The 43,386-nt window shown below is 68.1% G+C and carries 33 protein-coding genes (1 of these 33 running past the window's edge); 10 read left to right on the top strand and 23 right to left on the bottom strand.

The genetic code is table 11. The annotated features are described in order from the left end of the window. Positions 1 to 203: 203 nt before the first annotated feature. Positions 204 to 824 carry a hypothetical protein gene (locus QZ814_RS16240; protein WP_294334302.1) on the bottom strand — a complete coding sequence of 207 codons (621 nt, stop codon included), beginning with the start codon at positions 822 to 824 and terminating at the stop codon, positions 204 to 206. A gap of 870 nt (positions 825 to 1,694) precedes the next feature. Between QZ814_RS16240 and QZ814_RS16235 the strand changes: the two genes are divergently transcribed. Genes QZ814_RS16235 through QZ814_RS16220 form a run of 4 tightly spaced genes read left to right on the top strand, consistent with a single transcriptional unit; the run spans position 1,695 to position 5,672 of the window. After that, positions 1,695 to 2,672: a GDSL-type esterase/lipase family protein gene (locus QZ814_RS16235; protein ID WP_294334301.1), complete on the top strand. Its 978-nt coding sequence runs from the start codon at positions 1,695 to 1,697 to the stop codon at positions 2,670 to 2,672. Continuing rightward, positions 2,669 to 3,904 carry a GDSL-type esterase/lipase family protein gene (locus QZ814_RS16230; RefSeq protein ID WP_294334300.1) on the top strand — a complete coding sequence of 412 codons (1,236 nt, stop codon included), beginning with the start codon at positions 2,669 to 2,671 and terminating at the stop codon, positions 3,902 to 3,904. Before QZ814_RS16235 ends, QZ814_RS16230 begins: the two co-directional genes overlap by 4 nt. A gap of 5 nt (positions 3,905 to 3,909) precedes the next feature. Next, positions 3,910 to 5,307 (top strand): MBOAT family protein, encoded by a 1,398-nt coding sequence (locus tag QZ814_RS16225; protein WP_294334299.1) that lies wholly within the window; start codon positions 3,910 to 3,912, stop codon positions 5,305 to 5,307. An 11-nt stretch (positions 5,308 to 5,318) separates the two neighbouring features. Beyond that, positions 5,319 to 5,672, top strand: coding sequence for a hypothetical protein (locus QZ814_RS16220; protein WP_294334298.1), 354 nt, complete (start codon positions 5,319 to 5,321; stop codon positions 5,670 to 5,672). A gap of 4 nt (positions 5,673 to 5,676) precedes the next feature. On the opposite strand, the gene QZ814_RS16215 is transcribed toward QZ814_RS16220, so the two are convergent. The 3 genes from QZ814_RS16215 to QZ814_RS16205 form a co-directional block, all read right to left on the bottom strand. After that, positions 5,677 to 6,147 carry a cell wall hydrolase gene (locus tag QZ814_RS16215; protein ID WP_294334297.1) on the bottom strand — a complete coding sequence of 157 codons (471 nt, stop codon included), beginning with the start codon at positions 6,145 to 6,147 and terminating at the stop codon, positions 5,677 to 5,679. 302 nt (positions 6,148 to 6,449) lie between these two features. Continuing rightward, positions 6,450 to 7,964, bottom strand: coding sequence for a tryptophan halogenase family protein (locus QZ814_RS16210; protein ID WP_294334296.1), 1,515 nt, complete (start codon positions 7,962 to 7,964; stop codon positions 6,450 to 6,452). A 75-nt stretch (positions 7,965 to 8,039) separates the two neighbouring features. Further along, a complete protein-coding gene (locus QZ814_RS16205; protein ID WP_294334295.1) occupies positions 8,040 to 10,592 on the bottom strand; it encodes a TonB-dependent receptor in 2,553 nt (850 codons plus the stop codon). 155 nt (positions 10,593 to 10,747) lie between these two features. Between QZ814_RS16205 and QZ814_RS16200 the strand changes: the two genes are divergently transcribed. Beyond that, positions 10,748 to 11,767, top strand: a complete 1,020-nt coding sequence (locus tag QZ814_RS16200) for a LacI family DNA-binding transcriptional regulator (RefSeq protein WP_294334294.1) — start codon at positions 10,748 to 10,750, stop codon at positions 11,765 to 11,767. A gap of 9 nt (positions 11,768 to 11,776) precedes the next feature. On the opposite strand, the gene QZ814_RS16195 is transcribed toward QZ814_RS16200, so the two are convergent. The 4 genes from QZ814_RS16195 to QZ814_RS16180 all read right to left on the bottom strand — a co-directional run bounded on the left by QZ814_RS16195 (position 11,777) and on the right by QZ814_RS16180 (position 16,565). After that, positions 11,777 to 12,916 (bottom strand): glycoside hydrolase family 68 protein, encoded by a 1,140-nt coding sequence (locus QZ814_RS16195; protein ID WP_294334293.1) that lies wholly within the window; start codon positions 12,914 to 12,916, stop codon positions 11,777 to 11,779. 40 nt (positions 12,917 to 12,956) lie between these two features. After that, a complete protein-coding gene (locus QZ814_RS16190) occupies positions 12,957 to 14,273 on the bottom strand; it encodes an MFS transporter (protein ID WP_294334292.1) in 1,317 nt (438 codons plus the stop codon). A 115-nt stretch (positions 14,274 to 14,388) separates the two neighbouring features. After that, positions 14,389 to 15,834 carry a putative ABC exporter domain-containing protein gene (locus QZ814_RS16185; protein ID WP_294334291.1) on the bottom strand — a complete coding sequence of 482 codons (1,446 nt, stop codon included), beginning with the start codon at positions 15,832 to 15,834 and terminating at the stop codon, positions 14,389 to 14,391. Next, entirely contained in the window at positions 15,831 to 16,565 is a 735-nt protein-coding gene (locus QZ814_RS16180) for an ABC transporter ATP-binding protein (RefSeq protein WP_294334290.1), read from the bottom strand. The genes QZ814_RS16185 and QZ814_RS16180 overlap by 4 nt, the downstream gene beginning before the upstream one ends. A 115-nt stretch (positions 16,566 to 16,680) precedes the next feature. Between QZ814_RS16180 and QZ814_RS16175 the strand changes: the two genes are divergently transcribed. Then, positions 16,681 to 16,884 (top strand): hypothetical protein, encoded by a 204-nt coding sequence (locus QZ814_RS16175; protein ID WP_294334289.1) that lies wholly within the window; start codon positions 16,681 to 16,683, stop codon positions 16,882 to 16,884. A gap of 120 nt (positions 16,885 to 17,004) precedes the next feature. After that, the gene (locus tag QZ814_RS16170; protein ID WP_294334288.1) at positions 17,005 to 20,736 is read left to right on the top strand and encodes a LamG-like jellyroll fold domain-containing protein; all 3,732 of its coding nucleotides are present in this window, start codon (positions 17,005 to 17,007) and stop codon (positions 20,734 to 20,736) included. On the opposite strand, the gene QZ814_RS16165 is transcribed toward QZ814_RS16170, so the two are convergent. From QZ814_RS16165 to QZ814_RS16125, 9 genes are all read right to left on the bottom strand, one after another. Next, positions 20,733 to 21,488, bottom strand: coding sequence for a TorF family putative porin (locus QZ814_RS16165; RefSeq protein ID WP_294334287.1), 756 nt, complete (start codon positions 21,486 to 21,488; stop codon positions 20,733 to 20,735). The genes QZ814_RS16170 and QZ814_RS16165 overlap by 4 nt on opposite strands. Continuing rightward, positions 21,436 to 22,635 carry a S8 family serine peptidase gene (locus QZ814_RS16160; RefSeq protein WP_294334286.1) on the bottom strand — a complete coding sequence of 400 codons (1,200 nt, stop codon included), beginning with the start codon at positions 22,633 to 22,635 and terminating at the stop codon, positions 21,436 to 21,438. The genes QZ814_RS16165 and QZ814_RS16160 overlap by 53 nt, the downstream gene beginning before the upstream one ends. After that, a complete protein-coding gene (locus QZ814_RS16155) occupies positions 22,632 to 23,252 on the bottom strand; it encodes a zf-HC2 domain-containing protein (RefSeq protein ID WP_294334285.1) in 621 nt (206 codons plus the stop codon). Before QZ814_RS16155 ends, QZ814_RS16160 begins: the two co-directional genes overlap by 4 nt. Positions 23,253 to 23,254: 2 nt before the next feature. Continuing rightward, on the bottom strand, positions 23,255 to 23,842 hold the full coding sequence (locus QZ814_RS16150; protein WP_294334284.1) for a sigma-70 family RNA polymerase sigma factor: 588 nt from the start codon (positions 23,840 to 23,842) through the stop codon (positions 23,255 to 23,257). Positions 23,843 to 23,953: 111 nt separating this feature from the next. Beyond that, positions 23,954 to 24,604 (bottom strand): PEP-CTERM sorting domain-containing protein, encoded by a 651-nt coding sequence (locus QZ814_RS16145; protein WP_294334283.1) that lies wholly within the window; start codon positions 24,602 to 24,604, stop codon positions 23,954 to 23,956. A gap of 175 nt (positions 24,605 to 24,779) precedes the next feature. After that, entirely contained in the window at positions 24,780 to 26,270 is a 1,491-nt protein-coding gene (locus tag QZ814_RS16140; protein WP_294334282.1) for a tryptophan halogenase family protein, read from the bottom strand. Between the two features lie 34 nt (positions 26,271 to 26,304). Then, complete coding sequence (locus QZ814_RS16135; protein WP_294334281.1) at positions 26,305 to 27,012, bottom strand: SapC family protein; 708 nt, start codon at positions 27,010 to 27,012, stop codon at positions 26,305 to 26,307. A gap of 71 nt (positions 27,013 to 27,083) precedes the next feature. After that, a complete protein-coding gene (locus QZ814_RS16130) occupies positions 27,084 to 30,260 on the bottom strand; it encodes a TonB-dependent receptor (protein WP_294334280.1) in 3,177 nt (1,058 codons plus the stop codon). A gap of 116 nt (positions 30,261 to 30,376) precedes the next feature. Next, positions 30,377 to 32,620: a glycoside hydrolase family 3 protein gene (locus QZ814_RS16125; protein WP_294334279.1), complete on the bottom strand. Its 2,244-nt coding sequence runs from the start codon at positions 32,618 to 32,620 to the stop codon at positions 30,377 to 30,379. A 369-nt stretch (positions 32,621 to 32,989) separates the two neighbouring features. On the opposite strand from QZ814_RS16125, the gene QZ814_RS16120 reads away from it, so the two are divergent. Both QZ814_RS16120 and QZ814_RS16115 read left to right on the top strand, forming a co-directional pair. Further along, positions 32,990 to 34,207: an MFS transporter gene (locus QZ814_RS16120; protein WP_365898846.1), complete on the top strand. Its 1,218-nt coding sequence runs from the start codon at positions 32,990 to 32,992 to the stop codon at positions 34,205 to 34,207. Positions 34,208 to 34,219: 12 nt separating this feature from the next. Next, the gene (locus tag QZ814_RS16115) at positions 34,220 to 35,245 is read left to right on the top strand and encodes a LacI family DNA-binding transcriptional regulator (protein ID WP_294334278.1); all 1,026 of its coding nucleotides are present in this window, start codon (positions 34,220 to 34,222) and stop codon (positions 35,243 to 35,245) included. On the opposite strand, the gene QZ814_RS16110 is transcribed toward QZ814_RS16115, so the two are convergent. Next, the gene (locus QZ814_RS16110; RefSeq protein ID WP_294334277.1) at positions 35,242 to 35,895 is read right to left on the bottom strand and encodes an outer membrane beta-barrel protein; all 654 of its coding nucleotides are present in this window, start codon (positions 35,893 to 35,895) and stop codon (positions 35,242 to 35,244) included. The genes QZ814_RS16115 and QZ814_RS16110 overlap by 4 nt on opposite strands. 190 nt (positions 35,896 to 36,085) lie before the next feature. Between QZ814_RS16110 and QZ814_RS16105 the strand changes: the two genes are divergently transcribed. Further along, positions 36,086 to 36,841: an IclR family transcriptional regulator gene (locus tag QZ814_RS16105; RefSeq protein ID WP_294334276.1), complete on the top strand. Its 756-nt coding sequence runs from the start codon at positions 36,086 to 36,088 to the stop codon at positions 36,839 to 36,841. A 12-nt stretch (positions 36,842 to 36,853) separates the two neighbouring features. Here QZ814_RS16105 and QZ814_RS16100 read toward each other — a convergent pair whose 3' ends face one another. The 5 genes from QZ814_RS16100 to rhmD all read right to left on the bottom strand — a co-directional run. After that, a complete protein-coding gene (locus QZ814_RS16100; RefSeq protein ID WP_294334275.1) occupies positions 36,854 to 40,444 on the bottom strand; it encodes a TonB-dependent receptor in 3,591 nt (1,196 codons plus the stop codon). Between the two features lie 313 nt (positions 40,445 to 40,757). After that, positions 40,758 to 41,660: an amidohydrolase family protein gene (locus QZ814_RS16095; protein WP_294334274.1), complete on the bottom strand. Its 903-nt coding sequence runs from the start codon at positions 41,658 to 41,660 to the stop codon at positions 40,758 to 40,760. Between the two features lie 26 nt (positions 41,661 to 41,686). Beyond that, positions 41,687 to 42,436: an SDR family NAD(P)-dependent oxidoreductase gene (locus QZ814_RS16090; RefSeq protein ID WP_294334273.1), complete on the bottom strand. Its 750-nt coding sequence runs from the start codon at positions 42,434 to 42,436 to the stop codon at positions 41,687 to 41,689. Then, positions 42,433 to 43,290: a fumarylacetoacetate hydrolase family protein gene (locus tag QZ814_RS16085; protein ID WP_294334272.1), complete on the bottom strand. Its 858-nt coding sequence runs from the start codon at positions 43,288 to 43,290 to the stop codon at positions 42,433 to 42,435. The genes QZ814_RS16090 and QZ814_RS16085 overlap by 4 nt, the downstream gene beginning before the upstream one ends. A gap of 11 nt (positions 43,291 to 43,301) precedes the next feature. Beyond that, positions 43,302 to 43,386: the final stretch of an L-rhamnonate dehydratase gene (gene rhmD / locus QZ814_RS16080; protein WP_294334269.1), read on the bottom strand. 1,106 nt of this gene lie beyond the right edge of the window; only the last 85 of its 1,191 coding nucleotides appear in the window; the start codon falls outside the window, past its right edge; the stop codon is at positions 43,302 to 43,304.

The following is a 43,386-nucleotide window of genomic DNA, read 5'->3' as shown; positions in this document are numbered from 1 at the left end:
ATCAACCTCACGCAGCTTCGCGATGATCTGCTCCGGCGTAAACCGCTGACGTCCCATGCCATTCTCCATTCCAGATACCCTCGCGGGCTCTCTTCAGAAATGGACCGGATTTTCCAAGGCAGACCATCCCTGTACCGCCGTTCTGCGGACCATCCATGACCGGCAGTGAGCAGGCGCTGAATTGCAAGGGCGAGCGTTGCCACCTAGTCCGTGGTTGAACCCGCGATGATTGTGAGTTGCCGGAGTTTCGGCACGTGTATGCTGAACAGGAAGACTCCCCACCATTCCATTCCGTCGGTGAAGTAGTCCGAAACGTCCGGCAGGTTCGGGCTAGCCCAGTCCAATATTTCGCTTCGCTCGCCTTCCGGCAAGATGAAGTCCCTGATTTCCTCGAAAAACGATTGGAATTCGCTTGGCTTTCCTTCGAACCCGAAAACAGAGTTTGAAAAGGCGTATGCGAATTGTCCCCCCGCTCCGGCTTCAGGGATAGGGGTGGCTCCAGACATGATCTCTACACCGTCGAGTCGGGTGAGTTTTGGATTGTGCAACACTGATCCGTCAGCCGTTCTGTAGCTGCCTGCCTTCAGCAACGTTCCGCTTTCGAGATCATACCAGTCGCCGAAAAACGCTCGCCTATCAATGGGCCTGCAACCTAAAGCTCGAAGCCTTGCCTCGTCGAATGTCCGGGCATGCCTTAGCGTCTGAGGAATCGCAGCTACGATTTCTTGCTCAGTGCCGCCCGCATTCTCAAATATCGCGAAATCCATCACCCCTATTTTGTCGTAGAGGTTGAAAGCGGGCGGGATATCCTTGAGGCGTTTCACGCGTCGTTCCTACGCTACTAGGCGAACATCCGCTAGCTTACACTCCAAAGCTGATGAACGAACGTCCGCTCTCAGGTGCAGCTACGAACACGCTTAATGGCGACAACTGGGCGCGAGCTGCCGGTCCGCTTTCTCTCCCGAAGCTGCCATCGACACCCTACCCGATGCACGAGCATCAGCCGCTGAGGCGATGTGACCGGGCCCGCTGCGTGCGCAGCGGGTCCGGGGTCAGGAGCCGGAAGTGTGGGGCATCAGCGGGGGCAGCGTTGCGCTACGAGGAGGGCTCCACGCAGCCCCCGCTGCCTCGGGCGGGTTGTGCCATTTCTATCTGGCTGCGGAATGTGCCTTTTCTAACTGGCGGCAACACGCTCCTCGCGTAAATGTGTCGCCGAGGCAGGTGCGCATTGCCTGCCTTCCCCGCCTCGAGCGCGGGGCGGCCATATCGCGCCGCTAGCAGGAAACCGGGCCGCCGATCCGGAGCGGGTGCGGCTCCACGACGCTGCCGGCCACCGGAGCGGCGGGATCGACCGCAGGCACGAAGGATTCCTAGGATTGGGCGATGTCCTCGTCGTGGCGGTGTTCGGCCGGAGGATACCTCCGATCGAATGGGTCGGAAGTACCGCCCGAAGCCCGGACCCGGAAGCACCTGCGTCGAGGACTGCGAAATCCGCCGCAAGGTGGACGGATTGTGCGCTTTTTTCGCGCCTTCGCTCTCGACTTTCCCTGCGCGGGGCTGCACATCCGGAATCCGGGCAGACGGGCGGCAACGCCGCCGCCGGCCCGACACAAGGAACATCCGAAACGAAGGGCCGTCGCCACCCCGGTCGGGGCGACCATGGCCGTCGTGGAGCGTGACGGACAGGACCGACGGTGAGATATCTTTCCCTCCACGACGAGGCCGGGAGCGACGGCCGGGAAGGCGCAGGGAGCGCCCGGGAGCCGGCCGCGCCGCGCCGCCGCCGGCCCTTTGGGTGGATGCCGCTGGCGTTCGATCGCAGCGCCGTGCTGGTGGTGGGCTTCGTCGCCGGGCTGGGCGTAGGCCTTTCCTTCGAGTTCCACCGCGCGGCTCCCCTTCCCACCGCGCCTGCGTCCTCCGCAGCGAGCGCCGCACCCGCGACGGCACCGCCCGCACCGGTGCGCGACGATGTCGCCAGTGCCGCCGCGGTCGCGCGTGTCCACCAGAGCGGCAAGGTCCGCATCGGCGTGTTCGGCGACAGCTTCGGTGTGGGCGTGTGGGAAGCGCTCGATCACCAGCTGCCGCGCGAATCCGGCTATGACGTGCTGCGCTTCGCCAAGGAAGCGACCGGCTTCACCCAATATCACCGCCTCAATCTCGAAACGCGCGCGCAGGAGCAGCTGGCGGCGGATCCGGTCGACATCGCGGTGATCTGCTTCGGCGCGAACGACGCGGTGCCCTTCTACGCCGAAGGCCACGAACAGACGCTGCTCAGCGACGGCTGGAAGCGCGTCGTGGGCGAGCGGATCGATCGGTTCGTGGCGGTGGCGCGCTCGACCGGTGCGAGCGTCTATTGGCTGGGCCTGCCGGCAATGCGGGACCCAAGCCTCGATGCCTCCATCCAGGCGATGAACGCCTTTTATGCGGAGCATATGCGCAAGCTGGGCGTGCCCTTCTTGGAAACCCGCAGCCGCTCGGTCGACGAACAGGGCCGCTATGCCGCCTATCTGCCCGACGACAAGACCGGTGCGCGCAAGCTGGTGCGCACCAATGACGGGTTGCACATGCTCGGTGTAGGCTATCAGCGGATCACGGCGCCGCTGGCCGGGCGCATCGAGATGCTGGCGCAGAAGATGCGCCGCGACGGCGCGACCGAGGCGGCCGCCAAATGATCGCCGCGTTGATGGCCGCGTTGCTGCAGGTGACCACGCCTGCGCCCTGCACCCAGGCGCTGTGCGATGCCGATCGGCTGGCCCCGGTGTTCGCCAAGCTGGGCGAGGCACGGCGGACGGGCCGCACCGTGCGCATCCTCCAGATCGGTGACAGCCACACCGCCGCCGATCAGGTGACGGGAAGCTGGCGGACGCTGCTCCAGGCCCGCTTCGGCCGCGGCGGACGCGGCGTGCTGCCGCCCGGCCGGCCCTATGCCGGGTACCTCACCCGCGACATTACCGCGACCCAGTCCGGGCCCTGGGCCACCAGCGGCATCTTCGGGGCCGCCTGGCACCCGGGCGGCGGGCCGCTCGGCCTGACCGGCTATACCCTGTCGACCGACCTGCCGGGCGCCGCGATCGGCCTGCGCGCGGATCGCGCCGAGCTCAGCTTCGATCGCTTCACCGTCTGCGCGCTGACCGGGCCGAGCGCGGGATCGGTATCGCTGACGATCGGCGGCGTGCAGAAGCTGTGGTCCCTCGCCGCGCCGGTGGCGGGGAGCGACTGCACCACCCTCACCAGCCCTCTCCCCGTCTCCATCGCCGGCGTGACCGTGGTGCAGGGGCCGGTGACACTCACCTCCTGGGCAACCGAGGCGAGCCGGGCGGGCGGCGTGACGCTCTCCAACCTCGGCGCGGTCGGCGCGCAGCTGCTGCACTATGACCGCACCGACGATGCCGTGGTGGCACGCGAGCTGGCCGAGTATCGGCCGGACCTGATCGTGATCGCCTTCGGCACCAACGAGGCCTTTTATCCCCGCTTCACCGCAGCCGGCTATGACGCGCAGCTCCAGGCGAGCCTGCGCCGGCTCCAGCGGCTGGCGCCCGGCGTGCCTATGCTGCTGATCGGTGCGCCCGATTCCGCCACCAAGCTGCCCTCGCTGCAGGCCGGCCCGGCCGGTGTCTCGCTGCCCTGCGGCGCGGGCGAATGGCGGCCGACCGCGGCGCTGGCCACCGTCCAGTCGATCCAGCGCGCGCGCGCCCACCAGCTGGGCCTTGCCTATTGGGACTGGTCGCAGCGGATGGGCGGGCGCTGCACCGCCACCGACTGGGCGGCCCAGGTGCCGCCGCTGATGCGCGGCGACCGGGTGCATTTCACCAGCCCGGGCGCGGCGCGGATCGCCGGCTGGCTGGAGGCGGATCTCGAAGCCGCGATGGCGGAGACCCCCGCCTCCTCCCAGACCGCCCGCTAAGGACGATGCAATTCCCCACGCTGAGCTTCGGGCTCTTCTTCCTGGCGGTGTATGCGGTTGCCTGGGCGCTCAACGGCTCCAACGAGTGGCGCAAGATCGCGCTCTTGATGGCGAGCTGGTTCTTCTACGGCGCCTGGGACGGACGCTTCGTGCTGCTGCTGTTCCTCTCGGCGAGCGGCAACTGGCTGCTCGCGCGGAGCATCGCGGCCTATCCGGCGCGGGGGCGGGCGCTGGTGGCGCTCGGCGTGGTGCTGAACCTCGGCGTACTCGCCTATTTCAAATATGCGGGCTTCTTCCTCGAACAGCTCGACGCACTGCTGCTGGCGCTCGGCTTCGGGCGGGACCTGCCGCTGCTGCAGGTTTTCCTGCCGGTCGGCGTGTCGTTCTTCACCTTCCAGGCGGTGTCGTACCTGGTCGACGTGCAGCAGCGCCGGATCGCGCCGGCGGGCTGGCTCGATCTGACGCTGCTGATGTCGTTTTTCCCGCATCTGGTCGCCGGCCCGATCGTGCGCGGATCCGACCTGCTGCCGCAGTTCTGCACCGCGCCGAAGCTGGAACGCGGCGCGGTCGCCGCTGCGCTGCTGCTCATCCTGTGGGGCATGTTCAAGAAGGTGGTGATCGCCTCCGAGCTGGCGACCGCGCTGGTCGATCCCGCCTTCCGCGATCCGCTGCACCGCTCGAGCTTCGACCTGCTGTTCGGCGCCTATGGCTATGCGGTGCAGATCTATTGCGACTTCTCGGCCTATTCGGACATGGCGATCGGCCTCGCCATGCTGCTCGGCTATCGCTTCCCGCGCAATTTCGACCAGCCCTATCGCGCGGCCTCGCTGCAGGACTTCTGGCGGCGCTGGCACATCAGCCTGTCGAGCTGGCTGCGCGACTATCTCTACATTCCCTTGGGCGGCAGCCGGAAGGGGCGACTGCGCACCTATTTCAACCTGTTCCTGACCATGCTGCTCGGCGGGCTGTGGCACGGCGCCAACTGGACCTTCCTGCTCTGGGGCGCGCTCCACGGTGGTTGGCTGGCGATCGAGCGGGCGCTGGTCCGCGCGGCACGCGGGCGAATCGCCCTGCCCCGCATGTTCGGCATATTGATCACCTTCCATATCGTGGTGCTCGGCTGGATCTTCTTCCGCGCCCCCGGCTTCGGCGAGGCGATCGCCTATCTGCGCGGCCTGGCGGCCGGGGATTGGCACAACACGCTGGTCACGCCGCTGTCGCTGGCGCTTGTCGGGCTCGGCCTCGCGCTCCACGCCTTGCCGCCGCGCGGGCTGCAGCAGATCGCCGAGCGCGTACGCCACTGGCCCGCGCCGCTGGTGGGGGCGCTGGTGGCGGCTGGGCTGGTGCTGATCGGTGCGATGCAGCCTGAGGGCGTTGCGCCCTTCATCTACTATCAGTTCTGAGGAGAGGCGGCGTGACCGTGGGTGCCGAACAGGGCGAAATCGCCGAGATCGGATCGCCGGTCGCGCTGCCCCCCGCGCCGGTCGATCGCCGCCGCCCCTGGCGGTGGACGACGACCAGCATCGCGCTCGCCGCCATGTTGCTCGCGCTGGCCGAGGGCCGCGCGATGGCGGATTGGGCGGACGACCTGCCCCCCGGGCCTGTCGCGGCGGCGCTGCAGCCGCCGGCGCACGGCTGGGCGGACCTTACCGCCCGCGGGCGCCTCGACGCGCCCGCCGTATGGCTGCGGCAGCGCTGGAAGGCGGTGCAAAAGGCGCGGTTCGGCAGCGAGGCACCGGGCGAAGCAGGGGCGGCGGACGCCCCCTGATCGCTCAGCGGTAGAAGACGTGCCCGGCGACGCGCGCCACGCGCGTGCGGTTCGGCATGTCGTAGCCGGCGGTGTGGAAGAACAGAGCCCCCGGCACCACGTCGTCGCCCTCGCCCTTCAGCGTCTGCTTGGCGATTTCGACCGCGCCGTCCCAGCGCTCGTCGCCGCGCTCGGGATGATAGGCGTCGACATCGAAGAACTGGCCGGGCTGTTTGACGACGGCGCAGGCGCTCTTGGCGAACCGGCCGTCTTCCATGCGTGCGCGGATCACCTGGGCGACCGCGACCTGGCCCTTGACCGGCTGGTTGCCGGCTTCGTGGATGATGACCTTGGCGACGCAGGCGACGTCGCGCGGATTGGGTTCGGGTGCAGGCATTTCCACCGCCGGCTGGGCGGTGGGAAGGGCCTCGACCGACTGGTCTTGTCCGGTGGGGGCAGCCGGCGGGTGGGCCAGGCTTGCCGCGGATAGCTTCATGCTCGTCGTTCCGCCGAGCATGACCGGCAACAGACATAGAACCATCGGGAGACGCTTGATCATCTAGCTTTTCTTCTGTGCGCGGGGGCGCCCTGCGCATCGAAGAAATGCAAGCAGGAGAAGATGCGCCGGGTAACCCCCACGTCTCGCCCCCATGCGTGGTCTGCGCCGACAGGCGGCTCCGGACGACATCATGGCGGGCTGAACGAGGCGCGGCGGCTAGCAGCAATCGGCGAGAAGGTCAAAAACGGCGCGGTTTTGCTGTCCCGGAACGGGACCAGCGCCGGGGAATCTGCGACGACTCAGGCGCGGCCGGTACCGGCCGCCGAGCACCGCGCTGCCACGTAGTCGGCGTGAGTCGGCATGGTTTCGGCGGCGCGGGCCATCGCGTCGGCGAGCTTGGCGAGATGCGCGCGCCCGTCGAGTCCGCGCGCTGCCAGCAGGGGATCGCGCGCCTGCGGGCGGTTGCCCTGGCCGATATGCACGGCCAGCCAGGAGGGGGCGGCGAACAGGTCATGTTCGCGCGCGACCAGCCGGCCCGCATGGCGGAAATGGTCGATCTTCCACTGCAGCGTGTCGGGCACCGGCATCGCCGCGCAGTAGCGCCACAGCGGCGAATCGTCGCGGGTGGTCAGCTTGTAGTGGAGGATCAGGAAGTCGCGGATTCGCTCGAACTCGGCGATCGAGAGGCGGTTGAACTCGTCGAGCAGCAGCGGGTCCATGTCGCGCGTCGGGAACAGCGCCAGCAGCTTGGAGATGCCCGCCTGGATCAGGTGGAGGCTGGTCGATTCGAGCGGCTCCAGAAACCCGCTCGACAGTCCGATCGCCACGACATTGTGGCTCCAGAAGCGCTGCCGATGGCCGGTGGTGAAGCGCAGCGTGCGCGGATCGGCGAGCGGGGCGCCGTCGAGGTTTGCCAACAGGATCGCGGTCGCCTCGTCCTCGTCCATGAAGGCGCTGCAATGGACATGGCCGTTGCCGGTGCGGTGCTGGAGCGGGATGCGCCACTGCCAGCCCGCGGCCCGTGCGGTTGATCGGGTATAGGGGGTGAAGTCGCCGCGTTCGCACGGCACCGCGACGGCGCGGTCGCAGGGCAGCCAGTGGCGCCAGTCCGTGTAGCCGGCGCCGAGCGCTTCCTCGATCAGCAGCCCGCGAAAGCCCGAGCAGTCGATGAACAGGTCGGCCTCGCGGCGCCGCCCGCCCTCCAGCAGCACCGCCGCGACGTTGCCGCTCTCGCCCTCGCGCTCCGCTCCGGCGATGCGGGCATCGATGCGGGTGACGCCGCGCGCCTCGGCATAGTCGCGCAGCAGCGCGGCGTAGAGCCCGGCGTCGAAATGATAGGCATAGTCGAAGGTCGAGCCGACGCTGCGCGGGTCGGGCAGCGGCGGGGAGAAGCGGCCGCGCTTGGCGGCCGCCCACGCCATCGAGAGATCGTCGAGCGCAGGCGCCTCGCCCTTCTCCGCCGCCTCCAGCCAATATTGGTGGAGCGGCACGAGATCGAAATCGCGCCCGAACGGTCCGAACGGATGGAAATAGCGTGCCCCGATCCGCCCCCAGTCGACGAACTCGATGCCGAGCTTGAACGAACCCTTGGTGCGCCGGACGAACTCGGCCTCGTCGATGCCGAGCGTGCGGTTGAACAGGCGGATCGGCGGGATCGTCGCCTCGCCGACGCCGACGGTGCCGATGTCGCTCGATTCGACCAGCGTGATCGCCACGCCGCGGCCGAGCGCATTGGCGAGCGCCGCTGCCGTCATCCACCCCGCCGAGCCGCCGCCGGCGATCAGGATGGAGCGGATGCGGCGATCGTCGGTCATCGCGGTACCTTAAAGCAAGCCCGGCGCGGCGGCGGAAGGGGGGATACCGCCGCACCGGGTTCCGAGGGGCGCCCCTTAGAAGCGGTAGCCGGCCGAGACCGAGACGGTGCGGCCCTGGCCGACGCGGTTGGTCGCCGCATAGGGCACGCCGTAGAGCTTGCCGAGCGCCGCCAGATCCGCAACGCTGCCCTGGTCGAGTCGCCCCGCCTGGTCCCAGGCGTTGAACAGGTTGTTGGCGTTGAGCGAGACCTCCAGCCGGTCGAGCGGGCGCACCCGCACGAAGGCGCTGACGATGTTCGAGCCCTTCTGCTTCAGCAGATTGTCGTCCTGCGGATAGCTGTCGGTCTGGCCGATCAGGGTGAAGCCGATCGCCGCCTTGCCGAAATCATAGGTCGGGGCGATCGTGTACATCAGGTCGGGCGTGGCGCGCGGCGTCTTGCCGGCGTTGCCGCTGATCAGGTCCTCGGCGATCCGCGAATGGGTGTAGACCACATTGGCGAGCAGCGAGAAGCCGCCATTGGTATACTGGGATTCGAGCTCGATGCCCCAGGTCTTGTACCGCTGGAAGGTCTGGCGCTGGGTGGTCAGGTCGAAATTATATTCGGTCGCCTGGCTGCGGAAGCCGGTGACGAAAAGGCCGTAATTGCCGCCCGCGAGCCGGCCGCGCTGCTTGATGCCGAGCTCCTGCTGGGTGACCGGATTGACCACCACCGCCTGGCCGATCGAGGTCAGCTGGCCGGTCGAGGTGAAGGCGCCGGCGAAATCCGAGACGACCCGGTCGGCATTGGCGCGGTTGCCGCGCGAGATGCGGACGAACGCGCTGGTGCTGGGGGTGAAGCGATAGTTTCCGCCCAGCGACCAGCTGGTATAGTCGATCTTGTAGTTGATCGGCTGCGCGGCGGCGAAGTTGGTCAGATAGACATTCTGCTCGGCGATGCTCAGCACGCCGTCGCCGTTGATGTCGCGGCTGGTGCGGGCGCCGGTGGGATAGAAGGTGCCGCCGCCCTTCATGTTGTCGAAGCGCACGCTGCCGTCGAGATCGAGCGCGTCATCGGCATAGTTGAGCGACAGGTACGGCGCGTCCGTGGTGTAGTTGAGGTCGTACTGCCGGCTCGTCCCGCCCCACATGTTGTTGTAGCCGGTGAGGCCCGCATCGGTGAGCCGCGTGCCGTTGGCGCTGTAGAGGTCGACCAGCGCGCCGTTCGGCACCGCCTCGGTCAGGCTCGTGTTCCAGTGCCAGTTCATCGCGATCTGCTGGCGCGAATGATACCAGCCGGCGCGGCCGGTCACCTTGCCGGTGCCGAGGTCGAACTTGCCGGTGACGCCCAGGTCGTTGGCCCAATGGTCCATGCCGGTCATGTCGGTATAGAGATTGGGGTTCTGGTTGATCACCGCCGAGCCTGCGACGGCCTGGCCCGCCTTGGGGCCGCTGGCATAGACGGCGCGCGCTGCGGTGTAGGTCGTGCCGCCTGCCGCGATCCTGTAGGCGCTCGCCCCGCTGGTCAGCGCCGAGACGTTGGTCAGGCTGCCGAGGAACGGCGCGGAGAAGGTGCCGCTGTTCCAGCTATAGGCGAACTTGTCGTCGATCTCGAACGGACCGCTGCCCCAGTGGAACTGCGCGCCGATGCTGCGCGACTTGACGTGGATGCCGTCGGCATTGTCGCCGCGCTTGACCGAACCGTCCGGGTTCACCGTGGTGAAGTAGCGGTTGTAGTTGGAGAAGTTGGTGTCCGAACGGGCATCGAAGCCGGGCAGCGCGCTGTAGCCGGTGATCTTGTTGCCCTCGACCGACACCTGCATCGGCGAGGCGGTGTAGGTCGGCGCGCGATCGTTCAGCACCTTGAACAGCAGGCGGACATAGCCGCGATCGGCGTCGAAGGTCTGGGTGACGTTGCCCTTGATCTGATAGCCTTCGAGCGCGTGCCACGGCGTGTCGCGCGGGCCGTCGCCGGTGCGGTAGAAGCCGCCGACATTGGCGCGCAGCGTCTGGTTGATCGGGCCGCCGACGTTGAAGTCCAGGCGGCTCTCGTTGTAGCCGATGCCGGTGGTCGCGCGCACCTCGCCGCCGGCCTTCTCGCCGGTCTTCGAGACATAGTTGATCACCGCGCCGGGCGCCTGGCTGGCGAAGGTGGAGGCGGAGCCGCCACGGATCGCCTGGACGCGATCGACGGTCAGGTCGTAGCGGGTCCAGTAATCGTTGTTACCGAAGGCGATGTCGCCGAACTCGACGACCGGCACGCCGTCTTCCTGCAGCTGGACATACTTCGAGCCGCCCGAGGCGAGCGGCAGGCCGCGCACCGTGATGTTCGAGTTGCCGCCCGGGCCGGCGGTCGATTCGGCGCGGATGCCGGGGATCAACCGGAAGACTTCGGCTTCGGAACGCGGCGCGAGGTTCTGGACCGATTCGGCCGAAATGTCGGTGACCGAGACCGAGCTCTGCATCTTGCTGCGGCTGGTCGGCACGGCGGTGACGACGATCTCGTCGAGGAAGCTGCCCTGCTGTTGCGCCGCAGCGGGGTCGGCGGGCGCCGGAGCGGCGGCATCCTGGGCGAAGGCGCTGCCCGCGCCGAGCGTCGCAAACGCGACCGCATGCAGTGAAACGAGCGAACGCGAATAGCGACGTGCCATGAACCTCTCTCCCGGACCTGTGGCGATCCCTCTTGTGGGGGCGCCTTCTCATCCCCAGGCATAACGACCGCAACAATCGTTTGCAATACGATTTCGCAATCGATTGCATTTTGCTCCTCTTGCCCTGTGTGCGTGGAAGGATCAGGAGAGATTGCGTGACTACCGAGCCCCCCGCCCGACCCGTCCGCACGCTTGCCGATCTCGCGCGGCTGGCCGGTGTATCCGCCGGCACCGTATCGCGCGCGCTGGCCGACAAGAGCCTGGTGAACCCCGAGACGCGCCGCCGCATCCAGGAACTGGCCGCAGAGCACGGCTTCCGCCCGAACCAGATGGCGAGCCGGCTGCGTACGCAGAAGACCGGCGTGGTCGGCGTCGTCGTGCCGCTCGGCCATGAGCGTCGGCAGCATCTGTCGGATCCTTTCTTCATGACGCTTCTCGGCCACCTCGCCGATGCGCTGACCGAGAATGGCTATGACATCATGCTGTCGCGGGTGATTCCGGACGCGCCCGACTGGCTCGAGCGGATCGTCGATTCGGGCATGCTCGACGGCGTGCTGGTGATCGGCCAGTCGGACCAGATGGCGGCGATCGAGCGCGTTGCGCAGCGCTATCGTCCGCTGGTCGCCTGGGGCAGCGTGCTGCCGGGGCAGATCCATTGTGCAGTCGGGACGGAGAACGTCGCCGGGGGCCGCCTCGCGGGCGAGCATCTGATCGCGCGCGGGGTGCGGCGCATCGCCTTCCTGGGCGAGCTTCGTGCGCCGGAGATTCGCGCCCGGTACACGGGCGTATGCGCTGCGGCCGACAGCGCGGGCCTGCCGGCGCCGCTCCAGCTCGATGCCCATCTCGCCTCGGACATGATGGAGCAGGAGATCGCGGCGCACATGGTTCGGCATCTCGACCGGATCGACGGCATCGCTGCCGGGTCGGACGTGCTGGCGATGACGACGCTCCGTGTCCTTGCCGATCACGGCATGGCGGTGCCGGGCGATGTGCCGGTCGTCGGCTTCGACGATTTGCCGCTCGCGCTGCAGACCGTGCCCCGGCTCACCACCGTGAAGCAGGACATCGCGCGCGGTGCGCGCGCGATGGTCGATGCGCTGTTCGCCCGCATCGCCGGCGAGGATGCGCCCTCGCTGGTGATGCCGCCGCAGCTGGTGGTGCGCGATTCCGCCTGAACGGCAGGATCAGCCGGCGATCGTCACCCGATCGCCGTCGAAGCGCAGCGTAAAGAAGGGCGCAGGCACACCGCCGAAATGGCGTCGGCGCCCCGCCACGTCGCCGGGCATGCCCGCCCCGGCGAGTTCGGCATAGTCGACGAAGCTGAGGACCTCGCCGTCGCCGGTCACCCACCAGCAATAGGCCTGGCCGGGCTCCGCCGCCGGGTTGGCGGCGACCAGACCGGTGCCGTTCACCGGCCGCCACGCGCCCGACAGCGAGTCCGCGACCATGGCGTAGAGGCCGGTAGGCGCTACGATTCCTTCGGCGAAGCGGCGCGCCTGGGTGCTCCAGAACAGATAATAGCGGCCGCCCTGCACGACGAGGTGCGGACGCTCCAGCTCGCTGTTGACGCCGACCGCATCGAGCAGTGGCGCACGCAGCTGCCAGCGATCCCCCGTCCGCGTAGCCATGCCGATCACGCCGCTGACATGGTCGGCGACCCAGGCGGCATTGGCCGTGAACAGGATGTGCTCGCTGCCATCCGCCGGATCCCGGAAATAGCCGGGATCGCGAAATCCCTTGATACCGTGCGGCTGCGCCACCCGTTCGTCGGCGATCGCATAGCATGCCCCGTCCGCCGCGACGATCTCGCGTGGTGTCGTCCAATCCTCCAGGCGGGGCGTCCCGCCTGCGGACACGAAACGGCCTTCGGTGACGAACAGCCGCTGCTCGAAGGTCGTCGGCTCGCCGCGGCGGCCTGCCGCGGTGAAATAGTGAGTCAGCGTCACCCCGTCCGGCGCCAGTACCGCCGATCCGGACCATTCGCGCGAGCCGGGGCTGAAGCCGTCCGGAAAGGCAGGGCCATGGGCGCGCCAGCCATCGGGGCCATGGCTGGTCAGCCAGATGCGCGCTACATCGTGCCGCGCTTCCGGGTCGTCCCCGCGCGGCGCGGCAAGAAAGAACCACCAGCTGCGTCCGTCGCGCCGCACGGTGGCGCCCGCGGGATCGGCGATCTGCCACATGTCCCACACGTCCATGCCAGGGATCAGCGGCGTGCGGTCGGGCGCCAGTACCGGCAGGGCCGCGCCGGACTGGGCGGCGATGCCGGCCACGGCCGCGCGGGTCCAGGATGCGCGCGGCGCGGCTGCGAGGGCGTCAGACGTCACGAAAGACCTTTCGGATAGAAGCAATACAAAATGGCGCGGCTCACGCCGCCGGCTTGGGGTCGCGTGCGGTCAGTACGGCGAGTGCAGCAGCGAACATCAGCACGCCGCACAGGGTAAGCACGTGGCGCGGATCGCCGCCCATCAGCGGTCCGTAGAGAAACGGCAGGGTCGCCGCGAGGAGCAGCATCGGGATCACGATCATCATGTTGAAGATGCCCATATAGACGCCGGTCCGCTCGGGCGGGATGGCGCCGGCCAGGATGACATAGGGGTTGCCCATGATGCTCGCCCAGCCCAGACCTACGCCGATGGCGGGCGCGAACAGCAGCGCCTTGTCCTGCACATGCGGCAGCCAGAGCATGCCGATTCCGGCGAGCGTGAGGCAGGCCGCATGCAGCCGCGCCGCGCCGATCCGCCGGCCGATCGGCACCATCGCAAAGGCGGCCACAAATGCTACCGCGTTGTAGAAGGCGGCCATCTCGCCATTGGTGAGCACGGCGGCGCGAAAGCCCTGCGACGCAGGGTCGGTGGTGCCATAGACCGAGCGGCCGATCACATAGATGACGTAGTACCAATAGGCCGCCATCGCGTACCACTGGAACAGGCTCATCAGCGCGAGCTTGCGCATCGCCAGCGGCATGACCCGGATCGCGTCCCAGATTTCCCTAAGCGTCGCCAGCGCCGACTTGGGCTGCGCACGGATATGGGCGCGCTCCGCCGCCGTCAGCGGCAGCTCGGGCACGCGCAGCACCGACCAGAGGATCGTGCCCAGCGAGAGCACCGCCCCGACCATGAACGCGACCCGTGCGGTATAGGGGATATGGTGCGAATCCACCCAGTCGCGGTTCATCCCGGCCCAGACGAGCAGCGAGGGGGTGAGGAATGCCAGCATCTGCGCCAGCCCGGTGAACGCGCTTTGCGTCAGGAACCCCAGCCCATGCTGGCGGCTATCGAGCCGATCCGAGACATAGGCGCGGTACGGCTCCATGGTGATGTTGTTGCCCGCATCGAGCATCCACAGCAGCGATACCGCCATCAGGATTGAGCTGCTGAGCGGCATGAAGAACAGCCCCAGTGCGCACAGCACGGCGCCGGTGACGAAATAGGGCGTGCGGCGGCCCCAGCGACTGTCGGTACGATCGCTCATTGCCCCGATGATCGGCTGGACCAGTAGTCCGGTCATTGGCCCGGCCATCTGCAGCAGCGGGATCGAGGCCTCCGAGGCGCCAAGATAGGAATAGATCGGCGTCATGTTGCCCTGCTGCAGGCCGAAACTGAACTGCAACCCCAGGAAGCCCAGGTTCATTTCCAGAATGCGCCACAAGGGCAGATGCGGCTTGCCGCTTGCTGGGGTCATTTCGGGCCTCTCCGCCGGGCAGTTTCTCCGCTCTACCCTTCTTATGCGGCGGATCCGCAGGGAGGGCAACAATCGATTGCAGAAATTTCTGCAACGCGCGCGCGCAAGTCCGGAATCACACGAGATAGACGAGCACGCCGGCCACCAGGCCGAGGATCACCGCGATGAAGAATTCGAACAGGTTGCGGACCACGCCGCCGCCCTTCTGGCGGCGCTGGAAGGTCGCGCGCGGAGCCGGCTGGGCGTGCGCCACCTCGAGATAGCCGACCGTCGCGCCGCAGCCGGCGGTGAACAGCAGCGCCACCAACGCGCCGAGGATCGACTGGAAGGCGATCGCGATCGGCAGCAGCACGCCGAGCGGCGCGGCCAGCGCCATCGCCGCGAGCAGCTTGGCGAAATCGAGATCGTCCTTGGCGACCGGCGCCACTTTCAGCAGGTCCGGTGCGTCCTCCGCCGACGCGGCAAGCCAGGCGAGGCTGGACACCAGCTGCCCCGCCACCACCACACTGGCGAACGCCAGCGTCGGACCGATCGGCAGCGAACGGCCATCGCGAAAGGCGACCAGCAGGATCGGCGCGAGATAGACGATCCGCAGCAGCATCTGGAAGATCAGCGCCGGATCGCGCACCAGCAACCGCAGCTCTTTCGCGAAGATCGCCGCGAACAGGCTGCGGTGGAAGCGCCGCGCAATCCCGCCGCGGGCCGCGCGCCTGGCGGCGGGCCGTGCGCCGCCGGCGCGGTAGCTTTGCAGAAAGACCTGCCGCATGCCCCAGCTCGTGCCCGCGAACAGCAGCACGGCGCCGCCGAGCAGCAGCACAATCGCCAGCGGCTGGCCGAACGCGGCCCGGCCCGGCAGGCTGGTCAGCGGGCCACTGCCATAGCCCCGCGCGCGCATCGCCTCGAACAGCAGCACGAAGCCGGACTGCCTGTTCTCGTCATGCTGGTTGAAGATCTGCGTCACCAGGAAGAAGCTGGCGCCGGCCAGCGCCGCCAGGATCTGTCCCACCGTCTTTGCCGCGCGCGGGCCGCCGATGCGGGCGAGCAGCAGCGTCACGCCGAGCCCGAGACACGCGGCGGTGAGCGCCAGCGCGACCAGCAGCGCCACCGATCCCAGCAGCTCGGGATGGCCGAGCACCGCGACCGGCAGCAGGATCGGCAGCAGGAAGATCGAGAAGGTGAGCATCACCCCCGCCGCAATGCCGATCAGCTTGGCCGAAAGCACCGTGCGTGGATCGAGCGGCGCGGTAAAGAGCAGATCGAGATCGCCCGCCTCGTACAGCGTCCGCTGGCTGGCCAGCAGCGACTGGGTGGTCATGAAGGTGAAGACCAGCAGGCTGGCGGTCAGCACCGCCAGCCACGCGATCGGGCCGGCATGGAACGGCGCGTCCGCGAGCATCACTCCGAAGAACACGCCCAGCCCGGTATAGCCGAGCAGAAACAGCAGGCCCACCACCTGCCCCACCCGGCTGCGCCCGGCGTTGCGCAGGTTGCCGCGCAGCTCGTGCAGCGTCAGCCAGCCCAGGCTTCCCGGCGGCAGGTGCCGCATCGCCCAGCCGATCATGCGCGGCTCGTCAGGCGGATGAAGGTGTCCTCCAGCGTCATGTCCTCGGCGCCGGCGAGGGTACGCAGCTCCTCGAGCGTGCCCTCGGCGAGCAGCTTGCCGCCGGCGATGATGCCGATCCGGTCGGCGAGGCGCTCGGCCACTTCGAGGATATGGGTGGTGACGATCACCGTCTTGCCCTGGTCGACCGCGGCGCGCAGCGCATCCTTCACCGACCGCGCCATTGCGGCGTCGAGCCCGGTCAGCGGTTCGTCGAGGATCAGCAGCCGGGGATCGTGGATCAGCGCGCCGGCCAGCGCCACCTTCTGCTGCATGCCGCGCGAAAAGCCTTCGCAGCGCGTGTCGCGTACCTCCCACAGTTCCAGCCAGCGCAGCAGCCGCTCGGCCTCGGGCGCCGCCTGATTCGGCGGGATCCGCCAGAGCCCGGCGACGAAGCCGAGATATTCGGCCGGAGTCAGCTTGTCGTAGAGCATCGGTTCGTCGGGCAGCCAGGCGGTGATCGCCTTGGCCTCCTGCGGCTGCCGGCGCGCATCCACGCCGAAGATCTCGATCTCGCCGGCATCGGGGTCGGTGAGGCCCACCGCCATGCGCAGTGTGGTGGTCTTGCCCGCGCCATTGGGCCCGAGCAGCGCATAGAGCTGCCCCGCGCCCACGGTGAGGTCGAGACCGGTGATGACAGGCTTGCCGAAGGATTTTTGCAGGCCGGCGATGCGTAGCGCGGGAATGGACATCGGCACCGATCCTAGCGGCAGCGCGCTTCGTCGCAAGCGCCCCCGCATGGACCTTTTTTGTCCTTCGTTCGTCCCCAGCTTCCGCCACAAGACCGGGAGGGGAAGGATGTCGTTTATGCCCAGCACGATCGCACCCGAAGTGATCGCCTGCATTGCCGAGGGTCGCCCGCCGACACCCGGGGAAGTCGCACGCGTGGCGGCGCGGGTCCGCGCCGATCTCGGCGGCGAGCGTTCCGCCTTTGCCTGGGGCAATGCGGACGCCGCCGACCAGATCAGCCGCCGTGTCGCCGAAATCGCCCTGCTCGGCAGCCGACGCTAACCGAAGGACGCTCCCCCATTGGCATTCACGCGCCGAGTTGCTACCGGTGTCAGTCTGCGGGCACGATTGCGGCTTTGAATCGCAAGCGGCCCGACAAAACAACGGGTTGGGAGGGATTGCATGCGACGCTGGGGCATTTCGATCTGGGCACTCGCCCTCGCCAGTCCCGCCGTCGCCCAGACCACCCCGCCGGAGGACGGTCTGCTCTTCTACCTGTCGGCCGATAAAAGCCTCACTGCCGATATCGCCAAGGGCGATCCCGTCCCCAATTTTCGCTCCGGCGTAACGGTTATCCCGGATGGTGCGGCCGGCGGCGCGGCGGGTTGGGCGGACGATGGCTATGTCGCCTGGAACGCCCCCGGCAACGTGCGCGCCGCGCGCGGCACCCTCGCCTTTTTCTGGCGGGCGCGCACCCCGCTCGGCGAGGCACCCTTCGTGCTCTTTCGCGCCGGCTTTGCCGATCATTCGAGCTGGGACATGGCGTTCCTGCGGATCGACTGGAACGGGCACGGCTTCGATGCCTTTGTCACCGACGCCAACCTGTCGCGGATCCGCGTCTCCATTCGGCTCGACCGGGTACCAGCACCCGAGGAATGGCAGCACCTCGCCTTTGCCTGGGACGAGACTGCGGGAGTTCGGCTGTTCCTGAACGGCCGCGAAGTTGCGCGGCGCAACCAGGTGGCCGATCTCGATTCCGGGCTCGATCAGTTCGGCATGGCGGGCCGGGTGATCAGCCCGCACCAGGTGCAGAGCCGCTATCATTTCATGCGCGGCAGCGATCTGGACGAGATCCGCGTCTATGACCACATGCTGGACGTGGCGGACGTCGCGGCGTTGGCGGCGCATCGCCTGCCCGGCGCCCCACCCCCGCGCGATACCGCTGCCGAGCGCACGGCGTGGCTGCATCGCTATGGTTGGGACAAGGCCTCGCCGCCCGTCCTCGCCGACAAGGTGACGCGCATCCGCAAGGTCGAGTTCGCCGATGCGCGCGACCAGAAGCAATGGATGTGGAAGGGCGTCGACGGCATCGCCGAGACGACCTGGCCCGGCGTCTACAACCGCTCGCGCCTGCCCGGCCGGGACGACTATTTCGAGCTGCCCGACTGGAACACCTATGTCGAAGGCGGCAAGGCCTATACGCTGACCGTCCCCGCCGGCGAGACCTTCAACCGCGTGGAGATCCGCGGGGCCGCCTATGGCGACCTCGCCTGGTCGGCGGAAGGCGCGCGCTTCGCCAAGGTGGCGGATCGGGCCAAGGGCGTGGTTCGCTCCGTCGATACGCTGCCCGAGCACAAGGGTGGGGTGCTGCGCTTCACCAACATCATGCAGGAACAGCCGATCCAGGAGTTCTGGGCGTATCAAGTGGACGGTGCACCCGAGCCCGAAGGCAGCTTCAAGCTCAGCTATCGGATCAACGCCAAGGCGGCGGCAAACCTCGCCGCGCTGGACGGGCTGAACCGCTATATCGCCGGCCGCTTCGCCCCCGAGGAACGCAGCACGGTGCTGGCGATGCCCAAGTCGGGTGTCCGCGCGGCGGTGGGAGCTGGAGCCGCGGGCGGCAGCGGCGCGGCGGTGCGGCCACCCAATGCCAAGCCGATCGTCCATGTCCTGATCCCGTCGAACCTCAACCAGGCGCCGCCGGACCAGCCGCTCGCCCGCGCGTTCAACTATGGCTGGCGCAACCTGCATGACGGGCTGGACGGCATTGCGATCGACCTCCCCGCCCTCCAGGCCAAGCCGAACGCAGACGGGCTGATCCCGCTCAATCTTCGTGTCCATGACCCGATCTGGCCGCAGCGCGACCTGATCGACCTGTCGGTCTCGGTCCGTCCCGGCGAGGCGCGTACCCTTTGGCTGGACCTGCGTGACCGCATACTCAGCGACGACAGCCTGTTCCTGACGATCGCCTCCGCCGCCCCCGATTTCGATGCCGAGGCCCTCGACGGGGCCGAGATCCGCCTCGTCTTCAAGCCGCGCGCCGAAGCGCTCAAGGAACATGTCGCCGACCGCTTCAACCAGGTGAAGGACAATTGGGGCTTCCTGGTCGAGGAGCATACCTCGTCCGAACGCGCCGCGCTGTATCGTCGGGTGCGTACCGATGCGAGCGACCTGCTCCGCGTCGATCCCGAGAACAGGGCGATGCGCGCCTATTGGGCGGACATCGACTATCGGCCGGAGAACATGCCGGTGGAGGCCCTGCCCCCCATTCCCGCGGGCGTGCCGGCCTGGGCGGCGCGCCAGCTGCAGGATCTGGCACTCACCCGTCGCTTCGTCGAATGGTGGATCGACAATCGCCAGGTGCCGTATGGCGATTTCGGCGGCGGGATCAGCGACGATTCCGATTTGATGGCGCAGTGGCCCGGCCTCGCGCTGATGGGGGTGATCCCGGACAAGGTGAACGCTTCGCTCCGGGCGCTGGACGATGCCGCCTATCGCAACGGCATGATCGTCGATGGGCTGGGCTATATCACCACCGACGAGCTCCACGCGTACGAGGAGGGTCTCAATGCCGATGCGGCGCGCCTCTACCTCAACTGGGGCGAGCCCAGGACAGTCGAGCGGCTGTTCGCCACCACGCGGGCACTGGGCAAGGTGATCCTGCCGAACCCCGCCGGCCATCTCCACTTCGCCAGCAACTGGTACGGCGCACGCAAGATGTACCGCGAAGGCGCGTTCGAATGGCAGAAGCCCTACAGCTACACGGTGATGCACGCGCCGATCCTGCTGGGCCTGTTCAATGCCAGTCCTTCCGCCCGCGGCCTGGTGACCGGTCTCGCTGATGGCTGGCTGGCCCATGGCAAGCAGGATGGCGAAGGCCGCTGGAGCTTCCCCAACGAGATCAACTGGCGCACCGATGCCACCCGCGCCGGCGACGGCGGCGGCGTCAGCACACCGCTGCAGACCGCGTGGAGTGCGTATCGCTTCACCGGTGACGCGAAATATCTGCGCCCGCTCCAGGCCCGGCCCGGCTCGATCGGCGAACTCAACGAAAACGGCGCGCTGCTGCCCGAGACCAAAGCGATGGTCGCGGCGAAGGGCGACAGCGAGGCGGCGCGGATCGCGGCCTGGACGCGCACGGGCGATCCCGCAGGTCTGGTGCCGCTGCACGAGGCGTCGATCCAGGAGAAGGCCGCACGGCTCTACATGATGACCGAGGGCCATTGGTGGACCGATCGCGTCGAGAGCGAGAACCAGTGGCTCCAGCGCGAGCGTCTCGGCGGCATCGCGCTCCGCCGCAACCAGACCTATCCGGGCCATGCGGTAAGCTGGCGTTTCGCTGCGGAGGGCGCGGCCGAACAGGTCGCGCTGCTGGTACCGGGTGCCACGCCCTCGGGCTTCACGGTCGACGCTTTCAACACGGCCGGCACCCCGCTGGATGCGACGATGACGACCTGGAACGTCACCGCTGGCCGCTGGACGATGCGCGGTCCCGACGGCGTGGTAAAGACGCTCGAGCTCGCCCGATCAAGCGATGTCGCGATCCGTTTCCCCGCCGGCGCCAGCCGCTGGGCTTTCGTGCTGGAGAAAGCCGGTGACCCGGTCGAGCTCCGCCCCGACCTCGGCATCGGGCGCGACGATGTGGTGGTGCGCAGGCGCCGCGTCACGGTGACCGTCCACAGCCTCGGCCATGCGGCAACCTTGGGCGGCACGGTGATCGTCTCGGGCGCCAGCGGCGAACTTGGCCGGGCCTCCCTGCCCGCCTTGGCCGCTCCAGCCGATCTCGCGCCGCGCACCGCGACCGTGCAGGTCCGCCTCGGCGGCACGGCGATCCCGATCGAGGTCCGCGTCGCGCTCCCCGGCGATGCACCGGAAGTCACGCTGCACAACAACCGCGTACGGCTGGACCGCTAGAATCCGATCGATGCCGACAGGGTGATCGCCTGCCGGCTGCGGACGCGGTCGCCATAGAAATCCTTGCCCGGCCCCCCGCCGCTCCAGGCGAGCCGGGCATCGACCTTGCCGATCTGGCGTGCGACGCCCAGACTATAGTCGAACTGGGTACCGGTCATGCCGCCCCAGGGACGTTGACGCAGCACCGTCATCAGCCCGGCATGGCCCAGCAGTCGCCAGCCTTGCAGCGGCCGCACCACGCCGTCGAGCGTGCCGTACAGCGTATGGACGTCGCGCTGGAGATAGTCCGGGGAATAGAGGAGGCGGGCCGCGAGGCTCCGCGCGCTTGCCCCGAGATAGAGCTCGGTATAGCCGGCACCGCTCGCGCCGGAACCTGCGCCGCGAAACTCGCGCCGGGTAAGGCCGAGGTCGAGCACCAGGCCGCCCTTCAGCCGCCGCGCATAGCCGGCATCGACCCCGAACGCGACGAGGTCCGGCCCGCTGCGCAGCGCCGCCACGGTCGCAGCGCCATCGACATAGAGGCCGGAGCGATCGTCATAGCCGAGCGACAGCGTCGCCGCCGGTCGCCCGGCGCTGAGGCTGCGGCCGCGCCAGCGCTCGTCGCTGGTCGCGCTGACCTCGCCGCTCCACTGCGCTCCCGCGCGGTCCGGCGCGCAGGCGGTGGCGAGCAGCAGGGCCGTTGCGACGGCGGCGCGGATGCTAGCGCCCCCCCGCCTCTGCCGGACACATTGTCTTTCCCACCACGGTCGCACAGGCGTCGATCTCCCCGCCCCCCGGCCTAGCAGAAATCGGCGGGATGCGCCTGCCCGGCTTGGCATCGCGCTCGCGCCGCAGCGCCAGCAGCCCGCTCACTTCGGCCGCAGCATAGGACGATCCGCCCATCAGATACCACCGGCCGCCCGGCTGCGTGGTGGGAACATCGCGGCCGGGCGCGACAAAGGCGCTGCCCATCGGCGCCTCGGCCACGGCGACCACACCGGGCATCGAGGCGGGAAAGCCGCCGCCGGCGAGCTTCGGATCGACCGCCGCCACCACCGTCGCGCCGCGATCCATGCCCACCCGCAGCAGCGTCTCCAGCAAGCGGCTGGGCGGGCCGGCGAGGCTGAGGTTGATGACGTCGGCACGCTGTTCGACCGCGAAGGTCACGGCGCGGGCGAGGCTCAGGCTGTCGCACCGGGTTGTCATCGCGGCCCCGGCGCCTTCCTGCCGGCAGGCCCGGAGCGCGAGCAGCTTGGCGTCGGGTGCGATCCCGACGATCCCGATGCCGTTATTGGCGCGGGCGGCGATCACCCCGGCGATGCCGGTGCCATGGCTTTCCCCCGGAGCCGCGCCGTCTCCCAGGAAATCGCGGGCGAGGCTCACCTGCCCGGCAAGATCCGGATGGCGGGTGTCCACCTGGCTGTCGATGACGGCGACCCTGGCACCGCGGCCGGTTGCCATCCGGTGGAGCGCCGAGAGGTGCCAGAGCCGAGTCGTCGGTTGGGCGGGATAGAGGGGATCGTTGGGCTGGGCGTGGCCCTGCGCCTGGAAGGTTTCGATCGGCTCGGACCATTCTACCGCCGGATCGCGGGCCACCTGCGCGGCGACCGTGGCGGGCGCGCGGCCGGCAGGCACGTCCATGATGAAACAGTCGATCCCGATGATCGGCATCGGCCAGTTGCCGGCCAGATGCAGTCCGTTCCGCCGCGCCACTGCCGCCGCGATCCGCCGACGTCCCGCCGCCGACCCGTCCTCGCCATACCCGCCGCCATAGCCGCTGCCGGCCCGGAAATGCGGTGACGCCAGACGGAGCATCACCAGGATGCGCGGGCCCGAGGGCGTTTGCGCCGGCGCGGTCGGAGCGAACAACATCGTCAGCGCGAGCGCGAGCGATCCGATCAGGCGCCCGGCCAGTCTCATGGCGCGGGATCGACCGGCTGCGCCAGTACGACCTTGGGCTCGGCGCGCAGCCGCGCCAGCGCCGCCGCCCGCTGCTCAGGCGCGGTGGCGAGCAGATAGGCGCCGGCGGCGGTGGGGCCGTCGACCAGCCGGGCATGCGACGCGGCGATCGCCTCGCGCATCGCTGCCTCGGGGGTGTCGGGCGCGAACATCACCAGCAGGTTGCCGACCGGCCGCGCCTCGGGCGAACCGAGTGCGTGATAGCGCTCCGCCCCCGGCACCGGCGACTGGCGCTGGAGATGGAGGACGAAGCCTAGCCCGAACAGCAGCAGCGCCGCCTGCGCCCCGAGCATCCAGCCGGCGCGGATCGCGAAGCGACGCGGAAGCCGCTGCGGTGCCGGCGTGCCGAGATCGGCGGCGAAGCGCTCCCACCCCTGGGTAGGGGCTGGTGGCAGTGCGGCAAAGGCCGCGTGCAACCGCCGTTCCGCCGCCAGCTCCGCACGGCATTCGGCACAGCTGGCGAGATGGGTTTCGGCGAGCAGCCGGTCGCCGGGCTCGATCGCGCCGGTCACATACCAGGGCAGCAGCACCATGGTCGCTTCATGCGGGTCGCCGCGCAAATGGTGGAGTTCGCCCATCGTCACATCCAGTCCGCCAATTCGCCTGCCATCGCCCGGCGCAGATGGCGCCGGGCGTGGAACATCCGTGTCTTTACCGTATCCACCGGGCATCCCAGGATTTCGGCGATCTCGCGATAGCCGATCTCGTGGAAATAGGTGAGGTCCACCACCGCGCGATGGTCCGCCGACAGGCTCGCCATCGCCAGACGAAGCGCCCGGTGGGTGCGATCCTGCGCGAGCGCCGCATCGGGGGTGTCCAGATCCGGCTGCTCTGCCAGTCCGGCATCGTCGACAGGCGCCTCGTCGCGGCTGCGCGCACGGACCGCCTTGCGATAGGCGATGGCGAACAGCCAGGTCGAGAGCCTGCTCGCCCCGGTGAAGTCGCCGGCCTTTTGCCACAGCACCATCAGCGTGTCGTTGACCACCTCTTCGACCAGCGGCGGGCGCCGCACCAGCGTGCCGACGAAGCGGGCGAGCCGCGGCTGGTAGCGGCGATAGAGCTGTTCGAACGCCCGAAGATCGCGCGCACGCACGGCGACGACGAGACCCATTTCCTCCTCGTGCGCGCCCGATAGCACGTGCCGGCCCTGCGGATCGATCTGTGTCACAGCCTTCCTTCGCTCGCACCTTAGTGGAGCGCAGGGGCACGATGGTTCAACGCGCGCGAAATTTTTTGCCGGTCGAGGCGGGACAACGCCCCGACCGGCAGCAAAACGGCCTCAGCCGAGCGCCAGCGTCGTACGACGACGGCGATAGCGCAGCGTGCCGCCCGCCAGGCCGGCACCGACCATCAGCATGCCCCAGGTCGCCGGCTCCGGCACGGCGGCGCTGGCGGAGAGCGTGGCGTTCTCGGGTGCGAAGTCGCTGATCGCCGCATTGCCCGCACCCGCACGCGGCCACAGGTTGAAGCCGTAGCGCTGCGGCGCGAAGCCGGTGCTCGGCAGCAGCGACAGCGGCACCTTCACGGTGAGGATGTTGCCGGCGATTGCGATCCAGTTCGAATCGAGCGGGGTGCCGCCGATCGAGCCGGTGCCGTCCTTCTGCACGACGATCGCCTGATCGAAGATCACATTGCCCTGGCCGATTCTCCCGAACGGGCGGATTGCGCCCTTTCCGGTGTTCACGCCGTACACGTAGAAGCCGGGCGTGCCCGCGGTGATCGCGCCGGCAAAGGTGGCGCCGAGCGTGAACAGCTTGTCGGTAGCGTCGTAGCTCACCGAGAAGCTGGTGACGTCGAGGTCGGCGAGCTTGGGGCCGGTATAGCCGGCGAGGAAATCACCGGTGGCGTCGGTGACGGTCTGGGTCTGCGCCAGCGCCGGGGCGGCGCAGGCGAGGCAGGCAAGCGCCGCGGCGCTGAGGAACATACGCATGCTTTGGTTCTCCCGTATTGGCCCGGCCCGGTGCAGGGGTGCACCGGGCCGGGCACGCACGGCAGCCGCTCGCCCGGGAACAGGGGGAAAGCCCGAGCCACGATCTGCCGCACCCCATCAGTGGCGGGGGCGCGACCGAAGGTTCATCGCGGCTAGGAAAAATTTGCCGGGTAGCTCAGGCCGCGGCAGGAACCTTTGCGGCGGCGTAGCGCGCAATGAAGTCGGCGTGGCCGGGCAGTTTCGCCAGTTGCGCGGCGATACCGGCGCGCAGATCCGCCAACGCCCGCTCCAGATCGGCGGTGGGAATCTGGGTGGGCATCGGGTGATGGTCGCGCGGGCGAACCCCCTGCCCCAGCATCACCGAGGCCCAGCTGTCGATACGGAACAGGTCGGTGCCTTCCTGATAGGCGGCGGCCCCCTCCTCGAACAGCGCGATGCGTGCAGCGAGGCTGTCCGGCACTGTCCGCGCGGCATGGTCGCGCCAGAAGGGTTCGGGCCGATCGTTGCACTTGTAGTGGAGGATGATGAAGTCGCGGATATGCTCCGATTCCGCGCGCGACTGCGCGTTGAAGCGCTTCGCAAAACTGGCCATGTCGCCGTGGCGTGGGAAGTTCTGGAGCAGCCGCGTCACCGCGATCATCACCAGATGGATGCTGGTCGACTCCAGCGGTTCGATGAAGCCGCTCGCCAGCCCCAGCGCCACGCAATTGCGGTTCCATGCCTGCTTGCGCATGCCGGTGGTGAAGCGGATCAGCCGCGGATCGAACAGGGCGCGCCCGGGGACGGCCGCCAGCAACTGCGCGCGGGCTTCGTCCTCGGAGAGATAGTCGCTCGCATAGACGAAGCCGTTGCCCATCCGGTGCTGGAGCGGAATGCGCCAGCGCCAGCCGGCGCCGTGCGCGATGGCGCGGGTATAGGGCGCCGGCGCCTCGGTCGTCTCGGACTGGACGGCGAAGGCGCGGTTGGTCGGCAGCCAGTGGCTCCAGTCCTCGAAACCGGTCTTCAGCGTCTCCTCGATCAGCAGCGCGCGAAAGCCCGTGCAGTCGATGAACAGGTCGCCGGGGATGCGCAGCCCGCCTTCCAGCACCAGCGCGGCGATGTCGCCGCTCTCCGCCTGCTCCACCTCGGTGATGCGGCCCTCGACGCGGCGCACGCCGGCCGGCTCGGCGAGCCCGCGCAGGAACGCGGCATAGGCGGTCGCATCGAGATGATAGGCATAAGCGAGCGGCATCGGGTCGCCGGTGGCGAATTTCTGGGAAAGCGCCGCCTGGGTCTCCAGCGAATAGTCCCCCAGCGCGCCGCCGAAGCCGCGCCGTTGTGCCTCCAGCCAGAAATGCTGGAAGTCGCACAGCGGCAATGCCCGGCCAATCGAGCCGAAGGGGTGGAAGTAGCGATCGCCGTCGCGCAGCCAGTTCTCGAACGAGATGCCCAGCTTGAAGGTCGCGTTGGTCTCGCGGAGGAAGACCTGCTCGTTGATGCCGAGCAGCTTGTGGAAGGTCCAGGCGGTAGGGATGGTGGACTCGCCCACCCCCACCGTGCCGATCGCGTCGGACTCGACGAGCGTGATGTCGAGATTGGGCCCGAGATGTCGCACCAGCGCCGCCGCTGCCACCCAGCCCGCGGTGCCGCCGCCGGCGATCACCACCCGAAACTTCTGCTCGCCCATCGCTTCCTCCCCAGGGATTTTCGTTGTTCTCGCCTCAGCCTTCGCGGCGTTCCTTGCGCGCGATCAGTCGCGGCAGATTGCCGAGCGAGGAAAGCTGCCACACCGCGCAGCGCAGGAAATCTTGGGCGTGCAAGGCGGCCAGCGCGTCTCCGTCGAGGGCGGCGAAACGGCTGCCCTCAATCACCCAGCAATCGGGCACCTTGTAGCGTTTTCCGGAGGTGAGTTCGATGTCGAACGTCACCGGCTCGAGCAACCCTGCCGCCTCGAACGCGGCGAACATCGGCCCCGAAAGCTGGTCACCGACATAAACCGCCTGCAGCGTCGCCGCGACGCGATCGAGATAGGGCGCATTGCCGCCCTGCTCCAGGAACAGCGGGGCGCCTTCGGTCGTCGAAATGCGGGGATGATCGGTGTCGATATGGATCATCGGCTCGCCCGCCGCACCGGGGCGTGGCAGGCCGATCGAAAAGGGGCCGATCTCCATCAGCGCGGGCAGCTGGTCCGCCGTCCAGCGATCGCCCTCGAGGTAGAGATTCTCGTCGGGATCGAGGCCGAGCAACACGGTCGAGCGCCAGCTGCCGGCGTCGTCGCGGCGGAAGATCAGGACATAGTCGCGGCTGAGCGCCTCGAATTCCGTCGGGAAGACGGTCATCTGGTTCACCGCATCGCCGAACGCGGCGCCACGGTCGAGCCGGATCCGCAGATCGGCATGGTCGATATTGTTGAGCACGGCGCGGGGCATGATGTGCAGGACCTTAAACGAGAAAGGCCGCCCGAGGCGAGCGGCCTTTCCTAGAGGTGTACAGGCGGGCTTCAGAAGCGGAAGCGCGCGCCGACCAGATACCGGGCCGAGCCTTCGGACTCGTACCAGGTGTTGATGTAATCACGGCTGTAGCTGCGAACGCCCTCCTCGAGGAGGTTGATGCCTTCGAAGCTGAGCGCGATGTTCTTGGTCAGGTCATAGTTGATGCTGAGATCGACCTGGCCGTACGGATCGTTGAACACCGGGTTGTGCGCCGCGCCGCGGTTGACGTCGCTCAGGAACTTGCCGCGCCAGTTGTACGAAAGGCGTGCCGAGATGCCGTGCTTGTCGTAGATCAGCGTGGCGTTGGCGGTGTCGCTCAGGCCGACCAGCGCGAACTGGTTGGCCGTCGGATCGGCGGTGATGTCGAAGCCGATATTGCCGCGCACCAGCGTGTAGCTCGCGGCGATACCGAAACCGGTATTGCCGAGGAAATACTGGCCGGCGAGCTCGACGCCGTAGATCTCGGCGTCCTTGTTGTTGATCGGCGTGTTCACCGCGAAGTTGAGCAGCGGGTCGGCCGCCGTCGGCAGCACGTCGATCGCGGCGAGCGTGTTGCTGATATAGGTCGAACCGAAGGTCCGGGTCGCCGGCACGTAGTTGGCCTGCAGCTCCTGCGTCGCCTGGGCGACGTTGCCGCCGTACTTCTGCAGGATCGCCGCGCTGGTGAACAGGTTGACGTTGCTGATGTCGCCGCCGAGCCCGGTGACGATGTTGCGCGCCGACGTCGCCAGCGGACCCGCGGTCGGGTCGCGCAGGCCGAACAGGTTGCGCTGGACCACCGTGTTGCCGATGAAGTTGTGCACCCGCTTGTCGAAGAAGCCGACCGACAGATACACGTCGCGGCGCGGATACCATTCGAGCGAAATGTCGAAGTTATCCGAATCCAGCGGCTTGAGCGCCGGATTGTTCTGGTTGCCGGTCGCAACGCCGCCCAGCGAGGTCGGGTTGTTGAGCGCACCCGCACCGGTCGAGGCGAACAGGTTGCCGTACGGCGCACGCGAGATCGTCTTGCTGTACGAGACGCGGCCGATCAGGTTCTTGGCGGCTTCGATCTGGAAGTCGATCTGCGGCAGCAGATTGTCGTAGCTGCCACGGCCGTTCACCGCCTGCTGGTCCGCCGAGTTGAGCACCGAGAAGTCATTGTCCGCTTCCCACACGATCGCCAGCGGCACCGTCTGGTAGGAGACCGACTTCACCTTGGTGTGCTCGTAGCGCATGCCGGCGACGAGGGTTGCGTTGCGGCCGCCCAGTTCGCCCTTCCAGGTGAGCTGGCCATAGGCCGCCCAGATGTCTTCCTTCACCCGGTTGTCGTTGTTGGCATCGATGATGTTCTGGTGATTGATGCCGTCGTTGGTGATGCCGACATAGTGGTTGTACAGCGCGTTGTAGAGCTTGGTCGTATCCTCGGCGCGCCAGGCGACCTTGCCCACCGCATCGGCGGTCGCGTTGTTGTGGTGGAACTGGCAGACCAGGCAATATTGCTGGACGGTACCCGGCGCGAAGGCCGCGACGTCCGGCGGCAGCGCGTTGTTCCAGTCGCCCAGCACCTGGCGGGTATTATACTGGGTCTGGCGCGTGTCGGTGCTGCGCCAGTCGCCGCCGAAGTCGAAGCGGCTGCCGCCACCCAGATCCCAGCCTGCGTCGATGCGGCCCTCCTTGATCTTCTGCGTCTGCGTCGACGCGAACTGGCGCTGCACCGCGGCCGAGAGATCGCCCGCGTCGAACACGCCATTGCAATTGCCGTTGGTGAACGGAACGCCCTTCGGCGTCGTCTGCTTGTAGCAGTCGTTGATCGTCAGCGTTTGGGTCGGGAAGCCGTCATTGTCCCAGGTCAGGCCGTGCGAGGTCACGATGTTGCCGTTGAAGGCGACCGTGGTCGAGGTCTGGCCGTTGGGGTTGTCGGGCAGGCTCTCGGCCTTGCCGAAATGGCCGTCGATGTTGACGGTGAAATTGTCGGCCAGCTGCCACTTCAGGTTGCCGCCGATATCCCACAGCCGGTTCTTCTGCGCGCGATAGGCGTTCTCGAAGCCTTCGTCCTTCACGCCCGGCAGCGTCTCGTGGAGATATTTGGTCGTGGCGATGCCGTTGCTCGAATCGTCGAAGGTGACTTCGTCGAACGGCTTGGAGAACCAGTTGGACTGGGACGAACGGCGCTCCGACGAGCGCAGCTGGGCGAACAGGCCGTCGACCGTGAAGGTCATGCTGTCCGACGGACGATATTGCAGCACGGCCTGGCCGTTGATGCGCTCGCGGCTCGCTTCCGAGAAGTGGTGGCGATAGTCGTCCGGCACCGCGACCAGCGTGTTCCCATCGGCCGGCTTGTTGTTGATCTTGGTACCGGCCGTCACATAGCCCTTGGACGGATCAAGGAAGTCGGACAGGCGGGGCATGTTCCAATAGTTGTTCGCCTGGCTCGGGAAGCTGAAATTGCGCTTCTGGTAGCTGCCGAACAGGCTCACGCCAAACTTCTGGTCCGCGTCGCTCCAGCTGGCGATGCCGGAGAATTCCGGCGTCACATGCGCGCCGCAGCTGATGCAATCGTCGGCCGAGGTGTCGTAGCTCGCCTTGGCGCCGACCGAGCCGGTGAAGCCCGCCGGACGGTCGAGCGGGCGAACGCCGACGATGTTGATCGTCGCGCCGATGCCGCCCGAGGGGATCGCCGCGCGGCCGGTCTTGTAGACCTCCAGCGTCTTCACGCCTTCGGAGGCGAGGTTCGCAAAGTCGAACGAACGGCCGAAGCCGCCGGCGCCGTCACCGCCCTGGTCGCCGCCCACCGCGACGATGTTGGAAGCCGCGAGCTGGCGGCCGTTCAGCGTCACCATGTTGTACTGCGCGCCGAAGCCGCGGACGGTGACGGTCGAGCCTTCGCCGTTGACGCGGTCGATCGAGACGCCGGTGATGCGCTGGAGCGATTCCGCCAGGTTGGTATTGGCGAACTTGCCGATGTCTTCGGCCGAGATCGCGTCGACGATGCCGGTCGAGTCGCGCTTGATCGCGATCGAGCGCTCGAGCGAGGCGCGGATGCCGGTGACGACGATTTCGCCGCCATCCTGGGGCGCGTCCTGCGCGGCGGGCGAGTCGGTGGCGCCGCTGGTCTGCGCCGCGGCGATGCCGGGCACGGCGAGCGCCGTGGCAACGGCAAGCATGGAAGCCGCGCGAAGGCGCGCGGCGTAGGTCATACGCATTGGGTTTTCTCCCCTCCTGAACCGGCCCTTAGGCCCGATTTGTCCGCTGAATACCGGCAGCTTCCGGCGACAACGTTGTCCGTCTTTTCTTCACATTCACCCCTTTCGTTTTGTTTTCAATCGGAAACTTCTCCTGCGGGTACATCTACCGCCTGCTGGAACGCGGGGGCGGCGGAATCCTGGGCAAGCGCCAAGCGGTAGCGGCCGGGCGCAATCACCCAGCGCCCGTTCCGCCAGTGCGCGAGCGCATGCGGTGCGGCCGCCAGCGTCACTTGCGCGGCCTCGCCGGGCTTCAGCCATTGGCGCTTCCAGCCGGCCAGCCGCGCCGCGCCGCCCTGCGCATCGGTGACATAGAGCTGCGGTACCACCGCGCCGGCGCGCGCGCCCTGGTTGCGGACGGTGAACGTCACCGCAGGTGTGGCACCGCCCGAAAAACGCACGGCCGAGAAGGCGAAGCGAGTGTAGCTGAGGCCATAGCCGAACGGGAACAGCGGCTTGGTGCCCTGCGCGGCGTACCAGCGATACCCGACATTGGCGCCCTCGCTATACGTCACATCCCAGCTCGGCAGCGTGCTGCCGTCGCCAGCGCCCGCGTCGCTCGCCGCATTGGCGTTGAGCCCGGCCGGCACCACCGGCTTCGGCCGGGGCAGTTGCTCGGCGCTCTTCGGGAAGCTGATCGGCAGGCGGCCGGAGGGGTTTACGTCCCCGAACAGGATGCCGGCGATCGCCTCGCCGCCGCGCTGGCCCGGATACCAGGCCTGGAGCACGGCGGGCACCTGGTCGAGCCAGGGCATCAACACCGGCCCGCCGGTTTCGAGCACCACGACGGTCTTCGCATTGGCCTTGGCGACGGCGGCAATCAATGCATCCTGCCCGTCCGGCAGCGCAAGCGAGTCGACGTCCTGCGCCTCGGTCGTCCACTGCGTCGCGAACACCACAACGACATCCGCGCGCTTGGCGGCGGCTGCCGCGGCGGCGGGGTCGCGGCCGTCGACATAGGTCACTTGCGCACCGGGCGCCTTGGCCCGGATCGCCTGGAGCGGCGACGAGGCGTGCCAGGTCACCCGCGCGAACGAGGCCGCCGCCCCGCTGGTCAGCGGGATCTCGACTGGCGCGCCGCCGACCGAGCGCACCTGGCTCGACCCCCCGCCGGAAAGCACGCCGACATCGGCATGGCCGCCGATCAGCAGGATCTTCTTCGCAGTCCGGGCGAGCGGCAGCAGGTCGCCCTGGTTGCGGAGCAGCACCATGCCCGCCTCGGCGACGTGCTGCGCCACCAGCGCATGTGCGGCATAGTCGATCGGCTGCGCCGTGGCGGGGGTCGGATGATCGTACAGTCCGCTGGCGATCACGCCGGTAAGGATGCGGCGTACCATCTCGTCCAGCCGCGCCTCCGAAATCGCGCCTGCCTTGATCGCCGCTTCGATCTTGTCCGGCGCGAAATAGATGTCGCGGTCGAGCTCCTGCCCCGATTCCTGGTCGAGCCCGGCGGACGCCGCCTTGACGGTAGAGTGCACCGCACCCCAGTCGCTCATCACCCAGCCGGTGTAGCGCCAGTCGCCGCGCAGCACGTCGGTGAGCATGCGGTGGCTCTCGCAGGCATAATCGCCCTCGATCCGGTTATAGGCGCACATCACCGAGCCGGGCTTGCCCGCCTTGATCGCAATCTCGAAGGCGAGCAGGTCGCTTTCGCGCAACGCGGTCTCGTCGATCCGCGCATTGAGCACGGCGCGGCCGGTCTCCTGCGCATTCAGGATGAAGTGCTTGATCGTCGAGACGATGTGATTGGACTGGACTCCCTCGATCGCAGCACCCGCCATGGTGCCGGCGAGCAACGGATCCTCGCCCAGATATTCGAAGTTGCGGCCGTTCCAGGCGTCACGGGTGAGGTTCACGCCACCGGCGAGCAGCACGTTGAACGTCTTGGCGCGCGCCTCCGCGCCGATCATCGCGCCGCCCGCGCGTGCCAAGTCCGCATCGAATGTAGCGGCCGTGGCGAGGCCCGAGGGCAGTGCCGTGGCGACATCACCCTTGCGCTGCTCGACCTGGTTGGCGACGCCGAGACTGGCGTCGCTTTCCCGCAGCGTCGGGATGCCGAGCCGGGGAATGCCCGGCACATAGCCGGCCGAGGGGATCATGTCGGCGGGCGCCGGCGTCGCGCGCGGAGGGAACAGGCCGTGGATCAGTTGCAGCTTCTCGGCACGCGTCATCGCGCCGACGAGAGCTTCTGCACGCGCTTCGGGAGAAAGCTTCTGGTTCCGCCAGGGCTCGGCGGCCGTTTGCGGCGCACTCTGTGCGACCAGAGCGGCCGGCGCCGTCGCCGACAACAGGAGCAGGGCAAGCGTGCGGGCAGCGATCATCGAGCGGGGCGTTCCTGTGGCAGAAGACGCGCAGCACCGCTCGCCGCGCGCAGCACGAGCGAGGTGGAGCGGCGCGTGAAGACGTCGAAAAATGCGGCCGTCGCCCATCGGGCAGGCGACGGCCGCAGGTAATCCGCCCTTGAGGAGGGGGCCGGAAAGGGGAGGAAACGAAAGGATGTGGCGCGCGCGAGAGGCGACGACGCGAATGCGCGACGAACGGCAGCAATGCCCGGCATGTCCCCTCTCCCGTACGATCCGTATTTTTACGGAGTCTGTTTCTGACATCGATGTCTGTCGTAATCTGACATCGATGTCAAGCGAGACATGTCTGGCGATTGCGCACGCGCATCGCCCCGCTAAGGTGCCGCGGTGCACGTTTCCTCCCCCTCCCCAGCGCGCGCCGCGATGGTGGCGCGGCTCTTCCGCCGCTCGATCGGCATTTTCTTCATGGGCGGCTTCGTCACCGCGCTGGTCGGCCTGCTGGTGCCCCGCCTGACGCTGATCGACCGACTCGACTATACGCGCGCGGCATTCGTCCAGTTTGCCTTCCATTCCAGCTATCTGCTGTTCGCGCTGCCGATCACGATGCTGCTCGTGCGCACCGGCTATATGCGGGCGATCGCCGCGGGCCTCGCGGTGATGACGCTGGCCTGCATCGCCCTGGGCGGGGCGGCATGGATCGGCAGTTATCCCCTGCTCCTTGCCGCGCTGCTCGCGCTGTCGACGGGGATCACGTTCCTCCAGATCGCCGCCAATGTCGTTCAGCCGCTGGTTGCGACCGAAGGCGGCGGCGCGGCACGGCTGACGTTGCTGCAGGGGTTCAATTCGATCGGCACGGTGCTCGGGCCGCTGCTCGGGGCAGGGCTGCTGCTCTATGCCGGCGCATTGGGGCGCCTGCCGCTCGCCCTGCCCTTCTTCGGTTGCGCGTGCGTGCTGGCCGGGCTCTGCCTCGTCTTCTGGCGCGCCCGCGACCTGCTCGCCGACCATCCCGCCCCGCGCCGGCTGCCGCTGGCCCAGCTCGGCCGCGTGCTGGCGGAGCCGCGGCTGGCCTGGGGCAGCGTGGCGATGTTCGGCTATGTCGGGGCGGAAGTGACGATCGGGAGCCTGCTGGCCAACTATCTTGCGCTGCCGGCGATCCTGGCGGCAGACCCGGCCAGCGCGGGCCGGCTGGTCAGTCTGTACTGGGGCGGCGCGATGCTGGGACGCTTCGCCGGGGCCTTCGGCCTCGCCCGGATCGCCCCTGCGCGGCTCCTTGCTGGCGTTGCGCTGGGTGCCGTGCTGCTGGTTGCCGTCGCCACCCAGGCCCATGGCCCGGTCGGCGCCGCCGCCCTGATCGCGGTCGGACTGTGCAACGCGATCATGTATCCGACGATCTTCGCGCTGGCGCTGCCGGAGGATCGCGGCGCGGCCGCCTATGCCTCGATGATCCTGTGCATGACGGTGGTCGGCGGCGCGGTGGTGCCGCTGGCAACGGGCGCGCTCGCCGACCGGTTCGGGCTCGCCGCCGCGCTGGGGCTGCCGCTGCTGTGCTATCTGGGGATCGCGGCCTTTGCAGGCGTGATAGCGCTATCGCCTGCAAGACGGTAAGCTGGCGAAACCATGAAGCCGCTGACCCTAAAGGATGTTGCCGCCAAGGCTGGCGTTTCGCCCAAGACCGTGTCGCGCGTCATCAACGGCGAAGCCTATGTCCGCCCGGAGGTCCGCGAGGCGGTGCAGCGGGTGGTCGATGCGCTCGGCTACCGCCCCAACGCGTTCGCGCGCGAGCTGTCCAGCTCCCGGTCCTTCCTGATCGGCCTCTATTTCGACGATCCCGCCTCGGCCTATGCCGCCGATCTGCAGCGCGGCGCCCTCGCCCGCTGCCGGGCGCTCAGCTATCATCTCGTCGTCGAGCAGGTGACGCGCGACCGAGCCAGCTGGCTCGCCGAGTGCGAGGCATCGCTGCGCTCGATGCGGCTGGGCGGCGCGATCCTGACGCCGCCGCTGTGCGATTGGCCCGAACTGCTCGACCTCTTCGCGCGCATGGCGGTGCCGGTGGTCCGGATCTCGCCGGGCGACTTCCCCGAGCGCACCGCCGCGGTCGAGATGGACGAGCGCAGCGCCGCCCGTGAGCTTACGGAAGCGCTGATTGCCCTCGGCCACCGCGACATCGGCTTTATCCAGGGCAATCCCGAGCACCACGCCGCGGCGCGACGCCTCGAGGGGTTCCACGCGGCGATGGCGGCGGCGGGGTTGGCCGTCCCGCCCGAGCGCACGCTGCAGGGCGATTTCACCTTCCGCTCCGGCCTGGATGCCGGCGAACGGCTGCTGGCGGCGATGCCGCGGCCGAGCGCGATCTTCGCCGCCAATGACGAGATGGCGCTGGGCGTGCTGGTGGCGGCGATGCGTGCCGGCATCGCCGTGCCCGACCAGCTTTCGATCGCCGGCTTCGACGACGCCGCCCTCGCCCGCATGGCCTGGCCGCCGCTCAGCACCGTCCGCCAGCCGCATGTCGAAATGGCGGCCGCGGCGGTAGACCTGCTCGACGGCGCCGCGCGCAGCGACGAGGCGGCGACCAGCCACCGCACGCGCCGCCTGCCCTACACGCTGATCCTGCGGGAGAGCAGCGGCCCGGCCGTCGCGGGCTAGAAACGAACGCCCAGGCCGCCGCTGATCTGGTGGCGATCGAAGTCCGCCTTTATCCGCGACCCGCCGACCACATATTCGTAGCCGTTATAGTTGGTGAACACATATTCCAGCTTGGCATAGGCGCGGCCGGGCAGGCGCGCCTGCAGGCCCAGCCCGACATGAAAGCCGTCGAGCGTATCCGAACCTGCGGCGTTGAACGCCGGCACCAGGCTGCTCCTCGTCTCGGCGTTGATCTGCGCGTTCGACCAGCCGCCCTTGGCGTAGAAGGCGACGCCGCGCGACATCAACCCGGCGCGCAGGCCGAGCGTCAGGTTGCGGCCGGCATCGAGGCAGCTCTGGAGGATGGCCGAGGGTGCGGTGCAGAACGCTGCGGTCGATCCTGCAACGCCGGCATAGCCGCCGACGAAGGTCGATGCGCTGGTCGCGACGTCATAGCCGATCTCGCCGCCATAGCTGACCCCGCTCTTGCCGCCGGTGACCTCGCCGGCGCCGATCGCGCCGCTACCGTCCGACTGGACACGCAGCACCGGCCGATCCCATCCGGCGACGAGTTCGAGCCGAACGCCGCCCGCCGGTGTCTCCAGCCGGCCTTGTGCCCAGGCCGGTGCGGCAAGCGCGCAAAGCGCCGCCGCGATCAGTGCAAACCGCATCCCCATCCCCTGTCGATCCGCGCCGCCCCGCGGGCGCGTCCCGACATTCCTGGCCGCGAAATCCTAAATTACGATCAACGGCTTGCAGACGGTAGCTGACAGATGGACGGCATTGGCCGTTCCAAGCCACTTTACCGCGCCTCCGCAGCTGCCTAGTCCTGCGCCTGAGACGCGCAGGCAAAGGGATCGCATGACCGACGAAAAGGCCGCCGGACGGGCTGGGACGCAGACGCTCGAACGCGGACTGGACCTGCTGGACCTGCTTGCGGAGCGGCCGCACACCGTGCGCGAGCTGGCCGCGGGATCGGGGCTCACCGTGTCGACGGCGCGCCGACTGGCGCTGGCGCTGATCGATCGCGGCTTTGCGGTCGGCGAGCGCGACGGCACCCTGCGGCTCGGTCCCAAGCTGATGCAGCTGGGGGTGCGCGCGCAGGAACGGCTCAACGTGGTCGAACTGGCGCGCGATCGGCTGCGCCTGCTCGCCGATGCGACCAACATGCCGGCCTTTCTCGGCGAGCGTGACGGCGACCATTCGGTGCACCTTCACCGCGTCGGCGGCGGGCAGCGCGTGGTGGTGACGACGCCGGTCGGCACGCGCCGGCCGCTGCCCGAAACCAGTCTCGGCAAGGCATTGCTGCTCGACGAGGCCCCGGGCATGCTCGACGCGCTGCTCGGCCGCCGCCCGTCTCCGCAGCCGAGCTTCCTCGCCGATCTGGCTGCCGATCGCGGCCGCGGTGTGGTTGTCCACCGCAGCCCGCCGCCCGATGATCTGCGCGCCGTCGCGGCGCCGATCCGTGATGCCGCCGGCCGGATCGTCGCGGCGATCAGCGTGGTGAGCCCGGCCCAATATGTCGAGGACGGCGCGCTGGACGGCATTGTGATGGAGGTCCGCGCCGCGGCCGCCGACATCAGCGCCGCGCTGGGCCACCCGACACCGGCCGGGTGACCCGCGGGCGGTTCAGCGCCCGAACTGGATGCGCACGCCGCCCATGATCCGCCGGCCGCCATAGGCAACCCGCATCACCCGCGGGGTGCCGTCGGCGAACGGAACATACTGGCCGGTCGAGACCGACTGCGACATCTCGCGCGTCATGTTGCGCCCTTCCAGATAGATCTGGAAGTTGCGGTTGATGTTGTACGACATCTTCGCGTCGATGAACGTCGACCCGTCGATGAACCGCGGCACGCCCGGATTGTAACCCGGCGCGACGAGGCGGACATTGGTCCACTGCTCGCCCGGATAGTTGATGTCGGTGGTGTTGCCGCCGCAGGGCGTGATGCAGGTGAACAGCGAACTGCGCTTCTGATAGGCGACACGGAAGTTGAACTTGCCGTCGTCATACCAGAGCGAGGCGTTGGTATAGTATTTCGACTCGTTCGGCGGCAGCATCACGTCGCCGGTCAGCGGATCGCGCTGGCCGCTGGTCACCGACGAGGCGAGGATCGAGAAGTTCACGTCCGCACCGGTATGCTTGAGGAACCAGGGCAGGAAGGTGAACGCCGTCTTGGCCTGGAACTCCCAGATGTCGCGCTTGTAGCCGGGGCCGTTGGTGTAGGTGGGCACCGCGAACTCGAGGTCGGCGAGCGCCGCACCGGTGACCGGATCCTTCAGGTCGGAGCCGGCGAACGGCTTGCGGTTCTCGGTCACCGCGATCGGGTTGCCGATCTTCACGTCCAGCTTGCCATAGGCCACCGAGAAGACGGTGTCGGCGTTGGGATACCATTCGAGGCTGGTGTTGTAGCTCCACGCGGTGAACGGCTTGAGCCCGGGATTGCCGACGCGGCCCGAGCAGCCATAGACGTCGTCCGGATTGGTATCGAGCTCGACGCGCTGGTCGATATTGCAGGTGCCGCCCGGATAGAGCAGCGTCGGGTTGGGCCGCGCGACGGTCTTGCCGCCATAGAGGCGCAGCACCAGCCGGTCGTGGAAGCCCCAGAGATTGACGTTGAAGCTGGGCAGCCAGTCGGTCGTCTTGGCGTTCAGCGTCGTGTTCTGGCTGAACGAGATGCTGTTGATGCCCGATGCGTTGTTCGGATCGTTCGGGTTGTAGAGACTGGTCACCCGGATCGAGGTGAGCGTGAGCAGCCCCGACCCCTTGGTGGTGGCGAACACGCCGCGGATGCCGACATTGCCGTCCAGGCGCAGGCCCCAGGGCAGATCCTGGTCGAAATCGGCCATCGCATAGAGGTTCTTGATCGTCTCGCGCGTGCGGCTGACCGGCTGGGCATAGGTGTTGCCGTCGCTGCCCACACAGGTCTTCAGGCAGTCGAAGTTCATATAGTTCCCGGCGCCCAGTGCCGCGAACAGCTCGTCGGTGCGCAGGCCCTGCCACGCAGCCGGCAGATTGCCGCGATTGGGCAGATCGCCGAAATAGGCGCTGTCGCTGGCCTCGAAGGTGCGGGCGAACAGGTCCTGGAGCGCTTGCGGGGTCAGCGTGTCGACGCCCGAGCGGACATTGGCCGGGTTGGTGCTCGGCACATAGCCATAGTTGCACGAGAGCGTCGAGGTCGCGGTCGGCTGGCAGGCGCGATAGGTGCCGCGCACGATCGCGGTCGGCACGATCACCGCTGCCTGATAGCCTGGCTGGCCGAAGGTGCCGACCTGGCTCTTCGCCGTGTAGCCACCATTGCCCCAGCGATCGAGATCGTTCTTGCGGTACTGGCCGCCGATCTTGATCCGCTTGATGAAGGGCAGGATGCCGTCGGTGCGGTAGGTAAGGTCGAGCTTGGCGATCTTCTCCGAGGCCTCGCCCAGCGCCGGCGTATATTGCACGCTGAAGCTGGGTGTGGTGAGCGGCATCTGGCCCACGGTATAGGCGGGCGTCGCCGGACCATTGGGGCCCGCCGCCACCGCCGCCTGGCCGGTGCAGCTCGGCGCGGTCCCGGCCCCGATGCAGGGCGGCGCGGAGAGCTGGACATAATTGGCCGGGTTGTTCTCGTCATAGCCGGCGGGCAGCTGCACGTCCCACAGGCCGTTGGGCTGGAGCTGCAGCGCCGCCGTGCCATAGCTATAGGTGCGCGCGGTGCGCATGTCGCCGCGGCTGGTGGTGGCGCGGGTGAGACCTGCCATCGCATCGATGTCGAGGCGCTCGCCGCGATATTCGGCACCACCCTGGAAATATTTGGTCTTGGTGTCGATCGTGTTCTCGATCTGGTCGATCGTCACCGCATTGTTGGTGAGCGTCATCGCGGTGACGTTATGGGCGCTGTCGACCTTGACGCTGCCCGGCACGATGTTGAGCACGTTGCCGAGGGTCGCGTTGTTGCCGACGTTGTTGAGGCCGTCGAACAGATAATAGCCGGCCGGCGCGTTGGGCGAGACGGTGCGGGTGCGCGGATAGCCGGTGGTGCTGTCGAGGAAGGTGCCGGTGAGGTTCTGGCCGAACAGCGTGACCGGCGTGCGGCTGCGGTTCTGGTCGTGCACCTTGCGGTTGGCGATCGTGCCCTTGCCGAAGATCGTCAGGCGATCGGTCACCTTATAGTCGAGCCGGCCGTCGAACGCGTAGCGCTGATCGGTCTGGGTCAGCATGAAGTTGCGGATCAGCGACGGGGTATAGTCGTTCCACTGGTTGAGGCAGGTCTGCTGCTCCAGGATCCGCTGCGCGCGCGAAGCGGCGCTGGCGGTCGCATTGTTCGGGAAGATCTGCAGGCACTCGGCCTTGCTCTTCGCGCCCGCCGACAGCGTGACGAGCTGGCGCGGGGTGAGCGATCCGCCGCCCGGCGCGGTGCTGTTGGCGAAGGGGACGTCGGCGGCGTCGGTGCCCACCGTCGCGGGATTGAAGGTGAAGGTCTTGTCCGGCGACTGGTCGAAGTCGAACAGGCGCGAATAGCCGCGATTGTTGCTGGTCGTCGTCTCGTAGGTATGGCCGTTGTTCTGGATCTTCGAATAGCTGCCGCTGACGATCACGCCGACCCGGTCGTTGAACAAGCGGCGGCCGTAGACGGCATTGAAATCCGGGGTCCATTTCTTGCCCAGCGAATTCTCGCCGGCGCCGGCGCGCAGCGAGAAATAGGGCTTCTTGAAGTCGAGGCCGGTACGGGTCTTGATCTGCACCGTGCCGCCCAGGCCGCCTTCGGTCATGTCGGCGGTGGAGCCCTTGACCACGTCGACGCTCTTGACCAGCTCGGCCGGCAGCTCGCGCAGATCGGCACTGCGGCCGTTGCTGGCGCCGATCGCCAGGCCGTTGGTGCTCTGCACGCCGATGCCGTCGAGCTCGACGCGGGTCAGATCCGGGCCGTTGCCGCGCACCGCGACGCTGTCGCCCTCGCCGAATTCGTTGCGGCCGAGCGCCACGCCCGGGATGCGCGAGATCGCCTCGTTCACATTCCGATCGGGAAAGGAACCGATGTCATCGGCAACGATCGAGTCGGTTGCCGTGCGCGCATTCTTCTTGCGGGCGTTGGACGATTGCTGGCTGGCGCGCGAGCCGACGACGACGATCGCCTCTTCGTCGGCGACGGTCAGCTGGCTTTCCATGTCGGGCGCCTGCGTATCCTGCTTGGCCGGCGCGGTCTGCGCCGCTGAGGTGCCGATACCGCCCCCGAGCATGACCGCCAACGCCGCCAAGCTGGCGGTCGCAGCGATATGACGGCGTGAAACCTGTCCCCTGTTCATGGCATTCCCTCTCCTGTTCTGGCTGGCGGCACCCGTTGGGGATCCCCTCCCCTGCCGCCTGCTCCCCGAGAATGCGGGTCTATGTCCGCTATTCCCACATTGTGAATGGACGCTTCACTTAATGCAACGTTATCAGCTTTTGACCGGTGCGCAAGGGGCTGACAATCACACCGACAAATTGTCGGCGCGGTACCTGCAAGTTTTTTCTTCGGGGATCAGGCCGACCGCGATGGGCCGGCCGTGCGCGCTAGAGGTTCAGGCCGAGCCGATAGAGTCGGTTGGCGTTACCGGCGAAGAGCGCACGCCGCTCGTCTTCGGAAAAGGCCGCGGTGACTTCGGCATAGCCATCCAGATGCGCGGCGAAGCTGCCGAACAGCTTGTCGGTCGGAAAATCGCTGGCGAACAGCGCGCGGTCGGCCCCGAACATCGCGATCGCCTCGAGCACATATGGCCGGAGTTCGGCAAGGCGCCAGGGCCGGTGGGTGAAGCCGATGCCCGAAATCTTGGTGGCGACATTGGGCAGCGCGGCGAGCGCGCGCATGCCCGCGCGCCACGTCTCCCATTCCCCAGGCACCGCCATACCGGTGTGATTGAGGATCACCTGCACCTCGGGATGCCGCGCGATCAGCCGGGCGAGCGCTTCGAACTGGCCCGGATAGGCCTGGAGATCGAAGCTCAAGCCATATTTGCCCAGCAGCGCGAAGCCCCGCGCCCACGCCTCGTCCCGCGTCACGTCGCGCGGGGTGTAGCTGCGACGAGGATCGGGGTGCCAGTTGACGATGTGGCGAATGCCGCGGACCGCAGGATGGGATGCGTGCGCGGCGAGGCGCGCGTCGAGGTTCGGATCGTCCAGCGCGGCGAAGGCGATGATCGCGTTCGGCATGCCGCGCGCGTCCGCCATAGCCTGCAGCCATTCGGTCTCGGCAAGCGCCGCCTCTGGCGTCGCGCCGGCGTCGACATGGACGATGCCGCGCACGTCCCAGCTGCGGGCATCCGCCAGATAGTCGTCGAGCAGGTAGGTCCGCGCGATCGGTTCGACGCTGCCGTTCGGTCCGTCGTCGGCGAACGGCGGCGTCAGCCAGGGATAGGAAATCCGGTCGAGATCCCAGAGATGCACATGCGCATCGACGAACGGCAGATCACGGGCCATCGGTCTTCCTCCCCTTCTGAGCGCCTTCAATAGGTCGTGCGGCCGCCCGACGTGTCGAAGGTGGAGGCGGTGGTGAAGCTGCACTCCTCGCTGGCCATGAAGCAGATCATCGCGGCGCTTTCGTCGGCGTCGCCGAGGCGGCCCATCGGGATCTTGGAGCGCATATATTCCACCTGACTCGGCGGCAGCTGGGCGAGGATCGGGCTCTCGAACGTTGCCGGCGTCAGCGCGTTGGCGATCACGCCCTTGCCGGCCAGTTCCTTGCCGAGCGACTTGGTGAAGCCGATCACGCCCGCCTTGGACGCCGAATAGGCCGAGGCGTTGGGATTGCCCTCCTTGCCCGCGACCGAGGAGACGTTGACGATCCGGCCATAGCCGTTCGCCAGCAGGTGCGGCACCACCGCGCGGCAGCAATAGAACAGGCCGCTCAGGTTGATGTCGATCACCCGGCGCCAGCTATCGAGCGGGAATTCGTGCACCGGAACGGTCGCGCCGGTGATGCCGGCCGAGCAGACGAGGATGTCGATCTTGCCCAGTGTCGCCGCCGTCGCCTCCGCCGCGCGGGCGACCGCCTCGGCATCGGAGACGTCGAGCTGCTCGACATGCGCGCCGCCCAGTTCGGCCGCCGCCACGGCGAGCTGATCGGGGTTGAGATCCCAGAGCGCGACCTGGCCGCCCTCTGCCACCATCCGCCGGGCGACCGCGAGGCCGAGCCCCGAGGCGCCGCCGGTGATCACCGCCATGCGCCCGGCGAAGCGTCCCGCGAAGCCGCTCATCCGAGCACCGTGTCGCCAAGGTGGCGCCATGCGACGACGTTCTGCCGCTGCTCGCCGAGGCCGGCGATGCCCAGCCGCATCGTGTCGCCTGCCTTGAGGAAGATCGACTCCGGCTTCTTGCCCTCGCCCACGCCCGGCGGGGTCCCGGTGATCAGCACGTCGCCCGGATAGAGGGTGATGTACTCGCTGACGTACGCGATGATCTCGGCGACGTCGAAGATCATCGTGCGGGTGTTGCCGGTCTGCATCCGCTCGCCGTTGACGTCCAGGAACATGTCGAGGGCCTGCGGGTCGGCGATCTCGTCCGCCGTCACCAGCCAGGGGCCGAGCGGGCAGAAGCTGTCGTGGCCCTTGCCCTTGCTCCACTGGCTGCCGCGCTGCTTTTGGTTGAAGCGTTCCGACACGTCGTTCGCGACCGCATAGCCGGCGACATGCGAAAGCGCGTCGGCCTTGTCGACATAGCGGGCGGTCTTGCCGATCACGACGGCCAGCTCGACTTCCCAGTCGCTATGGGTGGAGCCGCGCGGCAGCATCACCTCGTCGTTCGGGCCGGTCAGGCTCGACAACGCCTTCATGAACATCACCGGCTCGGTCGGGATCGGCAGATTGGATTCGATCGCATGGTCCTCATAGTTGAGGCCGATCGCGACGATCTTGCCGATGCCCTTGAGCGGCACGCCGAGGCGAACGCCGTCCTCCACCAGCGGCATGCTCGCGGCGTCGATCGTGCCGAGCCCCGCGATTGCCTCGATCGTCAGCTCGGCGATGTGGCCGGACAGGTCGCGAACGCGGCCCTCGGCGTCGATCAGGCCGGGGCGTTCCTGGCCCCGTTCTCCAAAACGGCAGAATTTCATGCGGGTCTCTCTCAGTGCGTATAGGGGCGATGCATGGTGAGCTCGCGGTTGAGCTCGACGCCGAAGCCCGGCTGGTCGAGCGCACTCGCGCGGAGG

It is taken from the genome of uncultured Sphingomonas sp. (assembly GCF_913777625.1).
Classification (GTDB): domain Bacteria; phylum Pseudomonadota; class Alphaproteobacteria; order Sphingomonadales; family Sphingomonadaceae; genus Sphingomonas.
Note: the sequence above shows the minus strand (reverse complement) of the source record. Positions and strands in the feature narration are given on the sequence as shown.

Bases quoted from the DNA above. Each gene is read 5' to 3' on its own strand.
- QZ814_RS16135 (WP_294334281.1), bottom strand. From the start codon at position 27,012: ATGCCCCGCGCCGTGCTCAACAATATCGACCATGCCGATCTGCGGATC.
- QZ814_RS16210 (WP_294334296.1), bottom strand. From the start codon at position 7,964: ATGACCGACGATCGCCGCATCCGCTCCATCCTGATCGCCGGCGGCGGC.
- QZ814_RS16145 (WP_294334283.1), bottom strand. From the start codon at position 24,604: ATGCGTATGTTCCTCAGCGCCGCGGCGCTTGCCTGCCTCGCCTGCGCC.
- QZ814_RS16105 (WP_294334276.1), top strand. From the start codon at position 36,086: ATGACCGACGAAAAGGCCGCCGGACGGGCTGGGACGCAGACGCTCGAA.
- QZ814_RS16115 (WP_294334278.1), top strand. From the start codon at position 34,220: ATGAAGCCGCTGACCCTAAAGGATGTTGCCGCCAAGGCTGGCGTTTCG.
- QZ814_RS16095 (WP_294334274.1), bottom strand. From the start codon at position 41,660: ATGGCCCGTGATCTGCCGTTCGTCGATGCGCATGTGCATCTCTGGGAT.
- QZ814_RS16140 (WP_294334282.1), bottom strand. From the start codon at position 26,270: ATGGGCGAGCAGAAGTTTCGGGTGGTGATCGCCGGCGGCGGCACCGCG.
- QZ814_RS16155 (WP_294334285.1), bottom strand. From the start codon at position 23,252: ATGGGCGAACTCCACCATTTGCGCGGCGACCCGCATGAAGCGACCATG.
- QZ814_RS16160 (WP_294334286.1), bottom strand. From the start codon at position 22,635: ATGAGACTGGCCGGGCGCCTGATCGGATCGCTCGCGCTCGCGCTGACG.
- QZ814_RS16205 (WP_294334295.1), bottom strand. From the start codon at position 10,592: ATGGCACGTCGCTATTCGCGTTCGCTCGTTTCACTGCATGCGGTCGCG.
- QZ814_RS16125 (WP_294334279.1), bottom strand. From the start codon at position 32,620: ATGATCGCTGCCCGCACGCTTGCCCTGCTCCTGTTGTCGGCGACGGCG.
- QZ814_RS16190 (WP_294334292.1), bottom strand. From the start codon at position 14,273: ATGACCCCAGCAAGCGGCAAGCCGCATCTGCCCTTGTGGCGCATTCTG.
- QZ814_RS16175 (WP_294334289.1), top strand. From the start codon at position 16,681: ATGCCCAGCACGATCGCACCCGAAGTGATCGCCTGCATTGCCGAGGGT.
- QZ814_RS16085 (WP_294334272.1), bottom strand. From the start codon at position 43,290: ATGAAATTCTGCCGTTTTGGAGAACGGGGCCAGGAACGCCCCGGCCTG.
- QZ814_RS16185 (WP_294334291.1), bottom strand. From the start codon at position 15,834: ATGATCGGCTGGGCGATGCGGCACCTGCCGCCGGGAAGCCTGGGCTGG.
- QZ814_RS16170 (WP_294334288.1), top strand. From the start codon at position 17,005: ATGCGACGCTGGGGCATTTCGATCTGGGCACTCGCCCTCGCCAGTCCC.
- QZ814_RS16215 (WP_294334297.1), bottom strand. From the start codon at position 6,147: ATGAAGCTATCCGCGGCAAGCCTGGCCCACCCGCCGGCTGCCCCCACC.
- QZ814_RS16100 (WP_294334275.1), bottom strand. From the start codon at position 40,444: ATGCTCGGGGGCGGTATCGGCACCTCAGCGGCGCAGACCGCGCCGGCC.
- QZ814_RS16230 (WP_294334300.1), top strand. From the start codon at position 2,669: ATGATCGCCGCGTTGATGGCCGCGTTGCTGCAGGTGACCACGCCTGCG.
- QZ814_RS16180 (WP_294334290.1), bottom strand. From the start codon at position 16,565: ATGTCCATTCCCGCGCTACGCATCGCCGGCCTGCAAAAATCCTTCGGC.
- QZ814_RS16090 (WP_294334273.1), bottom strand. From the start codon at position 42,436: ATGAGCGGCTTCGCGGGACGCTTCGCCGGGCGCATGGCGGTGATCACC.
- QZ814_RS16110 (WP_294334277.1), bottom strand. From the start codon at position 35,895: ATGCGGTTTGCACTGATCGCGGCGGCGCTTTGCGCGCTTGCCGCACCG.
- QZ814_RS16130 (WP_294334280.1), bottom strand. From the start codon at position 30,260: ATGCGTATGACCTACGCCGCGCGCCTTCGCGCGGCTTCCATGCTTGCC.
- QZ814_RS16225 (WP_294334299.1), top strand. From the start codon at position 3,910: ATGCAATTCCCCACGCTGAGCTTCGGGCTCTTCTTCCTGGCGGTGTAT.